Here is a 52,587-nt window from a genome sequence, read left to right as displayed (position 1 = left end):
CTGATGGGCTCGGCCCTGCGCGCGACGAAGTGGACGAACCAGGTCGGGGAGCTGCTGCTGCGGTGCGTCGTCCACGACGTCCTGCTGCTCGTCGGCGATGCGGAGAGGCGCGAACGGGACGCCGCCCGCGCCTCTCCGGGCCCCGGCCCGGCCCCGGCCGCCTGAGCCTCTACGGCCTCTTTTCGACAGAGCACCCTCGTGGGAGAAGGTGCCCCGGAGGGGCGGATGAGGGGGCACGCCACCGAAGGCCGGCGGGCTCCCCCGCATCCGGCCGTCGGCCACCTTCTCCCACGAGGGGAGAAGGAATGTTCGTCGTGACCTCCTCGTCAGGATTTCCACGGAGCATCGCGAGGCCCGCTCATCATCGGCCCCCGGCGATCAGCTCGATCGCGACGAGGAAGATGAGCAGGGCCAGCGTCCATCGGGCGGCCCTCGGGTCGACGCGGCCTTTTGATGGTCCCAGGCCGAAGCGCGGGCCGAGGCCGTGCCAGAGCGCGAGCCCCGCGGGCACGGCGGCCAGGCCGAAGGCGACGAGCGACCACCGAGGCGCGCCCAGGCGGAGCAGGTCCCCCGCGTCGCCGACGCCGACGAACGCGCCGACGCCCAGGTACGCCCCGTTCGCGACCAGGCAGAACCCGGCGAAGAAGCGGAGGAGGTAGGCGAACTCCCACCGCGGCGCCCGCGCCAGGCCGAACAGCCCCAGCGGCAATAGCACGCCGATGATCGCCCCGGCCCAGGCGACGAGCAGGGGGTGGCGGTCGCGCGTGGCGTCGGTCCGTGAAATGTCCAGCGGGTGGAGGACCACGCGATGGACCGTCTCGCTCGACGCCCACGCGGCCAGGACGTGGCCCAGTTCGTGGACGACCTGCATCCCCAGCCATGACAGGCCGAGGATCGAGGCGATCAGGACGACCTGGGGGAGCCGGCCGCCGGGGGTCGGAGGGGGCTCGGCGCTCATCGCGGCTTCGACCCCCGCCGCCGGCGTCGCCAGACGGCGCGGAGGCCGCGGCCAGAGGGGTGGGGCTCGTAGTCGAGGGAGAGGATGTCCAGGTCGGGGACGATCATGAGGCCCTCGTCGGGGAGGCCGACGGCGCGGGTGAGCCTGAGGCGGTGGAGGTGGGCGGTGAGGGCGCAGACCACGGCGTCGAGCTGGTGCTCCGAAGCCCCGGGCCGCCGCAGGCCGGGGACCAGCGGTCGCAGGCCGCGATGGATCTCCCGACGCCCCTCGGCCGTGCGCTTGCCGCGCCAGGGGAGGCCCAGCAGCTTGAGCGTCGCGAAGGGGTAGACCTCCAGCGGCTCGCGCCCCGACTCGCGCAACGCTCGCGCGATCCGCTCGCCCCGGCGGCCCAGCACCTTGATGAGCGCCGTGGCGAGCGTCGGCACGCCCAGGCGGGCCAGCTCGCGCTCCAGGGCGCGGCTGCGCGTGCCGGGGTCGTGGCGACACGGGCAGTCGTCGTCCAGGCAGCATCGGCCGGCGGGCCGGGTCAGCGGCGCGTTGATCGCGATCGTCCCCCGACGCCCCGCCAGCGCGGCCAGCCGCAGGATCACGTCGTCGGTCCCGGCCGAGACCAGCAGCTCCAGCCGGCCGTCGCGCATCACCGCCACGCCCGTCTCGCGATGCTCCACCCCCGCCAGGTCGATCCCCACGCACGCGGGGCCCTTCGAGGTCGCCAGCTCCCGGATCTTCCGCTCCGTCGTCGTCATCGTCGCATTGTTCGCGCAGGGGGCGACGTGGACAAGAGGCCACGGCGGCGCGTCCCGCGTCGCCCCGTCGCCGGGGCGAGGAGTGGCCGCCTGTTTGACCGCCGCCGTATCGTTGGCATATCGAACCGGGGCCCGCCTCGGCGGGCGGTCGCAACAGGGGGGACTCGCATGGCATCCCAGCGGAAGGTCGCGTTCATCACCGGGGCGAACCGGGGGATCGGGCTGGAGACGGCGCGGGGGCTGGCCGCGCTGGGATACGCGGTCGCGCTGGGATGCCGCGACGAGGAGAAAGGGCGCGCGGCGGCCGAGGAGCTGAAGGCCGGAGGCGCGGCCGACGTCGAGGTCGTCCGGTGCGACGTCGCGGACATCGCCGGCCATGACGCCGTCGTCCGCCGCCTGGAGGAACGTTACGGCCGGCTGGACGCCCTGGTCAACAACGCCGGCATCATGGTGGACCCCGGCGACTTCTCGGCCGGCGGCCTCGACACGACCCTGACGGTCTCGATGGAGACGCTGCGACGGACCTTCGACGTCAACTTCTTCGCCGTGGTGGCCCTGACTCGGTCGCTGCTGCCGCTGCTGCGGAAGTCGCCGGCCGGCCGGATCGTCAACCTGTCGAGCGTCCTGGCCTCGCTGACCCTCCACGCCAACCCGAAGTCGCCGATCTATCACATGAAGGCGTTCGCCTACGACGCCTCCAAGACGGCGCTGAACGCCTTCACGGTCCACCTGGCCCACGAGCTGCGCGACACGCCGATCAAGGTGAACTCCGCCCACCCCGGATGGGTCCAGACGGAGCTGGGGGGCAAGGCCGCTCCCATGCCATTGGACGAGGGGGGCAAGACCAGCGTCCAGCTCGCCACCCTCCCCGAGGACGGCCCCACCGGCGGCTTCTTCCACCTGGGCGAGCCGCTCCCCTGGTGAGCCGGCCGGGTCGCCCGCGATGAAATGGGGAGGACGCCGCCATGGCCTCCCGGATCGAGACGACCGACCCCTTCGACCCGGCGACGATCCCGCTGAAGGACGTCCATCGCGCTCGCTGCCCCGCGCCCCCCGAGGCGCTCTTCGACCTCGTCACGAGGCTGGGGGGCGAGGAGGGGTGGCACGGCACTGACCCCCTGTGGCGGCTGCGGGGGGCGGTCGACCGGCTGTTCGGCGGCGTGGGGATGCGGAAGGGGCGCCGCGACCCGGCAACGCTGCGTCCCGGCGACCCGGTCGACTTCTGGCGCGTCGAGGCCGTGGGGCCCGGCCTCCGCCTGCTCCTGCGCGCGGAGATGAAGAATCCCGGGGTCGCCTGGCTGGAGTTCGTCGTCCCGACGGCGCCCGGCGGGTCGGAGTTGGTGCTCACGTCCTACTTCCGACCATCCCCGTTCTGGGGCCGGTTCTATTACCTCCCGTCCTACCCGGCGCACTGGCTCGTCTTCGAACGCATGGCCCGGGACGTCGCCCGCGCGGCCGGGTCGCGTCGCGGGGGCGGGTGAGGCCGCCCCGCGACGCGAACCGGCCGGCCTCCGCGCGATGGCGAGGGCCGGCCGGCCGATGGGATCGATGCTCGACGCGGATTTACGTCAATACTGGTCGGAGCCGACGATCTCGCCGCCGTTGCGGGTGGAGAGGGCCTGGTAGGCACCCACTTTGCCGCCGTTGATGTTCAGCCCGAAGGGGCTGGCCTCGGTCGCGCCGACGGGGAGGCCGTTGACCTGCGGCGTGGTGATCGCCCACGAGTCGACCGAGTCCTTGAGGAACCGGACCGAGCCGTCGGCCATGGCGACGTTGACGCCGCCGGGGTGGAAGCTCATGGCGTTGCGGATCGCCCAACGGCTCAGGGCGTCGTTGTTCGGGTCGCCGGCGGGGTCGGAGTACTTGCGGGCCCAGTTGGGGGCGAAGCGGGTCTCGACCATGGAGCCGTCGGCGTCGTGGCCGCTCCAGATGTGCATCCGCGCCCGCGTGTCCTTGCCGAAGACGCCGTGGCCGTTCTCCGTGTACATCATCGTGTTGCTGGTGCCGTCGGTCACCGAGGCGATGGTCACGACGTCCGCGACGATGACCCCCTTGGCGTATTGCGCCAGGCCGGGCGTGATGGTCACGCCGGTCGGGCCGCCGGTCAGGCCGAAGGCGTTCCACGGCCCGACGACGCCCGAGTAGTGGCTGTGGACCTGGCGGCACCGCGTCGGGTCGCCGAACTGCAGCGGCTCGGACTCGCCGGCCGACGGGTCGCTCGGGCAGTTGTAGCTCGCGATGGCGATCCCCGGCACGGTCCAGTTCTCGGGCATGAAGAACGGGTGCATGAAGTTCGCCGCGTTGTACGCCGCGTTCTGCTCGATGAACGGGCAGATGCGCACCAGCGACGAGAAGCCGATGTTCGTCATGAAGCCCGCCCCCTGCGCCATCAGCGCGGGCGGGAAGGCCCCGTTGGCGCTCTCGTAATTCACGGCGCCCAGGGCGATCTGCTTCAGGTTATTCGTGCACTGGGCCCGGCGGGCGGCCTCGCGGGCGCTCTGCACCGCGGGCAGCAAGAGGGCGATCAACACCGCGATGATGGCGATGACGACCAGAAGCTCAATGAGCGTGAAGCCTCGGCGAAGGCGGCTCGTTTCCATTTCCGACTCCTGACGGGTGACGGGTCGAGTTGGGGCGTCGGCGCGGGAACGCCGTCTTCGGACGACGCGCCGGTCCCCGGCCGCGCGGCCGGGGCTTTCGATCGTTCGGACGCGGGGCGGGGCCCCTCGGTTCAGCTCCTGGCCTTCTTCTTGCCCTTGGGAGTGACCTGGATCTTCAGGTTCTCCTCCGGGATGTCGATGGAGCCGGCCCCGCGCACGGTGCCGTCCCCCCCGCAGCCGACCAGCGGGACCAGGCAGGCGGACGCGAGCAGGGCGAGCGCCGCGCGACGACGCGAGAGGGGGGCTTCTGGGTTCATGGGTGTCTTCGTTCGTGGTCGCGACGCGAACCGTCCGCCGGTCCGCGCGCGGGCCGTGGGGGGGCGAAATCGTCCAGAATCCCGATGATGCGCCGGCGTCGGCTCGGCTTCGAGTCGTCGTGTCGTCGCCCCGGGAGAGAGGGGGGCGATGGGGCGGGGGGGGCTCGGGCCTCGGGGAAGGGGGGCGAGGTCTGCCCTCGCGACCGCTCCAATCATGGAGGATTCACGTTGAATCCATCATAGGCGCGCAAGGGCGGCCCGGTCAATCGAATCCAGGGCTATTGACGGGTCGCGCGGCCGGCTCTCCCCCGGACGGTTGCGAAACGGCATCGTCCGTCGGCGTTTCCGCCGGCTCCGCGGGGGCGAGCGGCAGCCGCAACTCGTCCGACGGGACGTGGATCGAGCCCTCGCCGCGGAGCGAATCGTCCGGCGGCTCCTCCAGCGCGTCGCACCCAACCCCCGCGACGAGGGCCAGGGTCGCCGCCAGCAACAACTTCCGCCCGGCGCGGCGGACAGGACAGGGGGGAAGAAGGGGCATGATGCGGGGGGCTCGCGACTAGGAAAGGGGAAGCCCGGCGTGGGCCCCCCTCCTCGTCGATCCTAGCCGCCGCCCCCCCGCCCGGTCAACGCGGCCCGCGCCGGGGCGGTCGCGGGGTTATTCCTGGCCAGCCCAGCCCGAGAGCGATTCCGCCACGGACCGGACGACGAAGGCCCGCGAGATCGGGTCGTCGTCCCCCTCGGCGACCGCGAGCGCCTCGTCGAGGCCCCCGCGACGAAAGGCTTGCAACGATTGGGCGATGAGCCGCTGCTGGAGCCGGGCGGGCTCCATCGCGGCGACTTCGGCGTCCGCGGCCACTTCGGCGTCGGGCTCGCCGACGATCTCGCGCAGGGCATACCGCGACCAAACCCGCAGGCTCGTGAGCATGCGAAGCGGAAGCTCGACGTCGTAATCGGCGAAGCCGTCCGCGCCGGCCTGGAGGCGGCCCTCCGGGCCGGGCTTGGGGTCGGACGCCTTTGGCTCCAGGCTGGCCAGGCCGAGACGGGCGATATCGCGGGCGGCGTCGGGGTCGCCGGAGTCGCGGAGATGGCCGGCCAGCGCTTGCAGCGCGTGGGCCTTCTCGAGGCCCGGCTCGTCGCGGATCGCGTCGATGGTCCTCAACGCCCCGGCGATGTTCGCCGCCTTGACCTGGGCCTGGGCGATCAGGGCGAGCAGACGCGAGCGCCGCGGCTCGGGCTGGGCGACGGCGCGGGGGAAGGCGTCGGCCAGCGTGGCCCTCGCGTCGTCGCGGCGGTCGGCCGTCGCGAAGGCTTCGGCCAGGACGATCTCGGCGACGACGCGCTCGAGGTCGTCGGCCACCGCCGCCGTCAGCTCGGTCGAGCGCGCCAGCGCGGCGTCGGCCCCGGCGGGGTCGCCGGCCCGGGCTCGGTGGCGGGCGATCAGGGCGAACGTCGCCGGCTTCACGGCGTCGTAATATCCGTCGGCGGGGCCGGGATGGTCGGCGCGACGGAGGTCGGGGATCGACTCGGCCGTCGCCAGCGCCCCGGCGAGGTCGCCGGCCTGGGCCCGGAGCCGCGCCAGGGCGGCGAGCGCCCGGGCGCGATCCTTCGCGACCTCGATCGTCTCCGCGACGTCGACGATCCTCGACAACTTCTCGCGGACGTCGGCGCGGTCGGGCGCGCGCAGCCTGGTCATGGCGATGTCGATGCGGATCCCGGGCGCGTCGTGGAGCGACGCGAGGTCGGGCACGGTGGGCAGGCAGCTCCACAACGCGCCGGCCCGGCGGTCGGACGGGGCCGATCGGATCAGCTCCAGCGCCGCGTCGAAGTCGGTGGCGGTCAGGATCCCGGCCAGCATGAGCCGGCCGCCGTCCCGCACATCGTCGGGCAGGGCGTCGATCGCGGCCTTCGACTCGGCGATCATCGCCCGGCCCGCCGGCTCGTCCCCCGCCTCGATCAGCATCTTGCCGAGCTTGGCCCGTTGCAGGGCCCGGGCGAGGGGCGCGTCGGCCGCATTGACCAGCGCGGAGGCGTGGCCGATCAGCCGACGCAGCAGCTCGAGTTCCCGATGTGACGCCAGACCAAGGGCGACCTGGTCGATGAGCTCGAGCGGCGCCGAAACCTGCCGTGGATCCTCCCTCCCGTCCGTCGAGGGCGTCGTGACCTGGAGCATCGACGAGGGCCCCCCGCCGAGGCCGTATCCCCTCGCCTTGTCGACGAGCACGGCCTCCATCGCCTTCGCCATCGCGCCGGGCCGATCCGGCTCGGGCCGGGCGAACATGTCGACGAGCCGGGCGAACTCCGCGCGGGCACCCTCGACGTCGCCGGCCTTATGCCGCGCGCTGGCCAGGTTCGTCTGGAAGTTGACGGTGACCATCGCCCACATCTCGCGCGGGAGCCCCGGGTCGGCGGGCCGGGCCGTCGCCCGGTCGAGCGTCTGGATCGCCCCGTCGCGGTCGCCCGCGCGGATCTGGCCCTGGGAGATCATCAAGAGGGTCGGGAGCCGCATGTCGATCGGGGCGGGGACGCCCGGCGCCATCTCCGTCGGCGGCTGGGCGGCGATGACGTCGGCAAGGCGGCGCAGGTCGGCGGCGTCGGGCTTGCGCGGGGCGGGGGGCTCGGCGCGGGCGGGGATCAACGTGGCGGCGGCGAGCAGCGCGGCGGCGGCCAGCGCCAGGGCCTCGGGGGCGGTCGGTTTCGGCGTCATCGGGCGGTCCTCCATGAACAGGATGCGACGGATCCTCGCGACGATGGGGCGTTCGTTCAGGGGCGAGGCGAGGGCCGGCGGGCGGGCCTCGGCCAGCGCGGCGAGGAGCCGGGCGTAGCCGACGCGGTCGCCGGAACGGGCGACGACCAGGGCGTCGCGGCAGCACTCGCGCTCCAGGCTCAGCCAGGACGAGAGCCACCACGTCGACGGGTGGAAGAACAGGAGCGCCTCGACCAGTTGCTGGAACAGGCGTATGAGGTTGTCGCGGTGTCGCAGGTGGGCCAGCTCGTGCAGCAGGGCCATCTCGATCAGCTCGGGCGACCAGCCCGAGAGCGCCGCGGCCGGCAGGACGACCATCGGCCGGACGATCCCGATCAGCATCGGCGCGGCGACCCGGTCGCACACCCCGACCGCGACCTCGCGCGCCATCCCCAGCGACCGCGCCAGCGCCCGGCATCGCTCGGCGACCGAACCCGGCGGCAAAGGCCGGCACGACCGCCGCAGCCGCTCGACGCCGACGACCCCCGCCGCCGTCCTCGCCAGCAACAGCGACGTCCCCGCGATCCAGATCCAGGGAAGGACCGCGACCCAGGGGTCGAACCATGACGGCTCGGCTCGGTGTCCCGCCGCCTCGCGTGGGGTCACGCCGAGGGGCGCGGGGCGGGGGGCCTCGGCCGCCGGGACGACCGCCGGCGCCGGCGTCGGCGTGGACGCGACGGCGGCCGGCTCGGCGACGGGCGCGGTCGCGGCCGGCTCATGCACGGCGACGAACGCGACGAATGGCGAGGCGGCCAGCGCCAGCAGCCCCGCCAGCGCCGTCGCGTGCCGCGCCTCGGCCGATGCCCCCCGCATCCCCCGCCGCGCCAGCGAGGCCGCCAGGCCGATCGCCGCGCCGATCCAGAGCACGTGCAGGAAGGTCCACCCCAGCGCCGTCCACGCGGGAGAATGGGCGTCGATGCTCATGACCCGCCCCCTTCCTTCTGGCGGTCGGGCTTCGGCGCGTCCGCCGCGTCGAGCATGGCGCGGATCGCGCGGCGGTCGCGGTCGTCGAGCGCGCCTTCTTCAATAAGGTGGGCGACGAGGCCCCGGGCGGAGCCGTCGAAGAGGTGGTCGAGGAGCTTCCCCAGCATCCCCGACGCCGCGGCCTCGCGCGTGGCGACGGCCGACCAGATATAGCCCCTCGGCCCGTCCTCGCGCCGGACCAGGCCCTTGTCCAGCATCACCTTCAGCGTCGTCGCCACCGTCGTCAGCGCGACGGGGCGGCTCGCCTGGACGGCCTCGCGCACCGCCCCCAACGCGGAAGGGCCCGCGTCCCACAGCACCCGCAAGATCGCCAGCTCCGCGTCCGTCGGCTGGCCACTCGGCCTCCGCGCCATCTCCACCTCCTCCTCGCCGCTTGGCGACGATTCGATTTCTATAGAATTCGAATCATCGCGTCAAGCGGGGAGGGGGATTTCTCCGTGGGGGCTTCAGGCGCCGAACAGGGGTGCGATGGGGGCGCCCTCGCAGAGGCGGAGGGGGCGGCCGAGGCGGTCGCGGAGTTCGGATTCGTGGTCGACGCCCAGGGCGTGGTAGATGGTGGCGGCGAAGTCGCCGGGCGAGTACGCCGTCCCGGCGGGGTAGGCGCCGATGCGGTCGGACGCGCCGATGGCCTGGCCCCCGCGGACGCCGCCGCCGGCGAAGAGGGCGGAGAAGACGGCGGCCCAGTGGTCGCGGCCGTCGGGCGTGTTGTTGTTCCCGGTGCTCGCCCCGATGCGGGGCGTCCGGCCGAACTCGCCGGCGAGGACCACCAGGGTGTCGTCGAGCAGCCCGCGCGCCTTCAGGTCGTCCAGCAGGGCGGACAGGCCCCGGTCGGTCGGGGGGAGCAGGTGGTCCTTCAGGCTCTTGAAGTTGGCCGAGTGGGTGTCCCACCGCTGCGCGCCGCCGAGGTTCACCTGGACGATCGGCACGCCCGCCTCCACCAGCCGCCGCGACAGCAACAGCGACTGCCCGAACGGGTGCCGGCCGTAGCGGTCGCGGACCTCCGGCGCCTCGTCGTCCAGGTTGAACGCGGCGCCGACCCGGCCGGAGGTCAGCAGCGCCATCGCCCGCGCCCGCTGCTCGCTCATGGGGTCGCGGTCGCGGGCCGCGTCGGTCCCGGCGAGCATGGCGTCGTTGACGCGGTCCAGCAGCGCCTGGCGGCCCGTCAGCCGCTCGACGCTGAAGCCGACCGGCAGCGCCAGGCTCTCGACGCGGAATCCGGGCTTGCTGGGGTCCTGGCGGATATGCCAGGGGTCGTGGCGGGGGCCGAGGAACCCCGCGTGCTGGCCCGGCCAGGTGAGCGGGCCTTCCATCAGGAACGTCGGCAGCGTGACCCCGGTCGGCACGCCATCGGTCCGGGGCCGCAGGTAGTCCAGGGCCGAGGCGTAGCACGGGAAGTCGTCGCGCGAGGCGATCTTGTCGAAGAACGCCCCCGGCTGCGAGCTGCCGGTGAGGATCTCGTGGGTCGCGTTCAGGTGGTTCGTGTACTTGTGGGCCAGCGAGCGCACCACGGCCAGATCCCCGGCGCGCTGGGCCAGCATCGGCAGGTGCTCGCAGAACCAGATGCCGGGGGCGGCCGTCTCGATCGGCCTGAACTCGCCGCGGATCCCCTCCGGGGCGTCGGGCTTCATGTCGACGGAGTCGATGTGGCTGAGCCCCCCCGACATGAACGCCAGGATCACCGACTTCGCCCGCGACCCTCGCGCGCCGGCGTCCCGCGACGGCGCCGCCGACAGCACCCGCGGCAGGCTCATCCCCAGGAAGCCCGAGAACCCCACCTGCAAGACCTCGCGCCGCAGGATCCCGGTCGCGTGACGATGACTCGGCGTCATGGCGGACTCCCCCTCGCTTCAAACAATTGTTCCGCGCCCCAGCCTACCCGCGGGGACGCGGCCCGGCCACCGCAATCCAATGTCCGATAACGGGTGGATTTCGGGCGGCGTGGGGATTTTTTAACCTTGGCTCGTGCTGGTGTTTGCGACGAATGTGCCGGGGTCGTCGCCTGTTGAATTGTTCATCGACGGCGGTTTGTATAGCACTACTCCATCGGCGGGGCCTCGGCCTCGTCGATCCTTGGCAATTCGATGCTTGAGAGGAGACCCATCCGGGGACCTGCGCGCGCGACTCGCTCGGCGAGCGGAAAACGCGCGTCCCCTCTCCCGTCGGGAGGGTGGCCCGGAGGGCCGGGTGAGGGTCGACGGAGCGGTGGAGATAGCGGCGGTTCAAAGTTCGCGCGGCCGGCGCTTTCTCCGAAGCGCGACGGCCCTCACCCGCCGCTGGCGCGGCTGCCCTCTCCCAGAGGGGAGAGGGGACGAATGTCGGGCCGAGGCCCTCTCTCTCGTGGCTTGGGCACCCGCCGATGGACGGAAAACCTAATCGACATCGACGAACGAAGCCAACGGATATTCGCGGTTAACGTGTTTTTGATTAAGGAGTTAAGTGATGTTGGGGCGGCGCGCGTGGCGCGCGAACGAAGCCAAGCGGAGCCAGGACGAGCCGGCCGGATCGGGGCGGGACTTGAGGAATTCCGGCTTCTCGGTCGCGAGGCCCTCGGCTACCATGCCGCGGCCCGGCTGGCGATGCCCCGCGCACGAGGCGAGGGGGGCCAGGCGTCGAGACAGGGAGGCGGAATCATGACGATCTACGACGGGGTCATGGCGGCGGTGCTCATCGCCGCGATGGCGCGGGGGGCGTGGCGGGGGATCACCTGGCAGCTGGCGAGCATCGGCTCGCTCGTGCTGGGCTACCTGTTCGCGTACCCCATCTCGGCCCTCATCGCCCCCAGGCTCTCCGGCGCTCCCGAGGCCGCCCGCGCCATGTCGATGGGCGTGGCCTACGTCGCCGTGTCGTGCGCCGTGTTCGGGCTCGCGTGGATGGTGCGGGGCACCATCCGCAAGATGAAGTTCGACGCCTACGACCGCCACCTGGGGATGATGCTGGGCGGGGTCGAGGGGGTCGCGGTCGGCATCCTGGGGACCATGCTGGTCGTCAGCGTCGCCCCCGGCACCCGGACGCCCATCTTCACCAGCGCCTCCGGGAAGGTCGTCAACGGGATCGTCGGCCACGTCGGCCCGATCCTCCCGTCCGAGGTCCGCGCGGCGCTCGCGCCGTACTGGCCCAAGGACGCCGCCGCGATCGCCGCGGGCGAGCCCGCGCCCGAGGCCGAGGAAGCCCCGGCCGAGGCCCCGGCCCCCCGAGCCCCGTCGGCGGTCGCCTCCCGCGCGTCGGCCCGGCTCGACGCCCAGGTCGGCCCGGTCGACGGCGATCCGACGGCCGACATCGACGTCGACCTCGCCGACGAGGCCCCCGCGCTCCCCTCGGCCCGCCAGGTGCTCGACGGCCTGGTCGACCACGGCAAGCGCAAGGCCGAGCAGGCCATCGTCGAGGCGCTCGACACCGACGAGGATCCCGACGGCAAGGCGGGCTCGCTCCGCGACCTGTTCGAGCGGGACAAGGCCCGCCTCCAGGACGCCGTGGCCGGGACCGTCGACGAGACCCGCCGCTCCCTGACCGGCCGGGTCGAGGAGGCCGTGGTCCAGACGAAGGGCAAGGTGGTCGAGGAGGTCCAGGGCCGCGCCGGCCAGGCCCAGGGCCGGCTGGGCGACGTCCAGAGGCAGGCCGAGCAGGTCCGCTCCCGGATCGCCCGGACCCAGGAGGAAGTCCGGCGCGCCCGGCAGCGGCTGGAGCAGGGGGCCGACGGCGCCGTCGACCAGGCCCAGCGGCGGCTGGAACGCTCGCTCACCGACGCCATCGGCAAGGGCCTGGACCGGCTCGGCCTCCCCGACGCCCCCGCCCCCAAGGCGGCCCCCTGATGGCCGAACCCCACGAACTCCGCCTGGAGGTGGGCGACCGCCCCATCAACCTGATCCAGGTGCTGAAGCTGGCCAACTGCGCGGCCACCGGCGGCGAGGCCAAGAACCTCGTCGCCGAGGGCCTCGTCCGCGTCAACGGCGAGCCCGAATCCCGCAAGCGCCGGCAGATGGCCCGGGGCGACGTCGTCGAGCTGGACCTCGAGGGCGCCCCCCGCGTCGTCCTGGACTGACCGACCCCCCCCGCGGAGGAAAGTCGCCCGCGATCCGGGATCGCGCGGTCGGCGGAAATTGAGTGTGCGTGGCCCCGTGGAAAACATCGTCAAGGTGATGCGCGTTCCCCCTTCTCCCCTCGTGGGAGAAGGTGGCCGCAGGCCGGATGAGGGGGCGACCGCCGCCGCATCCCACCTCCCACGAGGGACCTGGGGCCGTCGCCCGTCGGTCGCGCCCCCCTCATCCGCCCCTCCGGGGCACCTTCTCCCACGAGGGGAGAAGGGATATTCCTCGCGACTCCCTCGCCAGGTTTTTCATAGATTTACTGTACGCATGTTGACTTCGCGCCGATAACTTGCTCCAATCCCCGGGGCTGGGGCCTTCTCGGGTCGAGCCCGCCGGCGGCGAGTTACAGGAGAGCGAAGATGACCAAGATGATCACGTGCCTCTGGTTCGACCACGGCCAGGCCCGCGAGGCGGCCGAGTTCTACGCGAGCGTGTTCCCCGACAGCCGCGTCGGCGAGGCCCACGCCTCCGCCGCGGACAATCCGTCCACGCGGGAGGGCGAGGAACTCATCGTCGAGTTCACCGTCCTGGGCCAGGCCTACGTCGGCCTGAACGGCGGCCCGAATTTCAAGCCGAACGAGGCGGTCAGCTTCATGGTCGTGACCGAGGACCAGGAGGAGACCGACCGCTACTGGGACGCGATCGTCGGCAACGGCGGCGAGGAGAGCGCCTGCGGCTGGTGCAAGGACCGCTGGGGCTTCTCCTGGCAGATCACGCCGCGCGTGCTGCTGGAGGCCGTGGCCGACCCCGACCGGGCCGCCGCGAAGCGGTCCATGGAGGCCATGATGACGATGCAGAGGATCGACATCGCCGCCATCGAGGCCGCGCGTCGGGGCGAAGGCCGCTGAGCAAGTTCGGCGGCCCTCCTGGAGGCGAGGCGGTCGGCCTCGGTATGGTGGTAGGCGGCGACGCCGTCCGCCCTCGGTGGCCCCCGAGCGGGCCACCATGGCGGCCTCCCCCTCGCGGGGGAAGGCCGCGACCGTGCCGACCTTCATCCCCCCAGCGAAGGCCCCAGCCGTGACCGACCGCGGGATGCTCCGGAAGACGTCCATCCTCCTCGTGGCCCTGGCGGCCGCCGGCTGTTCCAGGGCCCCCGAGGGGCCGGCCCCCGTCGCGGCGTCGCGAGCCCCCGCGACCGCCGGCCCGAAGGCCCCCGCGCCGACGCCCCCGGCGGTGAGGTTCGTGGACGTGACGGCGGAATCGGGCGTGGACTTCGTCCACTTCAACGGGGCCCGGGGCGAGAAGCTGCTCCCCGAGACGATGGGCTCCGGCGTGGCGTTCCTGGACTACGACGGCGACGGCGCCCCGGACCTCCTGTTCGTCAACTCCGCCCCCTGGCCCGGCGCCCCCGCCCCCGATCCCCCCCCCACCCAGCGGCTCTACCGCAACGACGGGCGGGGGAAGTTCCGGGACGTCACCCGGGAGGCCGGCCTGGACAGGACGTTCTACGGCCAGGGCGTCGCCGTGGGGGACTACGACAACGACGGCGACCCCGACGTCTATTTCACGGCCGTCGGCCGCGGCTACCTGTTCCGCAACGACGGCGGCAAGTTCGTCGACGTCAGCGAGGAGGCCAACGCCAGGGGCCCCACCGCCTGGCTCTCCGGCGCGGCGTTCTTCGACGCGGACAACGACGGCGACCTCGACCTGTTCCTCGCCTCGTACATCACCTGGACCCCGGAGATCGACAAGGTCCAGGGCTTCCAGATCCCCGGCCTTGGCCGCGCCTACGGGCCGCCGACGGCGTTCAACGGGTCGCTCTGCGCGCTCCTGCGGAACGACGGCGGCCGGTTCACCGACGTCGGCGAGGGGTCCGGCGTGCAGGTCCGCACCCCGGACCTGCGGGCGCCGCTGGGCAAGTCGCTGGGGGTCGCCCCGTTCGACGTCGACGGCGACGGCCTGGTCGACGTGGCCGTCTCCAACGACACGGTGCAGAACTTCCTGTTCCACAACAAGGGGGGGGGCAAGTTCGAGGAGGTCGCCCTGCTCTCGGGCGTGGCCTTCGACCAGTCGGGCTCGCCGCGCGGGGGGATGGGCTGCGACTGGTCGTACTTCCTCAACGACGGGCGCCCGGCCCTGGCGATCGGCAACTTCTCCAGCGAGATGACCGCCCTGTACGTCGCCGAGCAGCCCGCCGCGATGCTGTTCTCCGACATGGCCAGCCGCTACGGCCTGGGCGCGCCGACGCAGCCGCCGCTGAAGTTCGGGCTGTTCTTCCTGGACTACGACCTCGACGGCTGGCCCGACCTTTTGACGGCGAACGGCCACCTGGAGCCGGACATCGCCAGGGCCCAGCCCGGCGAGTCCCACGCGCAGCCGGCCCAACTGCTGTGGAACACGGGCCGGCCGGGGCGCGAGCTGTTCGTCGAGCTGGGCGCGGACGCGGCCGGGCCCGACCTGTTCCGGCCGATGGTCGGCCGCGGCAGCGCCTTCGCCGACATCGACGGCGACGGCGACCTCGACGTCGTCCTCACGGCCAACGACGGCCCGGCGCGGCTGCTCCGCAACGACGGCGGCGACGCCAACCGCTGGATCCGCCTGGCCCTCTCCGGCGACGGCGTGCGGTCGAACCGAGACGCGATCGGCGCCAGGGTCCAGGTCACGGCCGGCGGCCTGACCCGCCGCGCCCAGCAATTCCCGGCGCGCGGCTACCTCTCCTCCGCGGAGCCGACGCTGACCTTCGGCTTGGGGCGATCCGAGACGGTCGACGAGGTCTCCATCACCTGGCCCTCGGGGGAGGTGACGAGGCTGGAGGGCCTGGCCGCGGGCCGGACCTACCGCGTCGACGAGGCCGACGGCGTCCGATGAGGCGGCCGGGGCGCCCCCCGATTCGAGGTTGACCGCATCGGGGGATGTGACAGAATGCGGCCCTCGGTATTCAGGCGGCTGGAGCGCCCCCATTGGATAGCACTTCTTGATGCCAGGCCCCGACGGAATCGAGGCGCCCCCCCTCCCCGGGGTCGGTCGCCCTCGCCGCGAGGATGCGCGGCGGGCGATCGATCGGACCGCGGCGGACGCGGGCGGTCGACGTGGAATCACTCGCATCATGGATAGGATCGGCCTCGCGCCGTCGAAACTCGCCGGAATCCGCGAGCGATCCCGGCCCGACCGACGAGGCCGCCCGACCCGGAACATCGCCGACAACGTCCCGAATTCGCTATCAAGGAGGATACGCGCCGTGACGCGCCCCGCATTCACCCCCTCGGCCCTGCTGACGACCGGCTTGATTTGGCTCGCCTGGGCCCCCGCCGCGGCGGCCGCCCCGATCACCGCGACCGCGTATTACAGCCTGACGGCCGACGAAGGGCTCGCCGCGCCCCCGGCCGGGGACATCGACGCGCCGCAGGTCGTCGCCCTGGTCTCGCCGGCCGGCGGCGTCGTCCCCCCCACGGCGGCCGACGGATCGCAGGGGAGCCCGCTGACCATCCTGCCCGACTCCCACGGCTTCGACCGCGACCAGCTCGTCGTGGCCCTGAAGGACGCCGCCAGCGACTCCGGCGCCCCCGAGCAGTACCTCGGCCTGATCTTCTTCGGCAAGGGCCTGGAGGCCGGCGGCGTGCTCAACTTCGCCCTGAGCATCGACGGCGCCCTGGCGAACGACCCGCCCAAGCTCGCCTCGTCCACCCCCGGGGTCCGCATCGCCGCGCTCCCCGCGCCGGACGTCGACCCGGGGAACCCGCCGGGATCGGGCGGCGACTCTGGGGGCCCCAACGTGCCGGAGCCGGTCGGCTTCCTGCTCTGGTCGGCCGCCGCCGTCGCCATCGCGACGCGCGGCCGGGCCCGCGTCCGGGCCGCCGCCGGGCGTTGACGATGCATCGGCGAATCAACGTTGTTTTTCCGCGACATAATCGCGCGGAAATCGGATTCGGGCCGGATAATCCCGAAAAATGCTTGAGGGCCGCGGCGAGCACCCCGCATCATGACGTGGCATCGAGAGTGAGAATGTGCTCGCGCCGTCGGGCCCGCTCGGCGGCCCCTCCGGTACCAGGGATTGGGGCTCAACCATGACCAACGACCTCGACGGCCCCCGCGCCGAGTGTCCCCATTGCTCGGCCCGCGTCCGCGTCCGGCCCGAGCACGTCGGCCGGCCCGCGGGATGCCCCCTGTGCGGGGGGGCGATCGACACGACTTCGCTGATCGGGTCGGGCTCCGGCTCGGGAGAAGTCCCCGCCGGGGCCGCGGCGGGCGCCGAGCCCGGCGGGCACGTGGAGACGACCTGCCCGGACTGCGGCGCCGGGCTGCGGGTCCGGGCGCGATACCTCGGCCGTCACGTCCGCTGCGGCGTGTGCCGGTTCAAGTTCCGGGTCGAGCCGTCGCGGGCGTCCGTCCTCGACGCGCCGGCGGATCCGACGGTCGACGACCGCCAGGACCCCGCCCTCGCCCCCACCCCCGACCCGGACGACCCCTGGCGGGGGAGGGTGGAGGTGATGCGCCTGCTGGGCGAGATCGCGGGCCTGAAGCGGCTCAACGCCCGGCTCGCGTCCGAGGTGGAGCGGCTGGAGCGCGAGCGGGACGCGGCCCGCGACGCGGCGGCGGGGCCGGGCAGGCCCGCGCCGCCGATCGTGATCCCCTTCGATCACGGCGGCGCCCCGTTCCTCTACCATGTCGGGGGCGCCGCGGGGACGACCGGGGGCTGAGGGCCCCCGCCGCCGCTCATCCCTCCGGGGGCACGTCCCACAGCCGGACGGCGCCGTCGAGCGAGCCGGAGGCCAGCGTCCGGCCGTCGGGCGCGAACGCCACCGAGTAGACGTTGCCGGCGTGCCCTTCCAGCACGGAGCGGCAGGAGCCGTCGCGGACGTCCCACAGGCGGATGGTCCGGTCGTGGCTGCCGCTGGCCAGCAGCGGCTCGACCGGCGAGAACGCCAGGGCGGCGACCCAGCCGATGTGCCCCGTCAGCTCGGCCCGGCTCTCGCCGTCCTCGGGGTCCCACAGCCTGATCGCGCGGTCGAACCCGCCGGAGGCCAGGAGCTTGCCGTCGGGGGAGAACGTCGCCGCGGCGACGCCGTAGTCGTGCCCCACCAGCTTCCGCAGGCATTCCGGCTTCTCGCCCGACACGTCCCAGATCTTGATCTCGCCGCGACGCTCCTCGGCCGCCGGGTCGACCATGGCGGGGACCATCCCGGAGGCCGCCGCGAGCCGGCCGTCGGGCGCGAACGCCACCGACCACACCGGCGCGGTGTGCTCCGGGAGGCTCAGCAGCTCGGCGCCGTTGGCGGCGTCCCAGAGCGTGACGGTGCGGGACTCTCCCCCCGCCGTCGCCAGCGTGCGGCCGTCCGGGCTGAACGCCATCGAGTCGACCTTGCCCGACGCGCGCAGGAGCACCCGGCCCCGCCCGCCCTCCTGGTCCCAGATCGTCACGGCGCTGAACGGCGCGCCGTCCCAGCCCACGCCCAGCCCGGCGATCGTGCGGCCGTCGGGGCCGAACGCCACGGACTCCACCTCGTCCCACTTGCCGCGCATCACCCGCAGGAGCTTCGGCGCGGCGGACCCTTCGCGCAGGTCCCAGAGCTTGACCAGGCCGTCCCAGCCGCCGCTGACGAGCCGACGGCCGTCGGGGGAGAAGGCCACGGAGGTCACGACGTCGCTATGCTTCGCCGTCCCGACGCGCGACGGCCTCTCGGTCACCGTTGCCGACATGACACACTCCTTGTTGGTCGCCGACCCTCTCCGCCCCGGCCGGGTCCATGCGGACCCTGGCCACGCTTCGTCCATAGAGCAATCGTCGCGCCGGGGCGCCCGCGGGGGCCCCGCGGGGCCGTCGGCCGCTCCAGGGAGCCGCGCGCGGGCGAATCGGCGACCTCGGCCGTCGCGCCATGGCTGGGCGGGAATCAGCCTGGCTGGTCGTCCTGGGACCAGACCGATCGCTCGATCCGCAGGCCGAGGGCGCGGATCTTCGTCCGCAGGCTGCCGCGCGTGATCCCCAGGATCCGGGCCGCCTGGACCTGGTTCCCCTCGGTCTCGCGGAGGACGCGGGTCAGGAGCGTCCGCTCCATCAGGGCGAGCGCCTCGGCGTGGAGGTTCTCCGAGCCCGCGGCCAGCCGGCGCTCGATGAACCCCTCCCAGTCGACGGCCGCGTCGGCCGCCGGGGGCGTCGCCGTCGGGGCGACGGGCGGGGGCGTCGCCGGCGCGGGGGCGGGGGGGGCGCCGGCGCGTATCGACTCGGGGAGGAAGTCGGGCAGCAGGACCGGCCCCTGGGCCTGCAGGAGCGACCGCTTGAGGACGCTCTGAAGCTCGCGGATGTTCCCCGGCCAGGGGTAGCGGCCGAGGATCGCCAGCGACTCCGGCGAGGCCTGGACGACCCCCCGCCCCAGCTCCGGGCCGAACCGGCGGAGGAAGTGGTCGACCAGGAGCGGCAGGTCCTCGATCCGCTCGCGCAGCGGCGGCAGCGAGATGGTGAAGACGCTCAGCCGGTAGTACAGGTCCTCGCGGAACGTCCCGGCCGCGGCCAGCCGGGGGAGGTCGCGGTTGGTGGCGGCGATCACCCGGACGTCCGACCGGATCGTCGCGTTGCCCCCCACGCGCTCGAACGTCCCGTCCTGGAGGACGCGGAGGATCTTCGCCTGGGTCAGCGGGGTCATGTCGCCGATCTCGTCGAGGAACAGCGTGCCGCCGTTGCTCTGCTCGAACTTGCCGACGCGGGTGCGGTCGGCCCCCGTGAACGCCCCGCGCTCGTGGCCGAACAGCTCGCTCTCCAGGAGCGATTCCGGGATGGCCGCGCAGTTGACCGCGAGGAACGGCCTGGAGGCGCGGAGGCTGTGCTGGTAGATGGCCCGCGCGATCAGCTCCTTGCCCGTGCCGCTCTCCCCCAGGATCAGCACGGCGATGTCCTGCGGCGCGACGCGGCCCACCGCCTTGTACACCTGCTGCATCGCCGGCGACCGCCCGACCAGGACGTCGGCGCGGTCGGCCTTGGGGGCGTCCTCGGCGATCAGCGCCGGCTGCCGGCTGAGCCGGGAGACCTCCGCGGCGCGGGCGACCAGCTCGCGGACGTGGGCGAGTTGCAGGGGCTTCAGCAGGTACTCGAACGCCCCGTCCTTCATCGCCTCGATGGCCGTCTCGGTCGTGCCGTGGCCCGTGATGAACAGGACCGGGATCCGCGCGTCCAGCTCGCGGAGGGCGCGGAAGACCTCCATGCCGCCCATGTCCGGCAGGTCCAGGTCGAGCACGACCACGTCCGGGGGCGTCTTCGCCGCCAACTCTAGCCCCCGCGCGCCGTTGGGCGCCGTGACGACCTCGTAGTCGGGCGACTCGAACGCCCGCCGGAAGGCGTGCAGGATGGAAGGCTCGTCGTCGATGACCAGGATGGAGGCCACGGGGTCGTTCCTTTGCTTGTCCCTGTCGATCATGCCGGCGCGGGCCGCGAGGGGCCGGGCAGGCGGAGGACGAACCGGGCGCCCCCCTCGGGGCGGTTGCCCGCGATCAGCCGGCCGCCGTGGTCGCGGGCGATCCGCTCGGAGATCGACAGCCCGAGGCCCAGGCCGGCCTCCTTGCTGGTGAAGAAGGGCTCGAAGAGCCGGGGCAGGGCCCGGGGCTCGACGCCCGGCCCGGTGTCGTCGACGGCGACCTCGACGAAGCCGTCGGCGGCGCGGGACGTCGTCACGGTGAGGCGGCCCCCGCGGGGCATGGCGTCGATCGCGTTCATCGCCAGGTTGATCAGCGCCCGGCCGATCTGCTCGGCGTCGGCCTCGACCCAGATGGGGTCCGGCGGCGGGTCGAACCGGGCCTCCACGCGATGCTTGCCCGCGCGGCCCTGGATCAGGACCACGGCGGCCGTCGCCACGTCCCGCAGGTCGATCCGCCGCCATTTGGGCCGCGACGGCCGCGCGAAGTCGATGAAGGCCTTCAGCCGCTCCTCCATGCGGGCGATCTCCCGCTCGATGATCGCCAGGTCTTCCGGCGGCAGGCCCTCCCCCTCGGGCCGCTCGCGCTGGAGCTGCACCAGCATGGAGATCGCCGTCAGCGGGTTGCGAAGCTCGTGGGCCATCCCGGCGGCCATCTGGCCCAGGGCCGACAGCTCCTCGGCGCGCACCATCGTCCGCTCCAGCCCGCTGGCGACCGAGTAGCCGAAGAAGAGGCCGGCGATCGTCGCCATGATGCCCACCCCCGCCAGCGCCCAGGCCGTCCACGACGCCGTCCGGTGCATCATCGCCAGCGACCGCGCCGTCTCCTCCGCGATCCGGGCGTCCAGGTGGCGCAACGCCTGGCGGACGTCCGTCTCCAGGATCGCCAGCGCCGCGCGGTCGGCCGCCCCCTCGCCGGCGCGCTCGGCCTCGCGATAGCGCCGGAAGGCGGCGCCCAGGCGATGCACCATCCCGACCTCGTCCGGGTCGGGCCCGGTCGTCGCCTCGAACTCGGCCAGCAGCCGGGGGACGCTTTCGGCGAGGGCGGCGTCCCGCCCCCGGCCGGAGTCGTCGCCGTGCAGCCCGATCTCGATCAGCTCGGCGAGGTGCCGCAGCAGGTCGTCCACGATCCGACGGCCGTGCAGGTCCTCCTCCAGCCGACGGACGGTCGCCTCCTGCCGCAGCCCGAGGTACACCGCCGCCGCGGCGCACGACGTCAGGAACAGCAGGCTCGCCACCAGCGAGGGCCAGGCGATCCGGAACAGCAGCCGATGCGTCAACACGCCGTCGTCCCCCGGGCCCACGGATTCCCCGCGCGATTATACCCCGGCGGCCCCGCCGGCCGCCCGACCCCTCCCCCCGCCTCGGAGGCCCGATGATCGGGGCGTGACCGGGAATAGTGGGCCCGCGTCCGGGCCGGCCGTGGTAAGTTCGGCGCGAGCGATACCCCGCCCCGCGGCGCGAGGCGTCCGTCGCGCGGGGAGCGTCCCGACGAGCCAGGAGAGTTAGGCCATGAGCCAGCACCGCGAGCCGGACCCGGAGACGCGACGCCTGGAAGAGGAGGCCCGTCGCGACGAGAACTGGAAGCGCTGGGGGCCTTACCTCTCGGAACGCCAGTGGGCGACCGTGCGGGAGGACTACTCGCCCGACGGCGACTGCTGGGCCTCCTTCCCCCACGACCACGCCCGATCCCGCGCCTACCGCTGGGGCGAGGACGGACTCCTGGGGATCACCGACCGCCAGTGCCGGCTCTGCTTCGCCCTGGCCCTGTGGAACGGGCGCGACCCGATCCTCAAGGAACGCCTCTTCGGCCTGACCAACCCGGAGGGGAACCACGGCGAGGACGTCAAGGAGTGCTACTTCTACCTGGACGCCACCCCGACCTCCTCCTACCTCAAGGCCCTCTACAAGTATCCCCAGGCCGAGTTCCCCTACGACCGCCTGCTCGAGGAGAACCGCCGCCGGGGCCTGGACGACCCCGAGTTCGAGCTGGTCGAGACCGGCGTCTTCGACGAGGGCCGCTACTTCGACGTCCTGGCCGAGTACGCCAAGGCCGGGCCCGAGGACATCCTCATCCGGATCACCGTCGCCAACCGAGGCCCCGAGGCGGCCCGGCTCCACCTGCTCCCCACCCTCTGGTTCCGCAACACCTGGTCCTGGGGCAGCGATTACGAGGAGGGCGGATGGCCGAAGCCGTTCCTGGAGCAGGCCGGCGAGGGCGTGATCTCGGCCCAGCACGCCACGCTCGGCGACTTCCGCCTGACGGCGGCGCCCGGCCCGGACGGCGAGCTCTCCCCGCTGATCTTCACCGAGAACGAGACGAACCTCCAACGCCTGTACGGGACGGACAACGCCGGCCCGTACGTCAAGGACGCCTTCCACGAGCACGTGATCCGCGGCAAGGCCGACGCCGTGAACCCGGCGAGGCGCGGGACGAAGGCGGCGGCCCACTACCTGCTGGACGTCCCGGCCCGGTCGCGTCGCGCGCTCCGCCTGCGCCTCCGCGGGGGGCGAGATCCGGGGGGGCCGGCCTTCGGCGAGGAGTTCGACCGGGTCTTCGAGGGACGCGTCCGAGAGGCGGAGGCCTTCTATTCGGGCCGGATCCCCCAGAACCTCGACCCGGAGGATCGGCGCGTCTCGCGGCAGGCCTACGCCGGCCTGCTGTGGTCGAACCAGTCCTACCAGTGGGTCGTGTCTCAGTGGCTCCGGGGGGACCGCCGCCAGCCGGAGCCGCCCGAGAGCCGTTGGCGGCTCCCCAACGCCGAGTGGCGGCACCACCTCTACAGCCGGGACGTGATCAGCACGCCGGACAAGTGGGAATATCCCGCCTTCTTCGTCTGGGACACCGCCTTCCACATGATCCCGTACGCCCGGATCGACCCCGAGTTCGCCAAGCGCCAACTGCTGCTGTTCCTCCGAGAGTGGTACATGGCCCCCAGCGGCCAGATGCCGGCCTACGAGTACGACCTGTCGAACGTCAACCCGCCGGTCCACGCGTACGCCTGCTGGCGGGTCTACAAGATCGGCGGGGGGGCGGGGCGTCGGGACGTCGGCTTCCTGGAGCGGGCCTTCCAGAAGCTGCTCCTGAACTTCACCTGGTGGGTCAACCGGCAGGACCGCGGCGGGCGGAGCATCTTCTCCGGCGGCTTCCTGGGACTGGACAACATCGGCGTCTTCGACCGCTCCCGGCCCCTGCCCACCGGCGACTACCTGGAGCAGGCCGACGGGACCGCCTGGATGGGGTTCTACTGCACGACCATGCTGGCGATGGCCGTCGAGCTGGCGCTCCACGACCGGGCCTACGAGGACATCGCGTCGAAGTTCTTCGAGCACTTCGTCCAGATCGCCGACGCCCTGAACAACCTGGACGGGACGGGCCTGTGGCACGAGGAGGACGGCTTCTACTACGACCACCTCAGGGTCGGCGAGGAGTCGCTCCCCCTGCGGGCGCGATCCCTGGTGGGCTGGCTGCCGCTGCTGGCCGTCGAGAGCCTGGAAGAAGAGGTCATCCGCCCGAACCTGCCGCGGTTCGAGAAGCGGATGCTCTGGTTCCTGGAGTACCGCAAGGACCTGTGCCGCCAGATCGCGCTGCTGGACCAGAGAGGCGAGCCGGGGCGCCGCCGGATGCTGCTCGCCCTCGCCGGCTGCCGGCGCCTGGAGCGGGCCCTGCGCCACCTGCTCGACGAGCGGGAGTTCCTGTCGCCATACGGGGTGCGGTCCCTCTCCGCGGCCTACCGGGACGAACCGTACGTGTTCCGGGGGGACGGTCAGGAGTTCCGGGTGGGCTACGTGCCCGGCGACATGGACAGCCGGGACTTCGGCGGCAACTCCAACTGGCGCGGGCCGGTGTGGTTCCAGGTCAACTACCTGCTGCTGGAGGCGCTGGAACGCTACCACCACCACTACGGCGACGACTTCAAGGTCGAGTGCCCCACCGGCTCCGGCCGCCTGATGAACCTCGCCGAGGTGGCCCACGAGATCGCCGTGCGGCTGGCGCGACTCTTCCGGGCCGACGCCGACGGCGTCCGCCCGTGCCACGGCCCGGAGCGGCGGTTCGCCCGCGACCCTCACTGGCGGGACCTGCCGTGGTTCCATGAGTATTTCCACGGCGACACCGGCCAGGGGCTGGGGGCGAGCCACCAGACGGGATGGACCGCCCTGATCGCCCGCCTCCTCGAGGACTGCGCCCGGGGGCGCGAGCCGCGCCGCGACCCGGCGCCGGCCGCCGATGACGCCGAACCCGGTCGGGATTGAGGGACCCGGGCGGGGCGCGGGCCACGGCGAGAAATCCTCGATTCTCGGGAGATTCCTGAAATCTCGCCCCGGGGCTCGCGGAACATGCCAGGCGAGGGATTCGATCGTTCTTTGACAATCCGACCGCATCACGAGGCCCGCGGCCGGCAAGCCGTCGGGCTGTCGGAGGGGGCTCGCCCGTTCATGTCACTGGGGAGACGTATGCTTGGTTGATTGCGTGCGGCGCGAGGGCGGACTCTGGGCATGGTCCATCCCGTCGGCCGGCGGCATTCGTGGCGAGACGCCCGAAAACCACTTCGAATTCGACGAACGAAGCCAACTGGTTTTCGTCGCAAGAATCTGGCTGCTTCATGGTTTGCGATGTTTCTCGCGGCGTGCGTGGCGCGCGAACGAAGCCAACTTCGCGGGCGTCCGCCGCGTGCCGCGTCGGCGGCCTTCGCCCGGCCGCTGGGCCGTCCGGCGGAAGGGGTTGCGACGCTCGATGTGGCGCCCGGGCGGGGCGTCTCCGAAAAATGAGGGTGAATTTCGGCCGGGTAATCTGGGATAATCGCGGCCGATCCCGCTCGATCCCTCGGCCGCCGTCGCGCGGCGTCGTCCCCCCTTGGAGCGAGGGCGGGGCGGAAGACGGGCCCGCCATCGGCCTCGGTCGGCGGCGGGCCACCCACGATTCTCCAGACCGTCGGGAAGATCCGAATGACGTCGTTCCGCAAACTGATGGTGGCCAACCGGGGCGAGATCGCCATCCGAATCTTCCGCTCGGCCCACGAGCTGGGGATCCGGACGGTCGCCATCTACTCGCACGAGGACCGGTTCGCCCTGCACCGGCTGAAGGCCGACGAGGCGTATCAGGTAGGCCAGGGCGGCGAGCCCATCCGGAGCTACCTGAACATCCCGGCGATCGTCGAGCTGGCCGTCGAGAAGGGGGTCGACGCGATCCACCCCGGCTACGGCTTCCTCTCCGAGAACGCCGAGTTCGCCCGCGCCTGCGCCGAGGCCGGCATCGTCTTCGTGGGGCCGTCGCCGGAGATCCTGGACCGGCTGGGGGACAAGGTCGCCGCGCGGGCGCTGGCCGAGTCGGCCGGCGTGCCGGTGCTGAAGGGGAGCGACCCGGTCGTCCCGGGCCCCGAGGCCCGCAAGGTCGCGGAGGCCATGGGCTTCCCCGTCATCGTCAAGGCCTCGATGGGGGGCGGCGGGCGCGGGATGCGCGTGGTCGAGAAGGTCGAGGATCTCGACGCCGCGCTGGAGTCGGCCCGGAGCGAGGCCAAGGCCGCGTTCGGCTGCCCGGACGCCTTCCTGGAGAAGTTCATCGCCAGGGCCAAGCACATCGAGGTGCAGCTCCTCGGCGACGGGAAGGGGGGGCTCGTCCACCTATTCGAGCGCGACTGCTCGATCCAGCGCCGGCACCAGAAGGTGATCGAGATCGCCCCGGCGTACAACCTGGACGAGAAGCTGCGCCGGGAGATCTGCGACGCCGCGCTGGCGATCGGCCGGGCCGTGGGCTACAACAACGCCGGCACGGTCGAGTTCCTGGTGGACGACGAGGCCGGGACGTTCTCGTTCATCGAGGTCAACCCGCGGCTCCAGGTCGAGCACACCGTCACCGAGATCGTCACGGGGGTCGACCTGGTCAAGAGCCAGATCCTCGTGGCCGACGGCCAGCCGCTGTCGCACCCCGCCATCGGGATCGACGGCCAGGACTCGGTCCACACCACCGGCTACGCGATCCAGTGCCGGATCACCACCGAGGACCCGGCCAGCAACTTCACGCCAGACTACGGCCGGATCAGCCACTACCGGTCGTCCGGCGGCCCGGGGCTGCGGCTCGACGGCGGCTCGACCACGACCGGCGCCATCGTCACGCCGTTCTACGACTCGCTGCTGGTGAAGGTCTCCGCCTACGGCCGCCGCTTCATCGACGCCGCCAGCCGGATGGAGCGGGCGCTCCAGGAGTTCCGGATCCGGGGCGTGAAGACGAACATCCCGTTCCTCGTCAACGTCGTCACCGACCCGACGTTCCTGGAAGGCCGCTGCACCACCCGGTTCATCGACCAGACCCCCTCGCTGTTCGAGTTCGCCGAGCGTCGCGACCGGGCCAGCAAGCTGCTGACGTACCTCGCGGACGTGATCGTCAACGGCTTCCCCGGCGTCAAGCGCGACCCGTCGCGGAAGATCCCGGCCGAGCCGGCCCCGCCGCCGTACGAGCCCCTGGAGACGATCCCGGACGGCACCCGCCAGATCTTCAAGGAGCTGGGGCCGGAGGGCTTCTCGAAGTGGGTCCGCGAGCAGGACCGCCTGCTCGTGACCGACACGACGTTCCGCGACGCCCACCAGTCGCTCCTGGCGACCCGCCTGCGCACCCGCGACATGCTCCGCGCGGCCGACGCCTACGCCCACCGCCTTCCCGACCTGTTCTCGCTGGAGATGTGGGGGGGCGCCACGTTCGACTCCTCCATGCGTTTCCTCCGCGAGGACCCGTGGGACCGCCTGGCCCAGCTCCGCGAGCGGATCCCCAACATCCTGTTCCAGATGCTGATCCGCGGCTCCAACGCCGTCGGCTACACCAGCTACCCGGACGACGTCGTCGACGCCTTCGTCAAGACCGCGACCGACGCCGGCATCGACGTCTTCCGCGTCTTCGACTCGCTCAACTGGGTCCCCAACATGGGCGCCTGCATCGAGGCGATCCGCGACGCCGGCGGCATCTGCGAGGCCGCCATCTGCTACACCGGCGACCTGCTGGACGCCTCCCGGCCCAAGTACGACCTGAAGTACTACGTCGAGATGGCGAAGGACCTGGAGCGCCGCGGGGCGAACATCATCGCCATCAAGGACATGGCCGGGCTCTGCAAGCCCTACGCCGCGGTCAAGCTGATCAAGGCGCTGCGGGAGGAGGTCGGCCTGCCGGTCCACTTCCACACCCACGACGTCGGGGGGGCGCAGGCCGCCAGCGTCCTCATGGGCGCGGAGGTCGGCCTCGACGTGGCCGACGGCGCGATGGCCGCGATGTCCGGCCTGACGTCGCAGCCGAGCCTCAACGCGATCGTCGAGTCGCTCCGCTTCACCGGGCGCGACACGGGCGTGGACCACGAGGCCCTCATCGACGTCAGCCGCTACTGGGACGAGGTCCGCGACCTGTACGCCCCGTTCGAGACCGGCCCGCGGTCGTCGGCGTCCGACCTGTACGACCTGGAGATGCCCGGCGGCCAGTACTCCAACCTGTACCAGCAGGCCGACGCCCTGGGCCTCTCCTCCCGGTGGTGGGAGGTCTGCGAGACCTACGGGCTGGTCAACCAGATGTTCGGCGACATCGTGAAGGTGACGCCGTCGTCCAAGGTCGTCGGCGACATGGCCCTGTTCCTCGTCGCCAACAACCTGACCCCCGACGACGTGATGGACCCCGAGCGCGAGCTGGCCTTCCCGGACAGCGTCGTCGAGTTCATGGAAGGTCGCCTCGGCCAGCCCCCGGGCGGCTTCCCGCCGGACCTCCAGAAGCGGATCCTCAAGGGCCGCGCGCCGCTGACCGATCGCCCCGGCGCCACCCTGCCGCCGGCCGACTTCGACGCCATCCGCGCCAAGGTGGCCGAGATCGTCGGCGTGGACGACCCGGCCGAGGTCGACCAGGTCGACGTCATGAGCTACATGATGTACCCCCGCGTCTTCCCCGACCTGGTGAAGCACGAGAAGGAGTTCTCCGACACCTCGGTCCTCCCCACCCCGCTGTTCTTCCACGGGGCGGAGCCGGGCGTCGAGCACCCCTTCGAGATCGAGCCGGGCAAGACGCTCATCGTCAAGCTGCTGGCCGTGGGCGAGCCCCACGAGGACGGCCGGCGCACGGTCTTCTTCGAGCTGAACGGCCAGCCGCGCGAGGTCGAGATCGCGGACCGCTCGCTGGCCTCCGCCGTCGTCGAGGCCCCCAAGGCCGACCCGGCCGACCCGATGCAGGTCGGCGCGCCGCTGCCGGGGCTGATCGTCGGCGTCGCCGTGGCCGTCGGCGACCCGGTCCGCAAGGGGCAGAAGCTCTTCTCCATCGAGGCCATGAAGATGGAGACCACCATCAACGCCGAGCGCCCCGGGCGCGTCGCCGAGCTGCCCGCCAGGGTCGGCCTCCAGGTCAAGGCCGGCGACCTGCTCCTCAAGCTGGCCGACGCCTGACCCCCATGACCCCCCGGCCGTTCGTCCGCGAGGTCCTGACCTTCGACGAGCTGGAGTCGACCAGCACCGCCGCGAGGGCGATGGTGCTGGCCGAGCCGTCCCGCCCCGCCCCGTTCGTCGTCTGGGCCCGCCGCCAGACCCGCGGGCGGGGCCAGCGGGCGAACGCCTGGTGGTCCGACGAGGGGTCGCTCACCTTCACCCTCGCGATCGACCCGGCCGAGCAGGGCGTCCGCCCCGACCAGCAGCCGAGGATCGCCCTGGCCACGGCCGTCGTCCTCATCGACGCCGTCGCCGCCCTCGGCTGGCGCGACCCGGGCCTCGGCGTGCGCTGGCCGAACGACGTGGAGGTCGACGGCCGCAAGGTCGCCGGCATCCTCCCCGAGCGGGTCGAAACCCCGGTCGGCGACCGCGTCCTGATCGGCGTCGGGGTCAACGTCGCGACCCGGCTCGACCACGCGCCGCCGGAGGTCGCCCGCATGGCGACGTCGCTGGGGGCGTTCCAGCCCGAGCCCCTCGCGGCCGAGCATCTCCCCGCCTACCTCGCCGCGACGCTCGAACGCTTCCCGGCCGTCCTCCGCCGCCTGGCCGACGACGACCCGGCGCTGGCCGCCGAGTGGGCCCGCCTGGACCTGCTCCGCGGCCGGCCCGTCCGCGCGGCGGTCGGCCCGCGCAACATCGTCGGCGAGGGGCGGGGGATCGACCCCGAGGGCGCGCTGCTGGTCGACGACGGCCGCGAGGTCCATCGCCTGCTCGCCGGCCGGATCCTGCGCTGATGGTCGCCCCGCGCGAACCGGGCGGGGATGTCAGCGCCTGGGGACCACCCGGCGCACGCCCTGCATCACGTCGACGTACGAGCCGGCGGGCACGGGGGGGATGGTCCCGTCGGCCAGCATGTTGAAGGCCAGGGCGACGGTGACGTCGAGGGCCCTGTCGGCCAGGCGGCTGGCGAGGAAGTGGAACGGGTAGATCACCAGCGAGCGATCGGGCGCGGCCACGCCGACGACCGGCTCTTCCACGCCGTGCTCCACGTTCGTCCATTGCCAGCCCAGGGCGTTCACGAGCTGCTCGCCCCAGAGCGCCCCGAAGAAGACCGCCGGGTCGGCCCCCTCCTCGTCGGAGAGCTTCGCGGACTCCTGCTGGATCTGGTCCATGATCTCGTCGATCGCCGCGACGATCCCCGCCGGCCCCTCGGCCGCGACCTCCGGGCCCAGGTCGTCCAGGGCTCCCTTGGCGCAGTCTCGGATCTTCCGCAGGGTCTCGTCGGGGATCGGGCCGTCCGTGATCGTCATCGCCTCATCTCCTCCTTGGTCGATCGTCGATCGTCAACCGCGGCCGGCGCGTCGAGGCCCCGGCGTCCGGGCGGCCATCGTACCTTCTCCGGGCCGTCGGCGAGGAGGTCGAACGAGCGGCCCGCCCGTCGACCTTCCGGTCAGGCCGGGGAATCGGGGCCGAAGAGATCGGGGCCCTCGGCGCCCGTCGGGGGCGCGTCGACCACGACGCGGACGGCGATCGGGCGGAAGAGCGAGACCGCCCAGAGCCCGACGCAGACGGCCGTCGCCAGGACGAGGCCGAGCAGCGTCATGGACACGACCGTGATCAAGGGCCCCCACAGCAGGGCCTCCGCGCCGTGGATCGCCCGGCCGTTGATCCGGACGGAGTCCGCCCCCATGGCCCCCGCGACGCCGGCCAGGACGCCCAACGGCAGGGTGGAGACGGCCAGGCCCGTCATGATCAGCTTGTAGATCGTCCCGGCCCGGACCTTGCGGGCGATGATCGTCTGTTCGAGCTTGCGGTCCATGGCGGCCTCTTGGCGAACTCCAGGGGTCGGACGGGAAGGCGGTTCAGCATCGCCGCGACGGCCCTCGGGTGCAAGCCGGGGGCGTCGTCAGGCCGGATCGCGCCGGCGCAGGCCGTGGGGGAAGTCGCGGGGGGCGAACAGGAAGTGGAGGACGCGGCGGCGGCCGTCGCCGATCGACCGGGACGACGCGTGGAGCAGCAGGGGCCGCATCACCAGGGCGTCTCCTCGGCCGGCGGGGCAGGGGACCTCGGGCGTGGCGCGGCGGGCGGCGGCCAGGGCCTCGGGGTCGAGCCGGCCGAGCCTGTGCGAGCCGGGGATCACGCGCAGAGGGCCGTCTTCGGGGCCGCAGGGGTCGAGGTGGACCCGCACGGCGACCATCGCGGCCAGGAACCAGTCCGGCGGCTGGACGAACAGGCCCCCCTCCTTCTCCGACCAGCCGCGGAGGTCGGGATGCTCGACCCGCTCGGCCACCGGGAGGGCGAGGTCCTGGTGCATCGGCACGAGCCAGTTGCCGGCGCGGGACTTCTCGAAGTAGGAGCATTGCACCGCCTCGGCGTCGCCCGGGATCATCTCCGCGAGGCGGGCGTCGCGCCGGAGCCGATCCGCCAGGGACCGGCACCAGTCCTCGGCGAGCAGGTTCCGCGTCCCGGCCGGCGACCGTCCCGCGGGGGCGACCTTCGCGGCCAGGGCCTCGCACTCGTCCGGGGCGAGGACGCCGTCGACGACCGCGAAACCCCGCTCCTCCAAACTGATCGGGCCGTCCATCCCCACCTCCCTCCGGGGCGAGGATACGGCGCGCCCCCCGGCGCGACAAGGCCGGCCGGGGGGCGGCCCGCTCGCCCCTACCGCGCGAGGTGGAAGGACGACGAGGTCGTCGGGGGCTGCTGCGTGGGCATGTACTTCGCGTCGTTGGAGAGGTTGAGCTTGTTGACGATCAACTGGGCCCCCTCGACGGTCTGCGACCCCCCCGCCAGCGCCATCGTCGCTCCGGGGGCGTAGATCGTCCCCTGGATCTTGTTGTTCGTCCCGTTCGCGATGTTGATGGTGTGCGGCGCGTAGTCGCCGGAGCCGTTCTTCGGGGACCGCTGGAACAGGACGACGCCGTTGTAATCCCCGCTCGTCGGCGCGGTGAGGGTGGTCCCGTCGCCCCCCTGGATCTCGACGTTGCCGTCGTACAGGTAGATGGTGACGCCGGAGCCCGTGACCCGCACGCCGTTGCTGACGACGAAATTGCCGCTCTTGATGTAATACAGCCCCGGCGCCATCGTGTACTTCATCCCGCCCGAGTTGAGGATCAGCCCGCTGTTGTACAGGCCCGGCTGGATCGGGAACGGATTCGTCGCATTCCACCCCGACGGGCTGGTGCGGATCGGCAGGCCCCCGGTCGACGGATGGGCGAGCGTCGACTCGAGCGGGTCGACGATGGCGGAGGGATCCGCCCCGGTCTGCACGGAGCTCGGCGCGTCCTTGATGGACCCGCCGCTGGTGACCAGGTAGCCGCCGGCGGCCTTCAACTTCCGGGCCTCGACCCGGCCCATGTTGTTGACGTTGACGGCGCGCGAGGCGTTCGACTTCACCCGGATCTCGCCCGGGACGACCAGCCGGGCGCTGCCGGCGACCGCCAGGCTGTCCTGGGCGTCGCGATTCAGGACGATGACCGAGGCCCCGACCGTCGCGACGCGGACGGCGACCGCCTCCGCGGAGACGGGCGTCGGGGGACCGCCGAAGATGCCGCTGAACAGCCGGGGCGCGGGCGTGGTGACGGTCGCCCGGAGCGCCAGGTCGGCCGTGCCGTAGCGGGCGGTCGGGGAGGCGTGGGATATCGAGACCTGGGGTGGACTGCCCGATGGGTAGCCGACGTTGGCGTAGGCGGCGGCCGCCGAGGAGACCGCGGGCGGAACCTCCGGCGGGTTGATCGCCTGCCCCTCCTTCTGGACCTTGTCATAGGTCCGCAGGGCGGCGTAAGCCGCGGCGTCGGCGGCGACCTGGGCTCGCTGCCGCTCGGATCTGAGCAGCGCCCCGTCGATCGTCAGCGCCATCATCCCGACCAGCACCGGGAGGCACAGCGCCGCGACGGCGGCCACCGCCCCACGCCTGGACTTCGATCGAATCCGCCTCATGGCGCCTCTCCTAAGCGACTCCGCTCAATAGGGGGTCCAAACCTTCTTCGTCACGGTGAACAGCGGGGGGGGCGTGCCCGTCGGCCTTGGATATTCGACCGTTACCATCGTGTAGCCGTCGGACGACGGCGACGCCGTGATCTTCAGCTTCTCGGGCTTCAGCCCCGCGGTCTTCAGGTCATGCTCGAGCTGTTTCGTCAGCCCCTCCCCTGTTATCGAGCCGGCACCCTGGAGCGAGGCCCACCGCCCCAGGCTGGTGGCCAGGTGATCGCGTTCCTGACGGTTGGAGATCCTGGCCCCTAGCAGCGTGCCTCCCAGGAGGAGCAGGAAGAAGACCGGCAGCACGACCGCGGCCTCGACCAGCGCGGCGCCTCTACGTCGTCGGCATCGCCTCCCGGCGATCATGGTTCGGCTCCTTTCGCTAATCCTAGGGGGGGAGCATCATGCGGACCGTCCGCCTGATGGGCTGCACGCCGGTGCTCTTGTACGCGAACACGGATCCGTCGGGCGTGTACGTCACGGTGACATCCAGGTAGGAGAAACCGTTGCCGTCCTGCCCGGGCGCCCAGCTCGCGATCGGGGTGGGGACGAGCCTGTCGACCCACGCGGCGTCCGGGTTGTCCTGGTTGGCGGTCTCGTTCACGGCCGGCTGGATCGCCGACGGGCCGGCGGCGACCCCGGCCGCCGCCCCGCTGATCGCGCACTGCTGGACTATCGACGCGCGGTGGCAGAGCAGCCAGAGGTCGGCGATCCCGAGCCCGGCGAGGAGGAGGAACGAGAGGAGGATGGCCAATTCCACGGCCACCACCCCGCGCCTCGTCCGTCTTGTTCGCCTCGTCCGTCTCCCGTCGCGCCTCATGGGATCCCCCTGGCTTCGCCAACATCCTTCACGGGAACCCTAGGCCACGGACGCGGGCGGGGCCGGGATTGCCGGCCGGGAGGGGCGGCGCGTTTCCGGGCGTGCGAGGGGCCGGGCGAAAAAGCATCGCGGGCCGCCCGATTTGTTGACAGCCGTCGATCCGTGACCTTGGTTTCTAACGTGGGCCGACACGAACAGTCGACCGCCGGCGAGATGAGACGGACGCACCGCCCCCCGCCGAGAAGAAGGCCCGAGACGACCGGCCGGGAACGCCGTCGCCCCGGGCCCACCAACCCCAAGGAGAGACTCCAATGCGCAACTTCCTGGCCCGTCTGATGACCGAAGAGGAAGGCGCCACGATGGTCGAGTACGCCCTGATGGTCGCCCTGATCGCCGCCGCGGCCGTCGCGGCCATCGGGACGCTGAGCGGCGCCATCAACACCAAGTTCACCGGCGTCGGGACGAGCATCACCAGCGCCGGCAATTGACGACGCCGGCCGGTCCCTTCACCTCGCGGACCCGTGAGAGTGGGTCATGAGCATGCTCGGACGTTTCTGGGCCGAGGAGACGGGGGCGGTCCTCGCCGAGTACGCCTTGATGGCCGCCCTGATCGCCGGCATGGCGGTCGCCGCGGCCGGGGGGCTCGGGTCGATCGTGGCGTCGAAGTTCCAGGGCGGGGCCGAGGCTTTCTCCGCGGGCCCCGCGCCGGTCGCCTCCGGCGGCGGGCCCCCGCCGGCCAACCCCGGCGGCACCGGCGGCACCCCGCCGGTCGGCAAATGAGGTCGAGAGTCCAGGGAGGCGAGTCGCCGTGGCCGGTCATGAGATGATGTCGCTGTCCGCGGCGGCGGTCGCCTGCCTGATCGCCGCCGGGACGGACCTCTGGAAGTTCAAGGTGTACAACGCCCTGACCCTCCCGGCGCTGGCCGGCGGGCTGATCGCCTCGGGCCTGTCCGGGGGTTGGGCGGGCCTGGCGACGAGCGGGCTCGGGGCCCTCGCGGGCTTCGGCCTGCTCGTCGGGTTCTTCGCGATGGGGGGCGTGGGGGCGGGCGACGTCAAGTTGCTGACCGCCCTGGGCGCGTGGCTCGGCCCCGCGCTCACGCTGCACGTCTTCCTCGCCTCGGCGATCCTTGCCGGGCTCTACGCCCTGGCCCTGACCATCCTCAACGGCGGCCTGCGACAGGCGGCCGCCGACCTGATGCATCTGGCGCTCCGGATGCTCCGGCTGGACTTCCGGCCGGGGCCCGCCGCGCCCATCGCCGTCGAGGCGGCCCGGGGAGACCGTCGAAGACGACTGGTCCCGTTCGCCGCCATGACCTGCGCGGGCTTCTTCCTCGTCGTCCTCTCGGATCATCGCGGATTCTAGGGGCCCCTCGACGCCGAGGGTTTTCGTCACGCGAGGGGGGCGGCCCGCGAAGCGGCCGGGGATCCCGGCGGCGCTCCGGATCGCCTCCCCTTCATCCGATCCTCCGGGCCCCCTCCTCCCCCGGGGGGAGGGGGCCGTGTCGTGCCTAGCCGTGAAGGGATCGCGCCATGAGGCCCCAGACGCTCGCGGTGGTGATGCTCGCCCTGGTCAGCGGCCTGGCCGCCGTCTGGGGCGTGCGCTCTTCCATGAAGAAGCCGGCGGCGCCGGCCGAGGAGACGGTCGCGGCGGTCGTCGCGCTGGATGATCTGGCGCGGGGCGAGCCGATCGACGCCGCCAGGGTGGAGATCCGCGAGATCCCGAAGTCGCGGGCTCCCGAGGGTCGGCTGGCCTCGCTGGAGGAAGCGACCTCGCGCACGCCGTCGATCCCGATGCTCAAGGGGGAGTTCGTCATCGAGCCCAAGCTGCTGCCGAAGGGGAGCCGTCCGGGGATGGCGTCGATGATCCCGGCGGGGATGCGGGCCTTCACCATCCAGACGCCGAGCTTCTCCTCCAGCCTCGCCGGGCTGATCCAGCCGGGAAACCGCGTGGACGTCCTGCTGACCATCACGCCGTCGGGCTCGCGCGGGGACGACGACGCGACGACCACGACGCTGCTCCAGAACATCGAGCTGCTGGCCGTGCACACGACCGTCGAGGCCGACGCCGGCGCCAAGGCCGACCCCAACGGCACGCGGTCGGTCACGTTGCTGGTCACGCCCCGACAGGCCGCGATCCTGGACCTGGGCCAGAACAAGGGGACGCTCCACCTCGCGCTGCGCAACGGCCGCGACGAGGCCCCGATCGAGGAGACGACGGCGACCCTCGCCGACCTCGGCCTGCCGCCCGCCACGCCGCCCGCGCCGGCCGGGCCGATCGAGCCTCCCCCGCCCGCCCTTGCCGTCGAGCCCGAGCCCGAGCCCGTGGTGCTCACGATCCGCACCCTGCGCGGCACGCTCGCCGGCCGCGACCAGATCACCGTCCACCAGCGCCGACGCGCGGCGCCGCGGCCGACCGCCGCCGAGACCTCGACGGCCGCCGCGGCGGCCGTCCTCCCCCGATGACGATCTTTCCGCACGTGTAGGAATGCCGAGCGCCGGCAAGGGAATGGTCATGGCGAACTTCATCGTGGCCGACGACGAGTCGATCGCGTCGCGGATCCGGTCGGTCCTCTCTTTTCACGAGCCGAACGCCCCGAAGGCGGATGTCCTGCCGTCGGCCCTGGCCGTCGGCAGGCTGGCGCGGGAGGGCGGGGCGGGGGTGGTGGTGGTGGCCCTGCCCGCCGACCCGGCGGCGGCGCTGGACCTGCTGGCGCGGGTCGCGCCGGCGGCCGGCGGCCGGCTGCTGGCCCTGGGGCCGACCTCGGACGCCCGGTTCGTCCTCCAGGCGCTCCGCGCCGGCGTCCGCGACTACCTGGACAAGGGGGATCTGGAGGTCGAGCTGGCCGCGGCGCTGAAGCGGCTGGCCGAGCCGAAGGACGCGGCCAGCCTGGGGCGGGTGGTCGCCGTGCTCGGCGCCAGCGGGGGGGCCGGGGCCAGCACGATCGCCGCGAACCTGGCCGTGGCGCTGGCGACCGACCACCGCTCCGCCGGGCTCGTCGACCTGAAGCTGGAGACGGGCGACCTGGCGGCGCTGCTGGACCTCAAGCCGACGTTCAGCCTGTCCGACCTCTGCCGCAACGCCGCGACGTTCGACCGCGTGATGCTCGAACGGACGCTGGCCCGCCACGAGTCGGGCGTGGCCCTGCTGGCCGCCCCCGCCCGCATCGCCGACGTGACGCTGGTGCGCGCCGAGGGGGTCGCGCGGGCGATCGACCTGGCCCGCGCCGCCTTCCCGTACGTGATCGTGGACGTCGACCACACCTATCGCGAGGAGCAGCTCGCGGCGCTGCGGCAGGCGGACGTCCTTCTGCTCCCGCTCCGGCAGGACTTCAACTCGCTGCGGAACGCCCACCGGGCGCTGGAGCACCTGGGCCGGATGGGGCTGGCGGGCGAGCGCGCGCGGCTGGTGGTCAATCGCGCCGGGCAGGCCGTCGAGGTCCCCCGGGCCAAGGTGGAGGAGGCGCTGGGGATGAAGGTCGCCCACTCCATCCCGGAGGATCCCCGGGCCGTCGCGAGGGCGAACGACAACGGCGTCCCGGTGGTGCTCGAGGCGCCGGCCTCGCGCGCGGGGCGGTCGCTCCTCCAGCTCGCGAGGTCGCTCGAGACGTCGCGGCCGGGCGACGCGCCGGCCGAGCGCCGCGGGGCTCGGGCCGGCTGGCGGCCCTGGCGTCGCGTCGCCGCCGGGCGAGGCGCGCACTAGGTTATGGATAGGGCCGTCGCCGCGACGGCCGGGACGCGGTCGAGGAGGACGGGACGATGGGCGGCATGCTGGACGTCGCGGATCGCAGGGCGCCGGGGCCGGGCTCGGCCGAGGAGCGACACCTGAGGATCAAGAAGGAGCTGCACCAGCGGCTCATCTCCGAGCTGGACCTCTCGGCGATGGGGTCGATGAGCGAGGACGAGATCCGCGACGAGATCCGCCGCGGCGCCGAGCAGCTCTGCCTCCGCCACGACGACCTGCTGAGCCTCTCGGAGCGCGAGCGGCTGATCGAGGACGTGCTCGACGAGACGTTCGGCATCGGCCCGCTGGAAGGGCTGATGCGCGACCCGAGCGTCTCCGACATCCTGGTTAACGGCCCCAAGGTCGTCTACGTGGAGAAGGGGGGCCGGCTCCACCGGACCGACGTCGTCTTCAACGACGAGAAGCACCTCCAGGAGATCGTGCGGCGGATCGTCGGCCGGGTCGGGCGGCGGATCGACGAGACGTCGCCGCTGTGCGACGCCCGGCTTCCGGACGGCTCGCGCGTCAACGCCGTCATCCCGCCGCTGGCGCTGGACGGCACGCTCCTGTCCATCCGCCGCGCCGGCAAGTCGCCGCTGCTGGTCGAGGACCTGGTGGCCAAGCGGGCGATGACGCGCGAGATGGTGGACTTCCTCTCGGCCTGCATCCGCGGCCGGGTCAACATGGTGATCTCCGGCGGCACGGGCTCCGGGAAGACGACGCTGCTCAACGCGCTCTCGGCGTTCATCCCCGAGGACGAGCGGGTGGTGACGATCGAGGACGCGGCCGAGCTGCGGCTCCAGCAGCCGCACGTCGTCCGGATGGAGACCCGGCCGCCGAACATCGAGGGGGAGGGGGCGATCACGACGCGGGATCTGGTCAAGAACTCGCTGCGCATGCGGCCGGAGCGGGTCGTCGTCGGCGAGTGCCGCGGCGGCGAGACGCTGGACATGCTCCAGGCGATGAACACCGGCCACGACGGCTCGCTGACCACGATCCACGCCAACGACACCCGCGACGCCATCGGCCGCATGGAGATGATGGTCGGCATGGCGGGCTTCGACCTGCCGATCTGGATCATCCGCCGGCAGATCGCCTCGGCCGTGCAGCTCCTGGTCCAGGCGTCGAGGCTCTCCGGGGGCGTGCGGCGGATCCTCAAGGTGTCGGAGATCGTCGGCATGGAGGACGACGTGGTCAGCATGCAGGACATCTTCGTCTTCAAGCAGACCGGCGTGGACGAGGAGCGCCGGGCGCAGGGCTACCACTACTGCACCGGCGTCCGGCCGAAGTGCCTCGGCCGGCTGGAGGAGGCGGGCCTGGCCCTGCCCCCCGACCTGTTCGAGGCGCGCATCCTCGGCGCCGACTCGTCGGCCGAGTCGTCCGCGCCGGCCCCGCCGTCGCCCGAGGGGGATCGGCTCTGGGGCCTGTTCGGCCGCGGCCGGGAGGCGTCGTCGTGAACGATTCGCTCGTGGCGACCCTGGCGGCGGCCTCGGCCGTCGCGTTCGTGGTCGCCGTGTATCAGGTGGTCTCCGACCTGTTCCTCCGCGACCGCGCGCGGGTGAGCGAGCGGGTGGACGTGGAGTTCCTGAAGCGGAAGGCCGCGACCTCGGCGAAGAAGAAGGCGTCGCTGTTCAAGAACCTGGACCAGGTGGCGGCGGCGCGCGACGAGGGGGCCTCGCCGGGCTGGAGGGAGCGGTTCGAGACGATGGTGGAGCAGTCGGGCCTGGACCTGGAGCCGGGGCGGCTGCTGGCGATCGCGGCGGGGGCCGCCGCGGCGTTCGGGGGGGTCGCGTTCGCCGCGGGGGGGAGCGCGCTGCACGTCGCGATCGCGGCCGTCGTGGGGGGCGTCGCGCCGATCTGGTACGTCAAGCGCCGCCGCGACGCCCGCATGGAGAGGCTGCGCTCGCAGCTCCCGGACGCCTTCGACCTGATGGCCCGCGTGGTCCGCGCGGGCCAGAGCCTGGGGCAGGCGATCCTGGGCGTGGCCGAGGAGTTCCCGCAGCCGATCTCCGCCGAGTTCGCCTACTGCTACGAGCAGCAGAACCTGGGGCTCTCCCCCGAGGTCGCCTTCCGCGAGCTGACCCGGCGGACCGGGATCGTGGAGCTGAAGATCTTCGTCCTGGCCGTCCTGGTGCAGCAGCAGACCGGCGGCAACCTCTCGGAGATGCTCTCCAAGCTGGCGGGCGTGGTCCGCGAGCGCTACCGCATCCGCGGGGCGATCTCGGCGCTGACGGCGGAGGGGCGGATGCAGGGCTGGATCCTGGCGGCGATGCCCCCGCTGATGCTGATCCTGCTGCTCTTCCTGAATTATGACTACGCCTCGGTCCTGTTCGACCACGGCGACATCCTGGCCGGGACGTTCGCGATCGAGGCGGTCGGCGTGCTCTGGATCCGCAAGATCGTGAACTTCGACTTCTGAGGACGTCATGGACACCGAGACGATCGGGCTGCTGGCGATCTTCGCGGCGGTCGCCGGCCTGGCGGCGGCGGCCGGCCTGGGGCTCTCGGGCCGTCGGGGCCGGCTGGCGACGCGGCTGGACGAGCTTTCGGGCAAGAAGGGGCGCGACGACGAGGGGCCCGAGCGCCCCGAGGCGGTCGCCAAGATCGCCCGCGCGGCGCTGCCGAAGCTGGGCAAGGTCATGGTGCCGGAGGACGAGAAGGAGCGCAACCGGCTGGCCGCGCGGCTGGTCCTGGCCGGCCTGTACAACCGCCAGGCGCTGCACGTCTTCCTGGGCGTCAAGCTGGCGATCCTGATCGGCGCCCTGATCCTCGGGGTCGGCCTGATGTTCTCCGGGGCGGCGCCGCCGGCGACGTCGATCGGCGCGGCGCTGGGGCTGTTCGTCGCGGGGATGGTCGGCCCGAGCTTCTGGCTGGACGACCGCCGCAAGCGGCGCCAGGCCAAGCTGCGCCGCGCATTGCCCGACGCGCTGGACGTGCTCGTCATCTGCCTGGAGGGAGGGCTGAGCTTCCAGGCGGGCCTGAAGCGGGTCGCCCAGGAGATCGCCTCGGCGCACCCGCTGCTGGGGGGGGAGCTGCGGATCGTCGACCGGGAGATCCAGCTCGGGCGGTCGCCGGGCGAGGCCCTGCTGCACTTCGCCGAGCGCACGGGGCTGGACGAGGCGGGCTCGATGGCGACGGTCGTGGGCCAGGCGGAGCGGTTCGGCGCCAGCCTGGTCAAGAGCCTGAAGGCCCACTCCGACTCGCTCCGCGAGCGGCGCAAGCAGATGGCCGAGGAGCGCGCGCAGAAGGCCTCGACCAAGATCCTGTTCCCGACGCTCCTCTGCATCTTCCCGGCCGTCTTCGTCATCCTGCTGGCCCCGGCCGTCTACCAGGCGATGGCCGCGCTGGGCGGGGCGGAGGGGGGCGACGCCGCGGCCGGGGCCCCGGATCGCTGAGGACGCCCCTCGGCGGCCGGCCCGGCTTCGCGTATGCTGAAGCCCGGTCGGCGTCGGGCGGGTCAACGGGCGAGAGGGGCGAGGCGATCCTTGAAGACGATCCTCATCGAGCTGGGCGTCATCCTGGCCCTGGTCATCGCGAACGGGCTATTCTCCATGTCGGAGCTGGCGGTGGTCTCGGCCCGCCGGGCGCGGCTGAAGCAGGCGGCCGACGAGGGGGACGGGCGGGCGGCGGCGGCGCTCGAGCTGGCCGAGGATCCCAACCGGTTCCTCTCGACGGTCCAGGTGGGGATCACGGTGGTCGGGACGCTGGCCGGGGTCTTCGGCGGGGCGACGATCGCCGCGCGGCTGGCGGGATGGCTCGCGACCTTCCCGGGCATGGCGCCCTACGCCGAGGCGGTCGGGCTGACGACGGTCGTGGCGGCCATCTCGTACCTGACGCTGGTGCTCGGCGAGCTGGTGCCGAAGCGGCTGGCCCTGAACAGCCCGGAGGCGATCGCCTCGCTGGCCGCCGGGCCGCTGCGGGCCCTCTCGGTCGCTGCGGTCCCGCTGGTGAAGCTGCTGGGCTGGTCGACCGACGTCGTGCTGCGGCTGCTGCGGAGCCGGCCGGCCGAGGGGCCGTCGGTGACCGAGGAGGAGATCCACCACATGGTCCGCGAGGGGGCCGAGGCCGGCGTGATCGAGTCGGTCGAGGGGGACATGGTGCGCCGGCTCCTCCGGCTCGACGACCTGGCGTCCCGGATCCTGATGACCCAGCGCGGGGACGTCGTCTGGGTGGACGCCGACGGCACGCCCGAGGAGGTCCGCCGCCAGGTCGTCGAGAGCGCGCATTCGAGCTTCCCGGTCTGCGAGGGCTCGCTCGACAGGGTGGCGGGCGTCGTGCAGGCGAAGGACCTCCTGAGCCGGACGCTCGGCGGCGAGCCGCTGGACGTCCGCGCCCTGATGAAGCCGGCCCACTTCATCTTCGAGGGGATCTCGGGGCTGCGGGTGCTCGAGCAGTTCAAGTCGGCCGCGACGTCGATGGTGATCGTGGTCGACGAGTACGGCTCGGTCGTCGGGGTGCTGACCCACAACGACATCCTCCAGGCGATCGTCGGCGACATCCCCGAGGAGGATCTCTCCGACCCCCGCGCCGTCCGTCGCGACGACGGCTCGTGGTCGCTCGACGGCACGCTGGCGATCGCCGAGGTCGCCGACCTCCCCGGCCTCCCGCGGCTCCCCGAGGGGGACTACGGGACCCTGGCCGGCTTCCTCTTCGCCCGCTTCGGCCGCGTCCCCAGGGTCGGCGACCGGATCGAGTGGGAGGGCTGCTCGTTCGAGGTCGTCGACATGGACGACAACCGGATCGACCGCGTGCTGGTCGTCGCCCCCCCCGAGGAGGGGGACTGAGCCGCCGCCGGCGGCCGTCAGGGGGAGGGGGCCGAGGCCCGCGCCACGGCGGGGTCGAGCCGGGCCGTCGCCGGGGCTCCGCGCGAGGCCAGGGCGGCGTCGGCGGCGCGGAGGCCCTCGCGGGCGCCGGGGGAGTCGGGCTTGGCGGCGACGGCGGCGGCGTACAGCTCGCGGGCCTCGTCCATCCGGCCTTCCATGGCCGTCGCCAGGGCGAGGTTGGCGTGGGCGTCGGCGGGGTCGAGCCCGGCGCGGGCGAAGGCGGCGAGCGCCTCGTCGCGGTCCCCCCGGCGCGCCTGCGTCAGGCCGAGGTTGTTGTGCGCGCGGGCGTGCCTCGGGTCGCGGTCCAGGGCCTTGCGGAAGTGGGCCTCGGCGTCGGCCCAGCTCCGGCGGAGGTACAGGCTGTAGCCCCTGTCGCAGAGGATCTCGGGGTCGTCCGGGGCGAGCTTCAGGGCGGCCGCGAAGTGGCGGTCGGACGCCTCCTCGTCGCCGCGCTGGTGGGCCAGGACGGCCAGGCGGGCCTCGGCGTCGGCGCGGCGGGGATCCTTCGCGAGCGCCCGGGCGTAGGCGTCCTCGGCGCCGGCGAGGTCGCCCGACTCCTCCATCGCGCGGCCCATGGCGATCTCGACGTCGGCGGCCTGACGCTTCGTCACCCTCGCGCCCGGACCCGTGTCCAGCAGCCGCGCCGAGGCGTGCTCGCCGCGACGCCTCGGGCCGCCGTGGCAGCCGCCGCAGAGCAGGGCGGCCGGGACCAGGATCGCGATCAGGAGGCGGTCGATTCGCATGGCCTCAAACCCTCTCGTGGCTCACTGGCCGGGGACGACGCCCACCATCTGGTTCGTGACGCCGCTGGGGCTGTTGACGCCGTTGGCGTTGATCGGGATCGGCGGCCCGTACTGCTGCGTCCGGTTCAGGGCGTTGGCGCTGATGATCTGCGCGTCGATCCCCGACAGGCCGAACGGCGCGGGCTGGCCGACGAGCACCCGCCCGGCGTCGACAGGCAGCGACGAGGCGGCCAGCGTCTCGATCACGACCCGCCGCCGCTCGCCCGCCAACGCCGGGTCGCGCGGCGTGCGCTCGACGATCAGCGGGAACGGGCTGGCGGCGAGCTGCGCCGCGGCCTTGGCGAGCTGGTCGCGGCCCCGATCGGTCAGCTCGGCCGAGCCGGCGACGAAGTCGTAGTCGTACAGGGCCAGCCGCGCCTCGGCCCCGTTGGAGGCCATCGTGCGGCCCATGGCGTAGACCGACGTGCCCAGCGGCCGAGGCTTGAACTCCTCCGGGTAGCCGAGGAGCTTCCCTTGCACCCGCCGCCAGTGCCACGAGCGGATCTTCTTCAGGACGAAGCGCGGCCCCCGCCGGGACGTGGCCACGGGGTCGAGCGGGGCGCGATCCAAGGTCGTCTGGACCTCGTCGGCCGGCTCCACGACCACCGGCTCCGGCCGGACGATCGGCGGCGCGATCGCGCCGATGTCGTCATGCCCGCCGGCGCCCGCGAACGTCGCGGGCGGGGGGATGTACACCGGGGCTTCCTGGGCGCGCCCGGCCGGGGCCAGGGCCGCCAGCAGCAGCCCGGCGGCGAGCGCCCGTCGCGCGGTCTCGATGATCATGGCGTCGCGCTCCCTCATTTCGAGAACCCCACCGGGCCGTTCATGTACTTGCGCTCGACGAGCGCCGGGCGGACGAGGTGGAGCGGGTCGTCGTACATGGTCGTGGCGCGGGCGTCGACGCCGGTGCGGCCCTCGATCCGGTTCATGAAGAAGAACTCCAGGTCGTTGGGCTGGTCCACCTCCTCGCCGGGCGTGGGGGGGACCTGGTCCGGCTTCATCGGCTCGATGAGGTAGGGGGTGACCAGGACCACCAGCTCCTTCTCGATGCGGTTACTGGTGGTGTTGCTGAAGAAGGCCCCGATGTAGGGGAGGTCGCCCAGGCCGGGGATCCGCTCGGTCTCGCCCTCCAGCGCCAGCTGCATCAGGCCGGCGATCGCCAGCGTCTCCCCCTGGCGCAGCTCGACCGTCGTGTGCGAGCGCCGGACGTTCAGGCCGGGGACCGGCGAGCCGCCGGGGACCAGCGTCGTCCCCAGCGAGAAGTCGATCGAGCTGACCTCCGGGTCGACGGTCAGCCGGATGGTCTCGCCGTCCTCGACGATCGGCAGGAAGGCCAGCCGGACGCCGAAGTCCTTGAACTCCACCTGCACGTTGCCCCCGCCGATGCCCCCCCCCATCCCGGAGTTGACCGGCACCGGGAACTGGCCGCCGGCCAGGAAGTTCGCCTGATGGCCGTTGAGCGTCACCAGGTTCGGCTCGGCCAGGATCTTCAGCAGGTTGTTCCGCCGCAGCGCCGTGACCACCGTGTTGAACCGCGCCGCGGAGAAGGTGCCGAAGAGGGTGGAGCTGGCCGCCATGGCGATGTTGCGCGGATCGGGGGGGGGCCCGATCGGGTTGAAGGTCGACCGGCCGACCCGGCCCGGCTCGAAGCGGGAGCCGCCGATCTGGGTGCCGAACAGGCTGGCGAACTCGGGGATCGACGCCAGGAAGTCGGCGCCGATCTGGCGGAAGGCCGTGCGGTTCAGCTCCGCCACCCGGACCTTGAGCAGCACCTGCTGCGAGGTGGGGACGCGGATCAGGTTGATGACCTGGACCTGGTTCGTCGCGATCTGGTTGGCCGTCAGCGAGCCGGGGGTCGTCGGCGGCGTGATCGGCCCGGTGCCGACGCCCCGCCCCCCCCCGCCGAGCATCATCCCGGACGCCGACCCGGTCAGGTCGGCGCCGAAGCCGCCGATCCCGGCCGGAGGCTCGCCGTCGAGGGCCTCCGGGTCTTCGGGCTCGCCCCCCATCATCTCGTTGCGGGCCTCGCCCACCTGGCCGAGCACCATCACGCGCTGGACGTTGCGGATGTAGCCGTCGATCGCCGAGATGATCCGGGCGACCTCGGAGGCGTCGCGGGCCTGGCCCTCCACGACGATCTTGTCGCGCAGCGGCGACAGCGTCAGGCGGGCGTCGGGGAACCTCCGGCGCAGCTCGTCGTCGAGCGCGGGGAGGTCGGGGACGACCCGCAGCTCGTACTCGTAGGTCTTGCCGGTCGACGTGGTCACGATGAAATCCGTGACGCCCAGGCGCTTCCCCATCAGCCGGATCTGGCGCGGGCCGACCTGGAAGAAGTCGGCGACGAGGGGGTCGCCGATGGCCAGGAACGGGGCCTGCTTGCCCGGCTGGGCGAGATCCTCGGGGAACGTCAGGAAACGGCCCTGGCCCACCTTGACCTCGATCGTCCCGGCGGCGAGCCCGCCGCCGGAGAGCACCGGGGCGTCGTCCCCGAGGGGCTCGGGGAGCGGGTCGGCCTCCGCGGTCGCGGGCTCGACCCGGGGCGGCGGCGGGAGCGGGACCATCGGCGCCGGGATCGGCGCCTGGGCGGACGCCCCCCGCGCCATCAGCATGGCGGCAGCCGTCGCGAGGGCCCGGATCGTCGCGGGCGTCCGGATTGTCCTGGGATCGGCCATGAGTGCCCGCCGCAAGATCGGAGGAATCGTCAAAACCCCGTGCCTTGTCATGTTCGGCGAGGTCGCGGCGGGGACTTGAGCCTTAATCGTCGTCACGGCCCGCGCCGGCCGCGCGGGCGGGAGAAATCCCCCCACTTGCCGGTTCGGCCGGGCGTCCGTAGTCTGGTTGCGGAGGCGGGCCGAAGCGTCGGCCGGCCGGGGCCGTCCGTGTCGTCGCTCGTCGGGAACCGTCTGATGACCAAACCGCAGTGGATCCGCGGGATCGCGATCGCCTCGCTCTGCCTCGGGACGGCGGCGGCGCCCGCCCTGGCCGAGGACGGCGCCCCCAAGGCGGACGCCAAGCCCAGGCTGGCCGACTATTTCGGCTTCCTGCCGCTGGAGCTGTACAAGCTCGACTACCGCATCGGCAACCTGACGCTCGCCGACGTCGACGGCGACGGGACCGACGACGTGATCGTCGCCAACAACGCCCGCTCGCGGATCGACCTGCTCCTCTCCTCCCGGAAGCCCGCCGAGGCCGCCGACGCCGGCCCCTTCCGCAAGGAGGCCAACGAGCTGGAGTCCGACAAGCGGATGCGGCCGGCGAACATCTCCGTCGACCGCGAGGTCGTCAGCCTGGGCGTCGGGGACTTCAACGGCGACGGCAAGCCCGACCTGGTCTTCTACGGCACCCCCGCGGAGGTCGTCGTCCTCCCCAACGAGGGGGGCGGCAAGTTCGGGCCGCCGCGCCGGATCAAGGTCGGCGACGCCCTGGAATCCACCAACGCCCTGGCCGTCGGCGACGTCGACCGCGACGGCCGCGACGACATCGTCCTGCTGACCGAGGGGGAGCTGGTGCTCATCCGCCAGCCCGAGCCCGGCGCGCTGGCCGAGCCCGAGCGCTCCCCCCACACCGCGACCAGCCCGAGCATGGTCAAGCTGGAGGACGTCGACGGCGACGGCGGCCTCGACGTGCTGATCCTCGACGGCGACTCCGACCACCCCATCCACGCCCGGCTCTCCACCCCGGACAAGAAGCTCGGCCCGGAGCAGCAGTTCGCCATCCCCAAGATCCGGGCCCTGGCGTTCGGCCAGATCGACGGCAAGGGGGGCGTGGAGGTTCTCACGGTCGAGGAGCAGTCGGGCCGGGGGAAGGTCTACACGCTCGCCGATTCGGACGACTCGGACGACTCGGACGACAAGTGGGGCCGCCTGGCCTTCTTCGGCCTCCCCAAGGGGAACGAGCGCGGGCGCAGCCTGGCCACGGGGGACCTCGACGGCGACGGCAAGCTGGACGTCGTCGTCACCGACCCGGCCAACGCCCAGTCCTGGGTCTACCGCCAGGCCGGCGGCGCGGGGCTGGAGGCCGCCGAGTCGTTCCCGGGCCTGCTGGGGGGCAGGCAGGTCCTCCTCGCCGATCTCGACGGCGACGGCAAGGCCGAGGCGTTCGTCCTCTCCGAGCAGGAGAAGCAGATCGGCCGCAGCCGGTTCGAAGGCGGGCGGCTGACGTTCCCCGCCGCGCTCCCCACCAAGGGTGAGCCCGTGGCGATGGCCCTGGCCGACGTCGAGGAGGCGGGCAAGCCGGCGCTGGTGTACGCCGCCCGGACCAAGCCCGGCGTCGAGACGTTCGAGCTGCGGGCGATCCGGCCCGAGGGCGCCGAGGGGTTCGCGGACGTGAAGCTCGGCGCGGGCGACTCGGTCGCGCTCGCCGGCCTCACCGGCGCGCCCACCGCGATCCGGGCCCTGGACGTGAACCGCGACGGCGAGACCGACCTGCTGGTCTTCAGCGCCTTCGGCTCGCCGATCCTGCTGCTGGGCCAGGCGGACGAGGGCTTCAAGCCGTTCGAGGGGGGCCTCGGCCCGGTCGGCGGCGCGACGCCCGCCGGGGTGGTCGTGGCGGACCTGGACGGCCCGGCCGTCCTCGTCGCCCAGAACACCTTCGCCCGCGACGTGGCGCTCGACGCCGACGGCCAGTGGCGGATCAAGGACCAGTACAACGCCTCCCGCGGCACGGCCCAGATCCAGGGCGCCGCGGCGCTCGACGTCACCGGCGAGGGGCGGAAGGACGTCGTCCTGCTGGACCGCAACTCCAAGTCGCTGCTGTTCCTGACCCCCAAGGACGGCGTCTTCCGCCAGGCCGGCAGCCTGGCCGTGGGGGCGATCAACTTCGACGGCCTGCACGTCGGCGACTTCGACGGCGACGGCCGCGACGACCTCCTCATCGCCGGCACCGACCGCTTCGCCGTCCTCCAGACCGGCGGCCGGGGCCGACGCCTGCGGGAGATCGCCGGCTACGAGCCCCGGGCCGTCGAGAGCCGCCTCGGCGACCTCATCGCCGGCGACTTCAACGCCGACGGCGCCGCCGACGTGATCTTCACCGACGTCGCCGAGCAGGCCCTGGACGTCGCCACCTACGACGGCGCCGAGGATCTGCTCCGCGCCCTGTCCTTCAAGCTCTACGAGCGGAAGTCCTTCCGCGGCGGCGGGACCTCCTACGAGCCCCGCGAGATGGCCGCCGGCGACGTCGACGGCGACGGCCGCTCCGACCTCGTCATGATCCTCCACGACCGCGTCGTCATCCTCCGCCAGGATCCCGGCGAGGAGAAGAACCCGGCCGAGACCGCCGCCGCCAAGTGAGCCGCCCCGCCGTCGCCCCGGGGCCGCGAGCCGTCCGGGGCGACGAGCGATGGCCCTCCGCGGCGGCCGTCCGCTAGAATCGTCGCGTCCGGGAAGCCGAGGATTCCGCGTCGCGCCACGCCTCGGCGGCCCCCCTCCCCGCGGGACCGACCCAATGATGCGCCTCGCCCTGCTGCTCTCGGCCCTCGCCGCCGCCGGGGCCGACCCGGCCCCCTCGGATCCGATCCGCGTCCTCTTCCTGGGCGACCGCGGCCACCACGCCCCGGCCGACCGCGCGGCGCAGGTCGCGCCGGTGCTCGCCCTTCGCGGGATCGACGTGACGTACACCGAGGACGTCGCCGAGGCGCTCGACCCGGCGACGCTCCGGCGGTATGACGCGCTGCTGCTCTACGCCAACATCGACGAGATCGCGCCGGAGCGGGCGAGGGCGCTGGTGGAGTACGTCGAGGGGGGGGGCGGCTTCGTGCCGGTCCATTGCGCCTCGTTCTGCTTCCGGAACTCGCCGGAGTGCATTGCCCTGATCGGCGGCCAGTTCAAGAGCCACGAGACGGGGGTGTTCGAGACGACCGTCGTCGCGCCCGAGCACCCGATCATGAAGGGGCTCGTCCCGTTCAGGACGTGGGACGAGACCTACGTCCACGAGCGGCATAACGAGGAGGGCCGGACGGTCCTCCAGGTCCGCGACCGCGAGCCCTACACCTGGACCCGAGAGCAAGGGAAGGGCCGCGTCTTCTACACCGCCTACGGCCACGACTCGCGGACGTGGGAGCAGCCGGGGTTCCAGGCCCTGCTGGAGCGCGGGATCCGATGGGCGGCCGGCGGGCCGGTGCACGACTCGCGGCCGACCGTCGCGCCGGGGCTGAAGCCGCCGGCCGTCGTCGACGCCGGGTCCGACATCCCCAACTACCTCCCGTCCGAACGGTGGGGCGTCCAGGGGGAGCCGTATCGTCAAATGCCCGAGCCGATGGCCCCGGAGGAGTCGCTCAAGCACCTGGTCGTCCCGAAGGGCTTCGGGCCGTCACTGTTCGCCGCCGAGCCCGAGATCGCCCGGCCCATCTGCATGGCCTGGGACCATCGCGGTCGGCTCTGGATCGCCGAGAGCTTCGACTACCCCAACGCCAAGCAGTCGCGCGGGGACGAGGGACGCGATCGGATCAAGATACTCGAGGACACGGATGGCGACGGCAAGGCGGACTCGTTCACCGTCTTCGCCGAGGGCCTGAACATCCCGACGAGCCTCTGCCATCACGACGGCGGGGTGATCGTCCTCCAGGCGCCCGATACCCTGTTCCTCAAGGATACCGACGGCGACGGCAAGGCCGACGTCCGCAAGGTGTTGTTCACCGGCTGGGGCGTGGACGACACCCACGCCGGGCCCAGCAATCTCCGATACGGGCTGGACGGGTGGATTTACGGGATCGTCGGCTATTCGGCGTTCAAGGGGACCGTCGGCGGGGAGCGGCTGGAGTTCTCGCAGGGGTTCTTTCGCTTCAGGCCCGACGGGTCGAAGTTGGAGTTCCTCCGCAGCACAAGCAACAACTCGTGGGGCGTGGGAATCAGCGAGGAGGGGCTGATCTTCGGCTCCACCGCCAACGGCTGCCCTAGCGTCTTCCTCGGCGTGCCGAACCGCTATTACGAGTCGGTCCGGGGCTGGTCGCCGGGCGTGCTGCGGATGATCGCGGCGACCAACAACATCTACCCGGAGACCGACAAGGTCCGGCAGGTGGACCATCACGGCGGCTTCACCGCCGCGGCCGGGCACGCCCTGTACACCGCCCGGACGTACCCGGAGCCCTACTGGAACCGGACGGCGTTCGTCGCCGAGCCGACGGGGCACCTGGCGGCGACGTTCACGCTCCAGCCGAAGGGGAGCGACTTCGCCTCGTACAGCGGCTGGAACATCGTCGCCAGCGACGACGAATGGACCGCGCCGATCGCCGCGGAGGTCGGCCCCGACGGGCACGTCTGGGTGCTGGACTGGTACAACTACATCGTGCAGCACAACCCGACGCCCCAGGGGTTCGAGACCGGGAAGGGGAACGCCTACGTCACCCCGCTGCGCGACCAGACCCGCGGCCGGATCCACCGGATCGTCTGGAAGGACGCGCCGGCGGCCGTCGCCGCGCCGCTCGACCCGGCCGACGCCGACGGCCTCGTCGCGGCGCTCTCCCGCGACAACCAGCTCTGGCGGATGCACGCCCAGCGGCTGCTGATCGAGCGGAGAAAGGCCGACGTCGTCCCGGCGCTCGCGGCGCTGGCGACCGACCCGAAGGTCGACGCGATCGGGCTGAACCCCGGCGCGATCCACGCCCTCTGGACGCTCCGCGGCCTGGGGGCGATCGACGCCGACCCGAAGGCCCGCGAGGCCGCCGCCTCGGCGCTCCGGCATCCCTCGGCCGGGGTGCGGCGGAACGCCCTGCTGACGCTGCCGCGCGACGCCGAGACGGCGCGGGCCGTGCTCGCCGCCGATCTGCTGGCCGACGCCGATGCCCAGGTCCGCCTGGCCGCGCTCCTGACCCTGGCCGACGTCCCCGAGGATCCCGCCGTCGGCGAGGCGCTGGCGAAGGCGCTGGTCGCCGGCCTCGGGGAGGGGGACCGCTGGATCCCCGACGCCGCCACGAGCGCCGCGGCGGCCCACGCCGAGCCGTTCCTGAAGGCGCTGGCCGCCGCCTCGGCCGGGGCGCCCGGCGAGCCCTCGCCGACCCTGCTGGCGCTGGCCGCGCGGGTCGCGGAGCACCACGCGCGGGGGGGGCCGGCGGGGACGATCGCCGGGGTGTTCGCCGCGTTCGTCGAGCCCGCCTCCTCGCCGTTCGGCCGGCCGGTCGCCCAGGCGGTCGTGGTCGGCGAGGAGAAGGGCTGGCCGGCCGACGTCCGGCCGACGCTGGACGAGGCCGCCGAGGAGGCCCTCGCCGCGCTGCTGGGCCGGCTGCCGTCGGAGGGGAGGGGCCGGCTGGTCTTCCTCGGCTCGCGCTGGGGGAGCGGGGCCATGAAGGAGGCGTCGGCGGCCGTCGCGAAGGGGCTGCTGGAGAAGGTCGCCGACGACGCCGCGGCCGAGGCCGACCGGGTCGCCGCGGCCCGCGAGGTCGTCGAGCTGAGCCCCGAGGACGACGCGGTCGCCGAGGGGCTGGTGGAACAGATCACCCCTCGCTCCTCGCCGACGCTGGCCGTCGGGCTGGTCGAGGCGCTGGCGAGGGGCCGTGCCCGCTCGGCCGGCGGGGCGATCCTCTCCGCCCTCCCGCGCATGACCCCCGCCGCCCGCTCGGCCGCCCTCCGCGCCCTGCTCGGCCGGGCCGACTGGACGGGCGACCTGCTCGACGCCGTGGACGCCGGCGACGTGAGCCTGGGGGACCTGTCGCTCGACCAGAAGCAGGCGCTCGCCGCCCACCCCGACAAGGAGCTCGCCGCCCGCGCCTCCGCGCTGATCGCCCGCGGCGGGGCGTTCCCCGACGCCGACCGTCAGGCCGTCGTCGACCGCCTGGCGAAGACGGTCCTGGAAGGGGGGGACGTGGCGCGGGGCAGGACGTTGTACGTCGACCAGTGCGCCAAGTGCCACCGGCACGGCGGGGAGGGGGGGGACGTGGGGCCCGACCTGAGCGGCATGGCCTCGCACCCCCGGTCGGAGCTGCTCGTCCACGTCGTCGACCCCAGCCGGAGCGTGGAGGGGAACTTCGTCCAGTACGCCGTGGCCACCACCGACGGCCGCGTCATCAACGGGCTGCTGGCGTCGGAGTCCAGGACGGCCGTCGAGATCCTCGACGCCGAGGCAAGGACCCACGCCATCCTCCGCGAGGACATCGACGAGATCATCGCGTCCAAGAAGTCGCTCATGCCCGAGGGCTTCGAGCAACAGCTCGGCGAGGACGGCCTGCGCGACGTGCTGGCGTTCCTGACCGCGCGGGGCAAGTACCTGCCGCTGGACCTGCGCAAGGCGGCGACCGTCGTCACCACCAGGGGGATGTTCTTCGCCTCCGAGTCCCCCGTCGAGCGCCTGGTCTTCCCCGATTGGGGGCCGAAGGAGTTCCAGGGGGTGCCGTACCAGCTCATCGACCCGCACGGGGACCGGACCCCGAACGCGATCATGCTGAACGGCCCCATCGGCCCGGTCGCCCCGAGGATGCCGAAGGCGGTCGAGATCCCCTGCAACGCGCCGGCGAAGGCCGTCCACATCCTCGGCGGCGTGGGGGGCTGGGCCTACAACGGCGGCGAGCCGAGCAAGACGACCTCGATGATCGTCCGCCTGCGCTACGCCGACGGCCAGGTGGAGGACCACCCGCTGCTGGACGGCGTCCACCTGGCCGATTACATCCGGCCCGTCGACGTCCCCGGCTCCGACCTGGCCTTCACCCTCCGGGGCCGCCAGCTCCGCCACGTCCGCGTCGTCCCCGGCCGGCCCGAGACGATCGATCGCATCGAGTTCGTCAAGGGAGACGACCGCACCGCCCCCGTGGTGATGGCCGTGACCGTGGAGACCGAGTGAGCCGCCGGGGGCCTCGCGAAGTTGGCTTCGTTCGTCGCGCGGACGCTTATTGGTTTTTCGCGTAAGTCCTTTCGGGGTCTGCTGCTAGTCGCGGTTTGGAGTTGGCTTCGTTCGTCGTTTTCGAAGTGATGCTCGGCCGTCCCCGCCCTCGCCTGGAGGCACTCCCCGGCTCGATCCCGTCCCCTCTTCCGGCGGGCGATGTTGGCCGCGCCAGCGGCGGGGCGAGGGGTGTCGCAATGCGAGGATGGCGTCGGTCGCGCGACTCGCTTTTCGTGGCGAGGTGGAGAGCGAACGCTCCCCTCCGCGACGGCCGCGAAGTTGGCTTCGTTCGTCGCCTGGGCGTTTCTCGGTTGTTCGCGTAAGTTGTTTGCCGGTAAATTGATTGTGGCGGATTGGAGTTGGCTTCGTTCGTCGTTTTCGAAGTGGCGCGGTGCCTCCCGGCGGGCTGTCGGCCCGACGCTTATTCCGCGACGGCCGCGCGAATACGCCCCCCTTCTCCCCTCGTGGGAGAAGGTGGCCGAAGGCCGGATGAGGGGGCGA

42 protein-coding genes are annotated in these 52,587 nt (G+C 72.8%); 22 read left to right on the top strand and 20 right to left on the bottom strand.

Annotated elements, in window-relative coordinates; genetic code table 11:
• Positions 1 to 361: 361 nt before the first annotated feature.
• Both WG209_RS00210 and WG209_RS00205 read right to left on the bottom strand, forming a co-directional pair.
• Positions 362 to 958 carry a hypothetical protein gene (locus tag WG209_RS00210; protein WP_337172964.1) on the bottom strand — a complete coding sequence of 199 codons (597 nt, stop codon included), beginning with the start codon at positions 956 to 958 and terminating at the stop codon, positions 362 to 364.
• The gene (locus tag WG209_RS00205) at positions 955 to 1,704 is read right to left on the bottom strand and encodes a DUF429 domain-containing protein (RefSeq protein ID WP_337172963.1); all 750 of its coding nucleotides are present in this window, start codon (positions 1,702 to 1,704) and stop codon (positions 955 to 957) included. The genes WG209_RS00210 and WG209_RS00205 overlap by 4 nt, the downstream gene beginning before the upstream one ends.
• A gap of 168 nt (positions 1,705 to 1,872) precedes the next feature.
• On the opposite strand from WG209_RS00205, the gene WG209_RS00200 reads away from it, so the two are divergent.
• Both WG209_RS00200 and WG209_RS00195 read left to right on the top strand, forming a co-directional pair.
• Positions 1,873 to 2,628: an SDR family oxidoreductase gene (locus WG209_RS00200; RefSeq protein WP_337172962.1), complete on the top strand. Its 756-nt coding sequence runs from the start codon at positions 1,873 to 1,875 to the stop codon at positions 2,626 to 2,628.
• A 41-nt stretch (positions 2,629 to 2,669) separates the two neighbouring features.
• The gene (locus WG209_RS00195; protein ID WP_337172961.1) at positions 2,670 to 3,185 is read left to right on the top strand and encodes a DUF2867 domain-containing protein; all 516 of its coding nucleotides are present in this window, start codon (positions 2,670 to 2,672) and stop codon (positions 3,183 to 3,185) included.
• Between the two features lie 87 nt (positions 3,186 to 3,272).
• Here WG209_RS00195 and WG209_RS00190 read toward each other — a convergent pair whose 3' ends face one another.
• From WG209_RS00190 to WG209_RS00165, 6 genes are all read right to left on the bottom strand, one after another.
• Positions 3,273 to 4,304 carry a DUF1559 domain-containing protein gene (locus WG209_RS00190; RefSeq protein WP_337172960.1) on the bottom strand — a complete coding sequence of 344 codons (1,032 nt, stop codon included), beginning with the start codon at positions 4,302 to 4,304 and terminating at the stop codon, positions 3,273 to 3,275.
• Positions 4,305 to 4,435: 131 nt separating this feature from the next.
• The gene (locus WG209_RS00185; protein WP_337172959.1) at positions 4,436 to 4,621 is read right to left on the bottom strand and encodes a hypothetical protein; all 186 of its coding nucleotides are present in this window, start codon (positions 4,619 to 4,621) and stop codon (positions 4,436 to 4,438) included.
• A gap of 262 nt (positions 4,622 to 4,883) precedes the next feature.
• Positions 4,884 to 5,159 carry a hypothetical protein gene (locus tag WG209_RS00180; protein WP_337172958.1) on the bottom strand — a complete coding sequence of 92 codons (276 nt, stop codon included), beginning with the start codon at positions 5,157 to 5,159 and terminating at the stop codon, positions 4,884 to 4,886.
• A 117-nt stretch (positions 5,160 to 5,276) separates the two neighbouring features.
• Positions 5,277 to 8,288: a M56 family metallopeptidase gene (locus WG209_RS00175; protein WP_337172957.1), complete on the bottom strand. Its 3,012-nt coding sequence runs from the start codon at positions 8,286 to 8,288 to the stop codon at positions 5,277 to 5,279.
• Positions 8,285 to 8,701: a BlaI/MecI/CopY family transcriptional regulator gene (locus tag WG209_RS00170; protein ID WP_337172956.1), complete on the bottom strand. Its 417-nt coding sequence runs from the start codon at positions 8,699 to 8,701 to the stop codon at positions 8,285 to 8,287. The genes WG209_RS00175 and WG209_RS00170 overlap by 4 nt, the downstream gene beginning before the upstream one ends.
• Before the next feature lie 93 nt (positions 8,702 to 8,794).
• A complete protein-coding gene (locus WG209_RS00165; RefSeq protein ID WP_337172955.1) occupies positions 8,795 to 10,177 on the bottom strand; it encodes a DUF1501 domain-containing protein in 1,383 nt (460 codons plus the stop codon).
• A gap of 801 nt (positions 10,178 to 10,978) precedes the next feature.
• On the opposite strand from WG209_RS00165, the gene WG209_RS00160 reads away from it, so the two are divergent.
• The 6 genes from WG209_RS00160 (at position 10,979) to WG209_RS00135 (ending at position 17,070) form a co-directional block, all read left to right on the top strand.
• A complete protein-coding gene (locus WG209_RS00160; RefSeq protein WP_337172954.1) occupies positions 10,979 to 12,157 on the top strand; it encodes a CvpA family protein in 1,179 nt (392 codons plus the stop codon).
• Positions 12,157 to 12,387 (top strand): RNA-binding S4 domain-containing protein, encoded by a 231-nt coding sequence (locus WG209_RS00155; protein ID WP_337172953.1) that lies wholly within the window; start codon positions 12,157 to 12,159, stop codon positions 12,385 to 12,387. Before WG209_RS00160 ends, WG209_RS00155 begins: the two co-directional genes overlap by 1 nt.
• Before the next feature lie 405 nt (positions 12,388 to 12,792).
• Positions 12,793 to 13,281, top strand: a complete 489-nt coding sequence (locus WG209_RS00150) for a VOC family protein (protein ID WP_337172952.1) — start codon at positions 12,793 to 12,795, stop codon at positions 13,279 to 13,281.
• A gap of 97 nt (positions 13,282 to 13,378) precedes the next feature.
• Complete coding sequence (locus tag WG209_RS00145; protein WP_337172951.1) at positions 13,379 to 15,241, top strand: CRTAC1 family protein; 1,863 nt, start codon at positions 13,379 to 13,381, stop codon at positions 15,239 to 15,241.
• 370 nt (positions 15,242 to 15,611) lie between these two features.
• Positions 15,612 to 16,241 carry a hypothetical protein gene (locus tag WG209_RS00140; RefSeq protein WP_337172950.1) on the top strand — a complete coding sequence of 210 codons (630 nt, stop codon included), beginning with the start codon at positions 15,612 to 15,614 and terminating at the stop codon, positions 16,239 to 16,241.
• A 196-nt stretch (positions 16,242 to 16,437) separates the two neighbouring features.
• A complete protein-coding gene (locus WG209_RS00135) occupies positions 16,438 to 17,070 on the top strand; it encodes a hypothetical protein (protein ID WP_337172949.1) in 633 nt (210 codons plus the stop codon).
• 16 nt (positions 17,071 to 17,086) lie between these two features.
• On the opposite strand, the gene WG209_RS00130 is transcribed toward WG209_RS00135, so the two are convergent.
• From WG209_RS00130 to WG209_RS00120, 3 genes are all read right to left on the bottom strand, one after another.
• A complete protein-coding gene (locus WG209_RS00130; protein ID WP_337172948.1) occupies positions 17,087 to 18,070 on the bottom strand; it encodes a WD40 repeat domain-containing protein in 984 nt (327 codons plus the stop codon).
• Positions 18,071 to 18,261: 191 nt separating this feature from the next.
• On the bottom strand, positions 18,262 to 19,746 hold the full coding sequence (locus WG209_RS00125; protein ID WP_337172947.1) for a sigma-54 dependent transcriptional regulator: 1,485 nt from the start codon (positions 19,744 to 19,746) through the stop codon (positions 18,262 to 18,264).
• Between the two features lie 29 nt (positions 19,747 to 19,775).
• Positions 19,776 to 21,056, bottom strand: a complete 1,281-nt coding sequence (locus WG209_RS00120) for an ATP-binding protein (RefSeq protein ID WP_337172946.1) — start codon at positions 21,054 to 21,056, stop codon at positions 19,776 to 19,778.
• A 229-nt stretch (positions 21,057 to 21,285) separates the two neighbouring features.
• Here WG209_RS00120 and WG209_RS00115 point away from each other — a divergent pair, with 229 nt between their 5' ends.
• The 3 genes from WG209_RS00115 (at position 21,286) to WG209_RS00105 (ending at position 28,952) form a co-directional block, all read left to right on the top strand.
• A complete protein-coding gene (locus WG209_RS00115; protein ID WP_337172945.1) occupies positions 21,286 to 24,027 on the top strand; it encodes a glucosidase in 2,742 nt (913 codons plus the stop codon).
• A 693-nt stretch (positions 24,028 to 24,720) separates the two neighbouring features.
• Positions 24,721 to 28,179 carry a pyruvate carboxylase gene (locus WG209_RS00110; protein ID WP_337172944.1) on the top strand — a complete coding sequence of 1,153 codons (3,459 nt, stop codon included), beginning with the start codon at positions 24,721 to 24,723 and terminating at the stop codon, positions 28,177 to 28,179.
• 5 nt (positions 28,180 to 28,184) lie between these two features.
• Positions 28,185 to 28,952: a biotin--[acetyl-CoA-carboxylase] ligase gene (locus WG209_RS00105; RefSeq protein WP_337172943.1), complete on the top strand. Its 768-nt coding sequence runs from the start codon at positions 28,185 to 28,187 to the stop codon at positions 28,950 to 28,952.
• Between the two features lie 30 nt (positions 28,953 to 28,982).
• Here the strand turns inward: WG209_RS00105 and WG209_RS00100 are convergent, their stop codons facing one another.
• The 6 genes from WG209_RS00100 to WG209_RS00075 all read right to left on the bottom strand — a co-directional run bounded on the left by WG209_RS00100 (position 28,983) and on the right by WG209_RS00075 (position 32,902).
• Positions 28,983 to 29,468, bottom strand: a complete 486-nt coding sequence (locus tag WG209_RS00100; protein WP_337172942.1) for a hypothetical protein — start codon at positions 29,466 to 29,468, stop codon at positions 28,983 to 28,985.
• 140 nt (positions 29,469 to 29,608) lie between these two features.
• Positions 29,609 to 29,977, bottom strand: coding sequence for a hypothetical protein (locus WG209_RS00095; protein ID WP_337172941.1), 369 nt, complete (start codon positions 29,975 to 29,977; stop codon positions 29,609 to 29,611).
• Between the two features lie 87 nt (positions 29,978 to 30,064).
• Positions 30,065 to 30,742: a phytanoyl-CoA dioxygenase family protein gene (locus WG209_RS00090; protein ID WP_337172940.1), complete on the bottom strand. Its 678-nt coding sequence runs from the start codon at positions 30,740 to 30,742 to the stop codon at positions 30,065 to 30,067.
• A gap of 77 nt (positions 30,743 to 30,819) precedes the next feature.
• The gene (locus WG209_RS00085) at positions 30,820 to 32,097 is read right to left on the bottom strand and encodes a pilus assembly protein TadG-related protein (protein ID WP_337172939.1); all 1,278 of its coding nucleotides are present in this window, start codon (positions 32,095 to 32,097) and stop codon (positions 30,820 to 30,822) included.
• 24 nt (positions 32,098 to 32,121) lie between these two features.
• Positions 32,122 to 32,502: a TadE/TadG family type IV pilus assembly protein gene (locus WG209_RS00080; RefSeq protein WP_337172938.1), complete on the bottom strand. Its 381-nt coding sequence runs from the start codon at positions 32,500 to 32,502 to the stop codon at positions 32,122 to 32,124.
• Between the two features lie 22 nt (positions 32,503 to 32,524).
• Positions 32,525 to 32,902, bottom strand: a complete 378-nt coding sequence (locus WG209_RS00075; protein ID WP_337172937.1) for a hypothetical protein — start codon at positions 32,900 to 32,902, stop codon at positions 32,525 to 32,527.
• A 365-nt stretch (positions 32,903 to 33,267) separates the two neighbouring features.
• Here WG209_RS00075 and WG209_RS00070 point away from each other — a divergent pair, with 365 nt between their 5' ends.
• The 9 genes from WG209_RS00070 (at position 33,268) to WG209_RS00030 (ending at position 41,461) form a co-directional block, all read left to right on the top strand.
• A complete protein-coding gene (locus WG209_RS00070; RefSeq protein ID WP_337172936.1) occupies positions 33,268 to 33,444 on the top strand; it encodes a Flp family type IVb pilin in 177 nt (58 codons plus the stop codon).
• Positions 33,445 to 33,490: 46 nt separating this feature from the next.
• Entirely contained in the window at positions 33,491 to 33,736 is a 246-nt protein-coding gene (locus WG209_RS00065; RefSeq protein ID WP_337172935.1) for a hypothetical protein, read from the top strand.
• Between the two features lie 28 nt (positions 33,737 to 33,764).
• Complete coding sequence (locus tag WG209_RS00060) at positions 33,765 to 34,319, top strand: A24 family peptidase (protein ID WP_337172934.1); 555 nt, start codon at positions 33,765 to 33,767, stop codon at positions 34,317 to 34,319.
• Positions 34,320 to 34,486: 167 nt separating this feature from the next.
• A complete protein-coding gene (cpaB, locus tag WG209_RS00055; protein ID WP_337172933.1) occupies positions 34,487 to 35,419 on the top strand; it encodes a Flp pilus assembly protein CpaB in 933 nt (310 codons plus the stop codon).
• 49 nt (positions 35,420 to 35,468) lie between these two features.
• Positions 35,469 to 36,656, top strand: a complete 1,188-nt coding sequence (locus WG209_RS00050; RefSeq protein WP_337172932.1) for a hypothetical protein — start codon at positions 35,469 to 35,471, stop codon at positions 36,654 to 36,656.
• Positions 36,657 to 36,712: 56 nt separating this feature from the next.
• On the top strand, positions 36,713 to 38,134 hold the full coding sequence (locus WG209_RS00045; protein WP_337172931.1) for a CpaF family protein: 1,422 nt from the start codon (positions 36,713 to 36,715) through the stop codon (positions 38,132 to 38,134).
• Complete coding sequence (locus WG209_RS00040; protein ID WP_337172930.1) at positions 38,131 to 39,096, top strand: type II secretion system F family protein; 966 nt, start codon at positions 38,131 to 38,133, stop codon at positions 39,094 to 39,096. Before WG209_RS00045 ends, WG209_RS00040 begins: the two co-directional genes overlap by 4 nt.
• A gap of 7 nt (positions 39,097 to 39,103) precedes the next feature.
• The gene (locus WG209_RS00035; protein ID WP_337172929.1) at positions 39,104 to 40,072 is read left to right on the top strand and encodes a type II secretion system F family protein; all 969 of its coding nucleotides are present in this window, start codon (positions 39,104 to 39,106) and stop codon (positions 40,070 to 40,072) included.
• 90 nt (positions 40,073 to 40,162) lie between these two features.
• Complete coding sequence (locus WG209_RS00030; protein ID WP_337172928.1) at positions 40,163 to 41,461, top strand: hemolysin family protein; 1,299 nt, start codon at positions 40,163 to 40,165, stop codon at positions 41,459 to 41,461.
• Positions 41,462 to 41,478: 17 nt separating this feature from the next.
• Here the strand turns inward: WG209_RS00030 and WG209_RS00025 are convergent, their stop codons facing one another.
• The 3 genes from WG209_RS00025 to WG209_RS00015 are packed head-to-tail and all read right to left on the bottom strand — an operon-like array spanning position 41,479 to position 44,891.
• The gene (locus tag WG209_RS00025; protein ID WP_337172927.1) at positions 41,479 to 42,243 is read right to left on the bottom strand and encodes a tetratricopeptide repeat protein; all 765 of its coding nucleotides are present in this window, start codon (positions 42,241 to 42,243) and stop codon (positions 41,479 to 41,481) included.
• A gap of 21 nt (positions 42,244 to 42,264) precedes the next feature.
• Positions 42,265 to 43,065 (bottom strand): hypothetical protein, encoded by an 801-nt coding sequence (locus tag WG209_RS00020; RefSeq protein WP_337172926.1) that lies wholly within the window; start codon positions 43,063 to 43,065, stop codon positions 42,265 to 42,267.
• 14 nt (positions 43,066 to 43,079) lie between these two features.
• Positions 43,080 to 44,891, bottom strand: a complete 1,812-nt coding sequence (locus WG209_RS00015; RefSeq protein WP_337172925.1) for a pilus assembly protein N-terminal domain-containing protein — start codon at positions 44,889 to 44,891, stop codon at positions 43,080 to 43,082.
• 297 nt (positions 44,892 to 45,188) lie between these two features.
• On the opposite strand from WG209_RS00015, the gene WG209_RS00010 reads away from it, so the two are divergent.
• Positions 45,189 to 47,570 carry a VCBS repeat-containing protein gene (locus tag WG209_RS00010; RefSeq protein ID WP_337172924.1) on the top strand — a complete coding sequence of 794 codons (2,382 nt, stop codon included), beginning with the start codon at positions 45,189 to 45,191 and terminating at the stop codon, positions 47,568 to 47,570.
• A 154-nt stretch (positions 47,571 to 47,724) separates the two neighbouring features.
• Complete coding sequence (locus WG209_RS00005; RefSeq protein WP_337172923.1) at positions 47,725 to 52,047, top strand: PVC-type heme-binding CxxCH protein; 4,323 nt, start codon at positions 47,725 to 47,727, stop codon at positions 52,045 to 52,047.
• The last annotated feature ends 540 nt before the right edge of the window (positions 52,048 to 52,587 follow it).

Source organism: Paludisphaera sp. (genome assembly GCF_037189885.1).
Classification (GTDB): domain Bacteria; phylum Planctomycetota; class Planctomycetia; order Isosphaerales; family Isosphaeraceae; genus Paludisphaera.
Note: the sequence above shows the minus strand (reverse complement) of the source record. Positions and strands in the feature narration are given on the sequence as shown.

Bases quoted from the DNA above. Each gene is read 5' to 3' on its own strand.
- WG209_RS00085 (WP_337172939.1), bottom strand. From the start codon at position 32,097: ATGAGGCGGATTCGATCGAAGTCCAGGCGTGGGGCGGTGGCCGCCGTC.
- WG209_RS00095 (WP_337172941.1), bottom strand. From the start codon at position 29,977: ATGGACCGCAAGCTCGAACAGACGATCATCGCCCGCAAGGTCCGGGCC.
- WG209_RS00070 (WP_337172936.1), top strand. From the start codon at position 33,268: ATGCGCAACTTCCTGGCCCGTCTGATGACCGAAGAGGAAGGCGCCACG.
- WG209_RS00165 (WP_337172955.1), bottom strand. From the start codon at position 10,177: ATGACGCCGAGTCATCGTCACGCGACCGGGATCCTGCGGCGCGAGGTC.
- WG209_RS00090 (WP_337172940.1), bottom strand. From the start codon at position 30,742: ATGGACGGCCCGATCAGTTTGGAGGAGCGGGGTTTCGCGGTCGTCGAC.
- cpaB (WP_337172933.1), top strand. From the start codon at position 34,487: ATGAGGCCCCAGACGCTCGCGGTGGTGATGCTCGCCCTGGTCAGCGGC.
- WG209_RS00175 (WP_337172957.1), bottom strand. From the start codon at position 8,288: ATGAGCATCGACGCCCATTCTCCCGCGTGGACGGCGCTGGGGTGGACC.
- WG209_RS00210 (WP_337172964.1), bottom strand. From the start codon at position 958: ATGAGCGCCGAGCCCCCTCCGACCCCCGGCGGCCGGCTCCCCCAGGTC.
- WG209_RS00115 (WP_337172945.1), top strand. From the start codon at position 21,286: ATGAGCCAGCACCGCGAGCCGGACCCGGAGACGCGACGCCTGGAAGAG.
- WG209_RS00145 (WP_337172951.1), top strand. From the start codon at position 13,379: ATGGCGGCCTCCCCCTCGCGGGGGAAGGCCGCGACCGTGCCGACCTTC.
- WG209_RS00130 (WP_337172948.1), bottom strand. From the start codon at position 18,070: ATGTCGGCAACGGTGACCGAGAGGCCGTCGCGCGTCGGGACGGCGAAG.
- WG209_RS00045 (WP_337172931.1), top strand. From the start codon at position 36,713: ATGGGCGGCATGCTGGACGTCGCGGATCGCAGGGCGCCGGGGCCGGGC.
- WG209_RS00135 (WP_337172949.1), top strand. From the start codon at position 16,438: ATGACCAACGACCTCGACGGCCCCCGCGCCGAGTGTCCCCATTGCTCG.
- WG209_RS00025 (WP_337172927.1), bottom strand. From the start codon at position 42,243: ATGCGAATCGACCGCCTCCTGATCGCGATCCTGGTCCCGGCCGCCCTG.
- WG209_RS00035 (WP_337172929.1), top strand. From the start codon at position 39,104: ATGGACACCGAGACGATCGGGCTGCTGGCGATCTTCGCGGCGGTCGCC.
- WG209_RS00050 (WP_337172932.1), top strand. From the start codon at position 35,469: ATGGCGAACTTCATCGTGGCCGACGACGAGTCGATCGCGTCGCGGATC.
- WG209_RS00180 (WP_337172958.1), bottom strand. From the start codon at position 5,159: ATGCCCCTTCTTCCCCCCTGTCCTGTCCGCCGCGCCGGGCGGAAGTTG.
- WG209_RS00205 (WP_337172963.1), bottom strand. From the start codon at position 1,704: ATGACGACGACGGAGCGGAAGATCCGGGAGCTGGCGACCTCGAAGGGC.
- WG209_RS00195 (WP_337172961.1), top strand. From the start codon at position 2,670: ATGGCCTCCCGGATCGAGACGACCGACCCCTTCGACCCGGCGACGATC.
- WG209_RS00015 (WP_337172925.1), bottom strand. From the start codon at position 44,891: ATGCTGATGGCGCGGGGGGCGTCCGCCCAGGCGCCGATCCCGGCGCCG.
- WG209_RS00105 (WP_337172943.1), top strand. From the start codon at position 28,185: ATGACCCCCCGGCCGTTCGTCCGCGAGGTCCTGACCTTCGACGAGCTG.
- WG209_RS00190 (WP_337172960.1), bottom strand. From the start codon at position 4,304: ATGGAAACGAGCCGCCTTCGCCGAGGCTTCACGCTCATTGAGCTTCTG.
- WG209_RS00110 (WP_337172944.1), top strand. From the start codon at position 24,721: ATGACGTCGTTCCGCAAACTGATGGTGGCCAACCGGGGCGAGATCGCC.
- WG209_RS00005 (WP_337172923.1), top strand. From the start codon at position 47,725: ATGATGCGCCTCGCCCTGCTGCTCTCGGCCCTCGCCGCCGCCGGGGCC.
- WG209_RS00185 (WP_337172959.1), bottom strand. From the start codon at position 4,621: ATGAACCCAGAAGCCCCCCTCTCGCGTCGTCGCGCGGCGCTCGCCCTG.
- WG209_RS00150 (WP_337172952.1), top strand. From the start codon at position 12,793: ATGACCAAGATGATCACGTGCCTCTGGTTCGACCACGGCCAGGCCCGC.
- WG209_RS00010 (WP_337172924.1), top strand. From the start codon at position 45,189: ATGACCAAACCGCAGTGGATCCGCGGGATCGCGATCGCCTCGCTCTGC.
- WG209_RS00065 (WP_337172935.1), top strand. From the start codon at position 33,491: ATGAGCATGCTCGGACGTTTCTGGGCCGAGGAGACGGGGGCGGTCCTC.
- WG209_RS00160 (WP_337172954.1), top strand. From the start codon at position 10,979: ATGACGATCTACGACGGGGTCATGGCGGCGGTGCTCATCGCCGCGATG.
- WG209_RS00200 (WP_337172962.1), top strand. From the start codon at position 1,873: ATGGCATCCCAGCGGAAGGTCGCGTTCATCACCGGGGCGAACCGGGGG.
- WG209_RS00155 (WP_337172953.1), top strand. From the start codon at position 12,157: ATGGCCGAACCCCACGAACTCCGCCTGGAGGTGGGCGACCGCCCCATC.
- WG209_RS00100 (WP_337172942.1), bottom strand. From the start codon at position 29,468: ATGACGATCACGGACGGCCCGATCCCCGACGAGACCCTGCGGAAGATC.
- WG209_RS00020 (WP_337172926.1), bottom strand. From the start codon at position 43,065: ATGATCATCGAGACCGCGCGACGGGCGCTCGCCGCCGGGCTGCTGCTG.
- WG209_RS00170 (WP_337172956.1), bottom strand. From the start codon at position 8,701: ATGGCGCGGAGGCCGAGTGGCCAGCCGACGGACGCGGAGCTGGCGATC.
- WG209_RS00080 (WP_337172938.1), bottom strand. From the start codon at position 32,502: ATGATCGCCGGGAGGCGATGCCGACGACGTAGAGGCGCCGCGCTGGTC.